Genomic DNA, 56,027 nt, shown 5'->3' with positions numbered 1-56,027 from the left:
GGCCATGGGCTTCCCGACCCGCATGTTCACCGTGCTCTTCGCCATGGGCCGCCTGCCCGGCTGGATCGCCCACTGGCGCGAGATGCACTCCGAGCCGCTCAAGATCGGCCGCCCGCGCCAGATCTACACCGGTTACGGTGAGCGTGACTACCGCGATATCGCTGGTCGTTAGTCCGAACCGAAACTATCGAAGGGGATAGCTGAATGACCAAGCCGGAGATCGAATTCCAGGAGGGCCCCGCGCCCACCGAGCTCGTGATCAAGGACCTCGTCGAGGGCGAAGGCAAGGAAGCGGTGCCCGGTGGCACCGTCGAGGTGCACTACGTCGGCGTCGAGTTCGACAGCGGCGAGCAGTTCGACTCTTCGTGGGACCGCGGCGAGTCCATCACCTTCCCGCTGCGCGGCCTGATCCAGGGCTGGCAGGAAGGCATTCCCGGCATGAAGGTCGGCGGCCGCCGCCAGCTGACCATCCCGCCGGAGCTCGCCTACGGCCCCGCCGGCGCGGGCCACCACCTCTCCGGCAAGACCCTGGTCTTCGTGATCGACCTGCTCAACGCGAACTGACCAGCCGAACGCCACTGTGGCCGGGTTCCCTTCGGAACCCGGCCACAGTCGTCTGTGCGTAGGTGCTCTCAGCGGGTGAGGTCGGCCATCGGTATTTCGCCGACGACGACGTGACTGAGCGCGACGATGCCGCGATGGATCTGGTGCAGTCGGTACTCCCTGGCATGCGCGTCGAGGCGGAACTCGAGCACCTCCTCGATCCCGAACTTGGCGTCCAGCATGACCACGAGATAGAGCGGTATCCCGACCCGCGCGTACTGTGCCTTCTTGTCCAACAGGTCCTCGGCCGCCGTCGACGGCGATGACACCTCTACCACGATCAACGCGTCGGAGGCCTCGGGTTTCGCTCCCGGCCTGTCCAGGCAGCGGTAGAGCACCACGTCGGGGCGCCGGAAGGTGAACTTCGGAACGCGCCACAGCACCACGTCGATGTCGGTGTCGACCCGGATGCACGGCTCGGTGCTTGGCAGCCGCTCCATCGCGTCGGCCAGGCGCCGGGCGATGCGATTGTGTTCCGGGGTCGGCGATTCGCACACGATGACGTGCCCGTGGACCACTTCGATCTCGCGCGCCGCGGCCTCCGGCAGCCGGAGGTATTCCTCCTCGGTCATCAGATGAGGGAGCGAATCCGTGGGCTGGATCGTCATGTCGGTGAGCATACCGCCCGGTCGTCGGCGACCTTGTGGCCTGGAAGAACGCCTCTCGACGAGAGCGACCGCGATGCCCGGTGCCTACTCGTGGACGACTTCGACCGGGTCGGTGAGGGCGAGGGCGAGGGCGGAGTTCTGGGTGGGGCTGCGGGTGGGGAGGGCTTCGATGGCCTTGCCGGTCTGGGTGTTGAGGTTGCCGACGATGGTCTGGAGGGCGCCGACGCCGGTGGTCATCTGTTCGATGGCGGAGGTGATCTGGGTGCCGCCCTGTTCGGCGAGGGCGGGCAGGCCCTCGGCGAGTTCGGCGCCCTGGGTGAGCTGGGTGCGGGCGCTGTCGAGCCGGGTGACGACGGTGCGCAGCAGGGTGCCGAGGTCGGTGTTCGGGTCGACGGCGGCGCCGGTCAGGTCGGCCAGGCCGGTCAGCTGGGCGCCCGCCTGACTCGAGATGCCGCGCAGCGCTTCGAGTTTGGTGATGATGTCGGCCAGCTGGGGGTCGGTGGCGAACGGCAGGGCGCGCAGCAGCGGCAGGATCTGGTCCAGGCCGGTGGACAGCGCGGTGGCGCTGCGCTCCACGCCGGCGATGGTGACGCCGGTGGCGCCGAGCGCGTCGGCGAGCTGGTTCGCCTGCTTCGTCGCGCCGTCGACGGTCTGGTTCAGCAGCGCGATGGCCGAGGTGAGTTCGCCCGCACCCTGTTTCGCGAAGTCGAGGAAGCCGAGCATCTCCTGCGCGCCGCCGCTGAACTGGGCGGCCCCGTCGGCGGCCGCGTTGACACCGGCGTTGAGCAGCTGGGCGGTGAACTGCACCGAGGTCATCTGATTGCGGGCCTGCGCGACCGCGGCGAGCGCGGCGTCGACCCCGGAGGCGCCGATCCGGTGGGTCACGGCGGCGACCGCCCCGTTCACCACGTTCTCGTCCGCGCCGTCGTGCGCGGCGACGGTGACCTTGGCGCGCTTGGGTTCCGGCGTGGCCAGCGTCGCCATCGACGCGGTGAGATCGGCGGGCAGGGTGATCACCGCGGCGTAGTCGGCGGCGTCGACCTCGCCCGGCTTCGCCACCGTCCACTCGTAGCCGCCCGCGTCCTGCACGGCCTTGGCGACGCGCTCCCCGGTCGGCCCGGTATCGGCGTTGACGAGCGCGAACCCCGTCGGGGCGTCCGACGTGCCTGCGCACGCCGCGATACCACCACCCGCCAGCGCGACAGCAGCGACGAGACAGACCAACCTGGTGCGTTTTCCGATCACGCCGCCGACGGTATCGAGCGAGTTCGCGCCGGGTCGTGGGAGATGTCTGAGAGTTCGGTGAGGACAGCGGCGGCGGTGATAGCCGACCGTGTGCCGGAACCGCCTCCCGCGCGGGCGATTCCCGCTCATCGGGACGCCAAACCGCACCGGAATATGTCGTACGTCACACTGCCTTCCATTGTTTCGCTGGGTCCGATACAAATCTCGAGTCAATCGAGATCGAGATTTCATCGATTCGTCCGGGGGGTTCGGGGATTCGCCGGGGGCATCGGGAGGGAGACATCGAACATGTTCCACCGCACCATCACCCGCGCGAGCCGGCGCGCCTTCGTCGCCGCGCTGCCGCTGGCCGTCGCCACGTCGCTGGTCACCGCGGGTGTCGCGGCCGCTGACGTCGACACCGAGCGTCAGGCGCAGATCGCCACCGGCCTGGCCAGCGCCGGTGCCGCCGATGGCGTCGACTTCCGCACCACCGTCTCGCCGGACCTGCGCACCATCTCCGCGAGCGTCGACAACGGCCGCTTCGTGATCACCCCCGATGCCGTCACCGTGGTCTCGGCCGCCGGTGTCACCGTCGGCGAGGTCCCGCTGAAGCTGAACACCGTCGACGGCAACGCCATCGCGATCGCCTCCGTGGTCTCCGCCGACGGCAAGACCGTGCAGATGGCGCCGCAGCTGTCGACCGACACCAGCACCGAGCTGAAGGACATCGCCACCAACCCCGAGGCGGGCAACCACGACCCCGTCCAGAACGGTGCGGCCGCCGGTGCCACCATCGGCGCGCTGGCCGCGGCGATCATGTGCGTGCCCGCGCTGGCCGCGTTCATCATCGGCTACGTCTTCTGCGCCATCCCGTCGGTGATCTCCACCGCGCTGACCGGTGCCGTGATCGGCGCCGTCATCGGCCTGGTGATCCCGGAGTCGGTGCCGCAGGTGCTGCCCTGATCTCCGTGGGCGGCTGATCAATAGCTCCGCGATAGCCCCGTTCTCGCGCATCGGCGCGGCGGCGGGGCTTTCGCGCGTCTAGGGCGCGTCGCGGATCGGCAGTTCGACGACCAGGCGAGCGCCACCGAGCGGACTGTCCTCGAAATAGGCGCGCCCGCCGTGTAACTGGGCCTGCTGGGCCACCAGGGCAAGGCCGAGGCCGGAACCGCCCTTGCTGGCATTGGTGCCGCGGGCGAACCGGGCGAAGACGGCGTCGCGCTCGGCGGGTGGCACGCCGGTGCCGTTGTCGTCGACGGCGATGACGATGCGATCGCCGGGCGCGCGATGCGCCGAGACGACGGCGTGCGTTGCCCCACCGTGTTTGACCGAGTTGGTCAGCGCGTTGTCGATGGCGAGGCGCAGCCCGGCGGGCAGCCCGCGGGTCACGAGTTCGGCGTCGGTATCGATCCGGACCGAGAGACCGGGGTTGTGCCGCATGGCGTCGTGGGCGGCCTGATCGCACAGGTCGGCCACATCGGTGGGGATGTGGTCGGCCTCGGCGGTGAGGTCGCCGCGGGCCAGGCGTTCCAGCGCGGTGAGGGTGGTCTCGATCCTGGTCTCGTTGCGGGCGAGGTCGTCGAGGATCTCGCGGCGCTGCTCGTCGGTGAGGTCGAGGGTGCGCAGGACCTCGAGATCGGTGCGGATCGCGGTGAGCGGGGTGCGCAGCTCGTGCGCGGAGACGGCGGCGAAATCGCGGGCGGTCTCCAGCGCGGCGGCGGTCTCGGCCTGCGCCTCGTCGACGCGGGCCAGCATGGTGTTCACCGCGTCGGCCAGCTTCACCGCCTCGTCGACCCCGGACCCGTCGACCGGCTGGGCGGTGTGGTCCGGGTCGCCGAACGAACTGCGCGCCGAGACCTGCTTGGTCAGCTTCACGATCGGCCCGACCGCGCGCCCGGCCAGCAGCCAGCCCAGTGCCGCGGCCGCAGCCACCGCGATCGCGGCGCCGGCGAGCACCCAGCGCTGCTGATCGGCGGTAGCCTTGGCGGCCTCGGTGGTCGGGATGGCCAGCGAGACGGTGCGACCGGCGGGCTGGTTCTCGGTGGTGGTGAGTACCCGGTAGGGCTGGTCGTTGACCTCGACGGTCTGCGAGCCCGGCGGCAGATCGGGCAGCTGGGTGGAGCTGGACGCGGTCACCTGGCCGTTGTCACGCACGGTGAGCGCCATGGTGGTCTGCAGCCCGGTCAGGTTGACGAAGCCGGTGGCCAGCACCGGCTCGATCAGCACGATCCGCGAGGCGATCTCGAGCTGCTGGTCGGTCTGGGTCACATTGTTGCGTTCGATCGCTTGGAAACCCACGAACGCGGCGATAGAGACGATGACGACGGCGCCCGCCGCGGCCGCTCCCGCGACCCTGGTTCGCAGCGAAAACGATTGTCTCCGACGGTGTTTCGGCGGGGCCTCGATCATTTCGGTTCCCGGAGCACGAACCCTACGCCGCGAATCGTGTGCAAAATCCTTGGCGTGTCATCTATTTCGAGTTTGCGTCGCAAGTATCCGACGAACACGTCGACGACATTCGTATCGGCTATGAAATCGTAACCCCACACCAATTCCAGCAGCCGTTCGCGCGTCAACACCACACCCGCATTCCTGGCCAGGGTGGACAACAATTCGAATTCCCGTTTGGTGAGCTCGATTTCCTTGCCGTGCAGCAGCGCGCGGTATCCCGCCACGTCGAGCTGCAGCGGGCCGACGGTGATCGCGCCGGGCGCGACCGGCTCCGGGGTGTCGGTGCGGCGGCGCAGCAGGGCCCGGATCCGGGCCACCAGCTCGGCCAGCTCGAACGGTTTCACCAGGTAGTCGTCGGCGCCGGACTCCAGGCCCGCGATCCGGTCGTCGACCGAGGCGCGGGCGCTGAGCACACAGACCGGCACGTCGTTGCCCATCGCCCGCAGGGCCGTCACCACGCCCGCGCCGTCGAGCACCGGCATGTTCATGTCGAGGACCACCGCGTCGGGCGCGTGCTCGGACACGGCGCGCAGGGCGGCCGCGCCGTCGCGCGCGACCAGCACCTGGAACCCGGACAGCCGCAGGCCACGTTCGACCGAGGCGAGGACGTCCTCGTCGTCGTCGACGACCAGGACAGTGGAGGCAGCACGATCGGTCACGCCGCAATCCTAGGGGCGGTGGCCGCCACCGGGCCCGATGGTCAGGCCGTGGGGGCCACCGGGTCGCCGTCGAGGTCGGGGGTCGGGGTGTCCTGCGCGGCCGGGGGCGGATTGCCCAGTGGGGGGTTGGCCAGGATGCGGTCGGCCAGCGCGGTGAGCACGGCCGGGTCCTCGATGGTGGCCGGGGTCTCCACGTGTTCCCCGGCGGTGAGCTGGCGGATCGTCTTGCGCAGGATCTTGCCGGAACGGGTCTTGGGCAGGCCCGAGACGATGATCGCGCTGTGCAGGGTGGCGATGGCGCCGATCTGCTCGCGCACCCGCTCGGCGAGCTCGGTCCGCAGCTGTTCCGGATCGACCTCGACACCCTGCTTGAGCACCACGTACGCCAGCGGCAGGTGGCCCTTGAGCTCGTCGGGGACGCCGATCACGGCGCATTCGGCGATCGCGTCGTGCCCGGCGATGGCGGCCTCGATGCTGCCCGCCGAGAGCCGGTGCCCGGCCATGTTGATCACGTCGTCGCTGCGGCCGAGGACGTAGAGGTAGCCGTCCTCGTCGAAGTAGCCGGAGTCGCCGGTCAGGTAGTGGCCGGGGAAGGCCGACAGGTACGAGCGGATGAACCGCTCGCGGTCGCGCCACAGGCCGGTCAGCGCACCGGGCGGCAGTGGCAGCCCGATGACGATGTTGCCCTCGACGCCGGTCGGCACCGGATTGCCGTTCGCGTCGAGCACCCGCAGCCGGTAACCGGGCACCGGCACGCACGAGGAACCGGGCTTGACCGGGAGTTCCTGCAGGCCGAGCGGGTCTGCGCAGATCGGCCAGCCGGTCTCGGTCTGCCACCAGTGATCGACCACCGGGGTGTCGGGGTGCTCGGCGAGCAGGGTGCCGGAGGCCCATTCGAAGGTGGCCGGGTCCAGTCGCTCGCCCGCGCAGAACAGCGCCCGCAGCCGGGACAGGTCGTGGCGACGGGCGGTCGTGGCCTCGGGGTCGGCCCGCCGGATCGCGCGCAACGCCGTCGGCGCGGTGAACAGCACCCGCACGTCGTGCTCGTCGATGATCCGCCAGAAGACGCCCGCGTCGGGAGTGCCGACCGGTTTGCCCTCGTAGAGCACGGTCGTCGCGCCGACCAGCAGCGGCGCGTAGACGATGTAGGAGTGGCCGACGACCCAGCCCACATCGGAGGCCGCCCAGAACACCTGACCTGGGCCGACGTCGTAGATATTGCGCATCGACCAGGCCAGCGCGACCGCGTGCCCGCCGTTGTCGCGGACCACGCCCTTGGGTTTGCCGGTGGTTCCCGAGGTGTAGAGGATGTAGAGCGGATCGGTCGCGGCGACCGAGACCGGCTCGGCCGGAGCCACGTCGGCGACGGTGGCGGCCCAGTCGACCCAGCGGGCCGCGACGGTCTGCTCCGAGGACGGCAGCACGTCGGTGGCTGGCTGCGCGGCCGGGAACTCGATGGTCGGGAACTCGGGGCGCTGCTTGACGATCACCGTGCGCACCGACGCCGTCTGCGCCAGGTCCAGGGCCTGCAGCACGATCGGCGGGTATTCGATGCGGCGGTTGGGCTCGAGCCCGCCCGAGGCGGTGACCACCAGGACCGGTTCGGCGTCGTCGATACGGGCGGCCAGCTCGGGCGCGGCGAAGCCGCCGAACACCACCGAGTGCACCGCGCCGATGCGGGCGCAGGCCAGCATCGCGATCACGGCCTCGGGGATCATCGGCAGGTAGATCACGACCCGGTCACCGGCGACGACGCCGAGATCGCGCATGGCTCCGGCGAATCGGGCGACCTCGTCGAGCAGTTCCGCGTAGGTGTAGGCGGTGGTGGTGTCCGTCATAGCGGAGACATATATGAGGGCGGCCTGATCGGCGTGCCCACCCTCGGCGACGGTGCCAGCCCTGACGTGCCGGTCCAGCGCGTTGACGCAGGTATTGAGCCGGGCGTCGGGGAACCAGCGGGCCGCGCGCTTGTCGGCGGCGTCGACGATCTGCTGCGGGGCCACGTCCCACTCGATGGCCTGAGCTGCGGCGGACCAGAAGTCGGCGGGGTCGACCAGACTGGTCTGATAGACCGGTCGGTACTCGTGTTCCACGTCCAAGCCCGTGACTCCCTAGCCTCGCTTCGATGCCCGCTCGATAGATCCTGATGATTGTGGCAGACTTCACGCGACACCCGAGGGGGTGCCGCGACCTTTGGTTTTGCCTGGAACGGGCAGGTCATCGCGCGGACCTCTACCGGGAGTCAGCCAAGAAGTTATTGATCCGTTAGAATCTGATGTCACTTATTCGGGCAGTCGTAGACGCAATTTCTCGGCCAGCCGCAGTTCTCGGCCAGCTAGCCTGGCGAGCCACCATTGCGCCTGTGGAGGTTCGCTGATGGCGCTTGGTAGAGGCCAGTTTGGAAAGTGAGTGGGAGATGCGTGACGCCGCTAGGTCCGGCAGCAAGCGCTGGGCGCTCGGCAACTGGGACCTGCGTTGGAAGGTTACGGCCGTACTGGCCGTGCCGCTCGCGGTCGCGGTCGGGCTCGGCGTGTCGAGAATTACCTCGGAGTTCTCGGAGGCCAACCGACTGTCGAGCATCAATGAGCAGATCGACACGATTCCGTCGGTCACCTCGCTGAGTGCGAGCACCGCGAAGGTGGCGGGTAGCCAGTTGGTGCCCGCTGGCCCCGGGGTCACGATGGTCACCGACAAGGACCTCACCGAACTCGACGCCGCCATCGCGGCGGCCGAGGGCTCGATCGGCAGGTTGACCGATCTGCCGAAGGCGCACGCCGCGCTCGAGCGGATGATCGCGCAGGCCAAGACGGTGCGCGGGCAGGGCAAGGCGATGACGACCTCGGCCGAGCCCGCGCTCGCCTCGGTCGAGCAGATGCGTAAGGAAAGCGTCGACATCGTCGAGACGACCGTCGCGCAGGTGAGCGACCCGGTCATGGACACGGCGAAGCTGCGCCTGGTCGACTCGCTCAACACCCGTTCGCTGCTCGTCGACGAACTCGCCGGTCTCTCGGAGATGCTGCGCGGTATGCCGACGGGAGCGCAGAACTTCCTCACCGGCGTCAGCACCGAGAACCACCTGCTCGAAGTGCTCGCCAACCGCTTCCCGGCCGGTGACCGGGTCGTCGCCGACCTGAAGGCGCAGGCCGACACCCGCAAGAACCTGATCAGCGGGCCCGAGGTGCAGGCGGGCAAGCTGCCCGTCGGCGACCTGCGTACCTCGCTGTACACCAGCCTCGTCGGCTACGAGGGCGTCGTCAACGAGGCCACCAAGGCGATCGAGTCCTCGATGGACGAGCTGGCCGCCGCCGCGGCGACCGGCGCGTGGACCTACACCGGCGTCGTCATCGCGACGATCCTCGCCGCGCTCCTGCTCGCCGTGTTCGTGGCGCGCTCGATGATCGTGCCGCTGCACCGCCTGCGCCTGGCCGCGCTGCGCGTCGCCGAATCCGATCTGCCGCACGAGGTCGCCCAGCTCCGTAACGGCGCCGCGCCCGAGGACGTGCCGCTCGAGCCGATGCCGGTGCGCTCGGACGAGGAGATCGGCCAGCTGGCCCGCGCCGTCGACGACATCCACGGTCAGGCGCTGCGCCTGGCGAGTGATCAGGCGCAGATGCGTTCGCAGGTCAACGACATGTTCGAGACCCTGGCCCGGCGCTCCAAGTCGCTCGTCGACCATCAGCTCACCCTCATCGAGGCGATGGAGTACGACGAGAAGGACCCGCGCCTGCTCGAGAACCTCTTCCGGCTCGATCACCTCGCGGCGCGCATGCGCCGTAACGGTGACAACCTGCTCATCCTCGCCGGCACCAAGCAGCGCCGGACCAAGTCGGCCCCGGTCGAGATCGCCGACGTGCTGCGTGCCGCGATCTCCGAGGTCGAGGACTACGAGCGGGTCAAGCTCGGCGCCACCCCGCGTGGCTCGCTGGTCGAACCGGCCGCCTCCGATATGGCGCACCTGTTCGCCGAGCTGCTCGACAACGCGCTGCGGGCCTCCCCGCCGGAGACCGACGTCAAGTTCACCTTCGCCCAGGCCCACGACCAGGGTCTGCTGATCGAGGTGGCCGACCGCGGTATCGGTATGCCGCCCCAGGAGATGTCGGAGATCAACCGCAGGCTCGAGCAGACCGCCGAGCCCGGTCCCGACACCGCCCGCCACATGGGTCTGTTCGTGGTCGGCAGGCTCGCGGAGCGGCACGGGCTGACCGTGCGCCTGCGGCCGACCTTCGACACCGCGCGCGATCCGGGCGTCACCGTCACCGTGCACGTGCCGGTCGGCCTGATCGTCTCCGGTGCCGGTGGCCCGGTGATCCCGCCGCAGCAGGCACCGCAGCAGGCGCCGCAGCAGCAGCGCCCGGCCCCGCAGAACCAGCCGAGCACGATGCAGACCCGCGCGATCACCCGGACTCCGGGTGGCAACGTGATGGTCACCGTCGATCCCGGCGTCAGCAGCGGGCCGATCCCGGCCGGTCAGGGTGGGCTGCCGCAGCGGCAGCCGGGTAACTCGATGGCCCAGGGGCTCCAGCAGGACGCCGCCGAGCAGTCCTCGCCGACCCTGCGCCCGCCCGCGCCCGGTCAGGGCAATGTGCCGCAGCGCGGCAAGCTGGCCGCGGCCAACCTGCCCAAGCGCAACCTCGCCGCCGGTGGACCGGGTGGACCCGGTGGACCGCAGCGTCCGCAGGGCGCGCCGGGTCAGCCGGGCGACGCCACGCCCGCCGGTGCGCCGCAGTCGCTGGCCGGTGGTCTGCCGCAGCGTTCGCCGGGTGCCAACGGCGCTCCGGCGCGCGATCAGGCACAGCCGCCGCGCGACACCGCGCCGCCCAAGCGCGACACCACCGCCGGTGGTCTGCCGCAGCGCTCGCCGGGCGCCAACGGCGCGCCGCCGCGCGACCCGTCGGCCGGGCTGCCGCAGCGTCCCGCCAACGGCCTGCCCCAGCGGGACCAGACCGGTGGCCTACCCCAGCGCGATCCGTCCAACGGTCTCCCGCAGCGTGAGCAGACCGGTGGTCTGCCGCAGCGTGACCCCGCGGGCAACGGTGCGCCGCAGCGTGATTCCGGTCCGGTGTCGCGTGATCCGTCGACCGGGCTGCCGCAGCGCTCCCCGTCCAACGGGCTGCCGCAGCGGGACCAGACCGGCGGACTGCCGCAGCGTGACCCGGCCCCGCGCCTTCCGCACCGCGAGCAGACCGGTGGTCTCCCGCAGCGCGATCCGGCCAACGGCCTGCCCCAGCGTGAGCAGACCGGCGGTCTCCCGCAGCGCGATCCGTCCAACGGTCTCCCGCAGCGTGAGCAGACCGGTGGCCTGCCCCAGCGTGACCCGGCCAACGGCCTGCCCCAGCGTGAGCAGACCGGCGGCCTCCCGCAGCGTGACCCGGCCACCGGCCTGCCGCAGCGCGGCGCCCAGCCGGGTGGTCTGCCGCAGCGTGATCCGGCGGGTCAGCAGCCGCGTCCGGCCAACGGCCTGCCGCAGCGTGGCGCGCCGGGTACCCCTGCGCCGCAGCGTGATTCCGGCGAGAACGGGCTCCCGCAGCGGGCTCCCGCGGCCGGTCTGCCGCAGCGGGAGGCGCCCAACGGCCTGCCGCAGCGTCCGGCTGCGCCGATTGGGCTGCCCCAGCGCGATCCCGGCGCTACTGTGGTACCGCAGGCGAACGCCGGGCCCGGAGTGGCTCTGCCGCAACGGGATCGGGATCCTGCGGGGCCGGAGAACGCTGCGTCGGCAGGGCGCGATCCGGGTCGGCACAGTTTCCGGTCGAATCCGGCCAAGGCTGCGTCGTTCTTCCAGACCAGGTTGCAGCCGGCACCGGAAGGTGATTCCGTCATGGGCGGAACGCCGATCTTCGCGGAGATGATGTCGGCGTGGCTCACGGATGAGAATTCCGACCGGTCCCAGATGGCCGCTGCCTTCGAATCACCGGGTGACGAAGGATGGCAGGCCGCTCGACGGGCCAGCGAGGCTCAGCCCGAGGTCCGTACCGCTGCGGGCTTGCCTCAGCGCAACCCGGGCGGCAGGCTCGTGCCTGGCGGTGTGACCGGTAAGGCCGACACCACCCCGCAACGTGATCCCGAAACGATCAGGTCCAGCTTGAGTCGTCACCAGCAGGGCGTCCGGGATGGCCGCGCAATGAAGGCAATGAACCTAACCGGAGATAAAGGAGACCGATGAACCCCGATCTAGGTGGTACGAACCGTCAGCTGGATTGGCTGGTTTCGAACTTCGCCAACGAGGTTCCTGGCGTAGCCCATGCCGTCCTGGTCTCGGCTGACGGCCTGCTGATGGCCGCGAGTGCCCAGCTCCCGGTCGACCGCGCGGAGCAGCTCTCCGCCGTCACCGCTGGACTGGCAAGCCTTTCCGTCGGCGTGTCCAATCTGTTCGAAGGCGGTACGGTACTGCAGTCCGTCGTCGAGATGGAGCACGGTTACCTACTGCTCATGGCAGTCGGCGACGGCTCGTATCTCGCCGTCCTGACCAACACCTCGTGTGACATCGGTCAGGTGGGCTACGAAATGGCTCTGTTGGTCGAGCGTGTGGGCCAGACCGTCCAGGCCACGCCACGCGTCACGATGGGTTCCTGATGGTGGGATGGACATAGACGATCACCGCATGGGGAGCGCCGAGCCCAGCCTCGTCCGCCCGTACTCCTTGACTGCCGGCCGCACCAGGCCGGCGGTCGAGTTGGCGCTGGAGGCACTCGTTGCATCGCATCCGGTCGCCATGGAGCGGCAGTTCGAACTGAACAACCTCGAAACGTCCATCGTGGAGTTGTGCAGGCAATCGCCGTCCGTTGCCGAGATAGCTGCCCAATTGGGTATCCCGATCGGTGTAGCGCGGGTACTCGTGGCCGACCTCATCGAGGCCGGTCATGTCCGGGTCTCGGCGACTTTGAAAGACGATTCCAGCGACGATGAACGTCGCGAGCTGATCGAAAGGGTTCTCAGTGGACTCCGGCGTATTTGATTCGACGGCGCAGGTCGACACCCGCACGAGCAAGCCGACTTCGGCGAAGATCGTTGTCGCCGGTGGCTTCGGTGTCGGTAAGACCACGTTGGTCGGTGCGGTGTCGGAGATCGTTCCGCTGCGCACCGAGGCGCTGGTCACCAATGCCAGTACCGGAATCGACAACCTGACCGGCATTCCGATGAAGTCGACCACCACGGTGGCGATGGACTTCGGCCGGATCAGCCTCGCCGACGACCTGGTCCTGTATCTGTTCGGCACGCCCGGCCAGTACCGGTTCTGGTTCATGTGGGACGACCTCATCCGCGGCGCCATCGGCGCCGTGGTGCTGGTCGACACCCGCAGGCTGGAAGACAGCTTCGCCGCTGTCGACTACTTCGAGGCTCGCGGTCTACCGTTCCTGGTGGCGCTCAACGAGTTCGACGACGCACCGAAGTACCCGCTCGAGGACATCCGCCAGGCCCTGGCCGTCCCCGCCGACGTGCCGATCATGTCGATCGACGCCCGCCGCCGGGAACCCGCCAAGCAGGCCCTGGTCTCCTTGACCGAGTACGCCCTGCGCAAGGTCATGCAGGGCTACTGAGCCGAGTCCGGGGCTGCCGCGATGAAGGCAGCAGCCCCGCTTCGCCCCTCAGCCCCCCGCAGCCCCGATCCGCTCCGCCAGCCCACACAGCGGATCGATCACCTGCTCGGCCGCATTCGGTAGTCGCGCATAACCGAAACCCTCGACGAACCGCCCCGCGTACCCCGTACCCAGGCGGCGATCGAGCGTGAGCAGCGCGTGCACCGCCGGTGTCCGGCTCGGACACATCGCAGATGCGCACTGGCGGGTCGAGGCTGGGGTAGTGGTCGCCGCGCTCGAGCGCGCAGGGCCGCTGCACTGTTGTGGCCTCGCCGAGTGTGGATCCCGCTAGGCTCGGCGCGTGCGTACGTCGGCGTTCGACCTGATCGGGCAGTTGCTCGATACCGATTCGTTCCTGAGCTGGGATCGGCCGCCGGTCGAGCCCGTGGTGTCGCCGAAGTATCGGCAGGAGCTCGTTGCGGCGGAGCGGCGGGCGGGTACCGACGAGTCGGTGGTGACGGGGGAGGGGTTGTTGCGCGGGCGGCGGGTGGCCGTGATCGCCTGTGAGTTCGCGTTCCTGGCCGGGTCGGTGGGGGTGGCGGCGGCCGAGCGGATCGTGTCGGCGGTGGAGCGGGCGACTGAGCTGGGATTGCCGCTGATCGCGTCGCCGACCTCGGGCGGGACCAGGATGCAGGAGGGCACAGTCGCTTTCGTGCAGATGGTGAAGATCGCGGGGGCGGTCGCGGTGCACAAGGCGGCGGGGCATCCCTACCTCGTGTACCTGCGCGATCCCACGATGGGCGGGGTGTTCGCGTCGTGGGGATCGCTGGGCCACATCACCTTCGCCGCGCCCGGCGCGCTGATCGGCTTCCTCGGGCCGCGCGTGTACGAAGCTTTGTACGGCAAGCCTTTTCCGCCCGGCGTGCAGACGGCGGAGAACCTGTACCGCAACGGCGTGATCGACGGCGTGGTGACCGTCGAGGTGTTCCGCCGGATCGCCCACCGTGCCCTCAGCGTCGCGAGCGGCGTCGTGCTTCCGATGGCGGCCGAACCGGGATGGGCCGCGCCGGTGCGCAGTCCGGCCGCGGCCGCCGATTCCGCGTCGACCGCCTGGGACTCGGTGCTGAGCACCCGCCGCCCCGGCCGCCCCGGCCTCCGCGACCTGCTCCGCCATGTGACCCAACGGGTTCCGCTCAGCGGCACCGGCCAGGGCGAGTCCGATCGCACCGTGGTGCTGGCGCTGGCCCGCTTCGGCGGACAGCCCTGTGTCGTCTTCGGCCACGACCGCTCCGGCCAGCAGGGCGAGCACACGATGGGCCCGGCCGCCCTGCGCGAGGCCCGCCGGGCGATGGCGCTGGCCCGTGAGCTGCGCCTGCCGCTCGTCCTGGTGATCGACACCGTGGGCGCGGCGCTGTCGAAGGAGGCCGAGGAGCGCGGCCTCGCTCCCGAAATCGCCCGCTGCCTGGCCGATCTCGTCACCCTCGACACCCCGACCGTCTCGATCCTGCTCGGCCAGGGCACCGGCGGCGGCGCGCTGGCCCTGCTCCCGGCCGACCGCGTGCTGGCCGCCGGCCACGGGTGGCTGGCCCCGCTGCCGCCGGAGGGTGCGAGTGCCATCGTCTTCCGTGACACCGCGCACGCGGCGGAACTCGCTGCGGCCCAGGGTATCCGGGCGATCGACCTGCACGCCGACGGCGTCGTCGACCGCATCGTCGACGAACACCCCGACGCCGCCGACGAACCCGTCGCCTTCGCCCGCCGCATGGTGCTCGCGGTCACCGAGGAGCTGGCCGCCCTGCGCGCCACGCCGACGGCGGAACTGCGCGTCCTGCGGCAGGCGCGCTACCGGCGAATCGGCCTTCCCGGGGTCGTTCCCTGACCGGCGCCCCGCTTCCTACCCGGTCCGGAACCGGGGGAAACACGCGAGGGCGCGTCGTTGACGGTACGGCGAAGCACTTCTACCGTCGGATGGGTGACCTTCCGTAGCGCTAACAGCCCTGTTCCCACCATCGTGCTCAATGACGGGAACGTCATTCCGCAGCTCGGCTTCGGTGTGTTCCAGGTGCCGGAGGACGACGTCACCCCGGTGGTGGCCGCCGCGCTGGACGTCGGCTACCGCAGCATCGACACGGCCGCGATCTACGGCAACGAGGAGGGCGTCGGCCGCGCCATCCGTGCCTCGGGCATCCCCCGCGACGAGATCTACGTGACCACCAAGCTCTGGAACGCCGAGCAGGGTTACGACAGCACGCTGCGCGCCTTCGACGCCAGCATGCGGCGCCTCGGCCTGGACTATCTGGACCTGTACCTGATCCACTGGCCGGTGCCATCGGCCGGTCGCTACGTCGACACCTTCCGCGCCTTCCAGGCGCTCAAGGCGCAGGGCCGGATCGGCTCGATCGGCGTCTCCAACTTCCGGGTGATCGACCTCGAGACCGTGATCGCCGAGACCGGCGAGACCCCGGCGGTCAACCAGATCGAACTCCATCCCACCCTCGCGCAGCGCGAACTGCGCCAGTACGACGCCAACCACGCCATCGCCACCGAGGCGTGGAGCCCGCTGGGGCAGGGCACGCTGCTGGACAACCCGACCGTGGTCACCATCGCCAAGGAACTCGACCGCACGCCGGCGCAGGTGATCATCCGCTGGCACCTGCAGCTGGGCAATATCGTCATCCCGAAGTCGGTCACCCCGTCGCGCATCGCCGAGAACTTCGACGTGTTCTCCTTCGAACTGGACGCGCAGGCGATGGAGGCGATCAACCGGCTGGACACGGGCACCCGCGTCGGCCCCGATCCGGGCACGTTCAGCGCCGGGCTGGCGTGATCCCCAGGTAGCCGGTCAGTTCGGCGGCCGCGGCCCGGCCCGCCCGGTTGGCGCCGATGGTGCTGGCCGACGGTCCGTAGCCGATCAGGTGCACGCGCGGGTCGACCGCCACCTGGGTGGCCAGCCTGCCGGTCATCGTGATGCCGCCACCGGGCCCGCGCAGCCGCAGCGGCGCCAGGTGGTCGAGCGCGCTGCGGAAGCCGGTCGCCCACAGGATGACGTCGGCCGCCTGGAACCGTCCGTCGGCCCAGCGCACCCCGGTCGGTTCGACCCGCTCGAACATCGGCTGCCGGACGAGGACGCCGCGGTCGCGCGCGGCGCGCAGGCGCTCGTCGAGCGGCAGGCCGGTCACCGAGACCACCGATCCGGGCGGCAACCCGCGGCGCACCCGGTCCTCGACGATCGCGACGGCCGCGCGCCCGTCGTCCTCGCGGAACGGCAGCGAGCGGAACACCGGCTCGCTGCGGGTGACCCATGTGGTGGACGTCACCTGCGAGATCTCGTCGAGCAATTGCACCGCCGAGATGCCGCCCCCGACGATGACCACGTGTTTGCCGGCGAACTCGGCGGCGGTGCGGTAGTCGCGGGTGTGCAGTTGCCGTCCGGCGAAGCTGTCCGCGCCGGGGTAGACCGGGATGAACGGGTGCTCCCAGGTGCCGGTGCCGTTGATCAATCCGCGGGTGCGCAGCGTCCCCGCGCCCTCGGTCTCCACGTGCAGCACCTCGCCGCGACCGGCGCAGGACTGGCCGTCGGCGGTCCGGTCGCACACCACGTTCACCGTCACCTGCCGGCGAACCCGCAGGTCGAAGCGCTTCTCGTAGAGCTCGTAGTAGTGCGGCACCGCGCTGGCCGCCGGCGCGGACTCCGAGCCGGGCGGCAGCGTCTCGGCGAAGGACATCCCCGGCAGATCGTGCACCCGGTTGACGGTGGTCAGCGTGAGGGAGGGCCACCGGAACTGCCAGGCGCCGCCGGGGCCGGGGGCGTGGTCGACGATGAGGAAGTCGCGTTCGGGGACCAACCCGAGGCGGCGCAGGTGGTAACCGGCGGAGAGTCCGGACTGGCCCGCACCGATCACCAGGATGTCGAAGTCGGTCGCCACAGCCGCCGATGCTATCGCCTTACCGGGCGCCGACGGCCGCCTGTGGCAGAGTTAGGGCAACGATGGTGTCGGTACTTCTGGGGAGGACGCATGCTCGGCGTGACTCGCGATGGTGACGTGATCACCATCGAAATGCAGCGCGAGGAACGGCGCAACGCGCTCAGCGAGGAACTGGTCGGTCTGCTGCGCGACGCGATGATCGACGCGGTAGCGCAGGGCGCGCGGGCGATCGTGCTGACCGGCCGTGGGCCGATCTTCAGCGCGGGTGCCGATCTGTCGGGCGTGTACTCCGAGTCGTTCCTCGGCGGCCTGCTCGACATGCTGCACACCATCGAATCCCTCCCGGTGCCGGTGATCTCGGCGATCAACGGCGGTGCGCTCGGCGCGGGCGTGCAGCTGGCGATCGCCTCGGACCTGCGGGTGATCGAACCGGACGCGTTCATCGCGGTGCCCGCCGCCAAGCTGGGCATCTCGGTCGACCGCTGGACGGTCTCGCGGCTGGTCTCGTTGATCGGCGGCGGTCCGGCTCGCACCATCCTGCTCGCGGCCGACCCGGTCTCGGCCGCCGACGCCTACACCTTCGGCTTCGCCAACAAGCTCGGCACGCTCGCCGACGCGCAGGACTGGGCGAAGTCCATCGCCGCGCTCGCGCCACTGTCGCTCCAGGCGATGAAACTGATGCTCAACGACGACGGCACCCGCGATCCGGCCAGCGCCCAGCAGCGGGCCGCGCTGGAAGCCGCCTGGTCAAGCAACGACGCGAAGGAGGGCCGATTGGCTCGGCAGGAGAAGCGCCCGGCGAAGTTCGTGGGCCGCTGATGCGGCTCGCACGCGTTGCGGGGTCGGTGGCGAGCACGCTCGGGCTCGCCTGGGTAGCGCGTGCGGTGTGGGGACTGCCCACCGCGCTCGGCGCCGGCCCCGCGGACATCGAACCGACCGCACTGGGCAAGTCGTCGTATCGGGACGGCCGGTTCCACAACACCGAACCGAGCAGCATGATGGCCGCGGGCGCGGCACCGTCGCTGCTGTGGTCCGGGCTGACCAAGGGCCGGGTGGGCAGGCCGTCGCGTCCGGTGCCACTGGAGACGCCCGCCCCGCCCGCCGAGGCCGCCGACCTGGCGGTGACCTGGTACGGGCACGCGAGCGCGCTGATCGAGCTCGACGGCTACCGCGTGCTGGCCGACCCGGTGTGGAGCGAGCGGGTCTCGCCGTCGCCGGTGATCGGCCCGGCCCGGCTGCACCCGGTGCCCGGCGAACTGACGGAGCTGCCCGCCGTCGACGCGGTGATCATCTCCCACGATCACTACGACCACCTGGACAAGGCCACCGTCGACGCCCTGGTCCGCGAACAGCTCGCGCCGTTCGTCGTGCCCACCGGCATCGGCGCCCACCTGCGCCACTGGGGTGTGCCCGAGTACCGGATCATCGAGCTCGACTGGGGTGGCTCGGTCTCGCTCGGCCGCGGCGAGAACGACCGCGGCCTCACCATCACCTGTGCCGAGGCCAGGCACTTCTCCGGTCGCGGCCTGGTCCGCAACACCACGCTGTGGGCGTCGTGGGCGCTGGCCGGACCCACCAAGCGGGTCTATTTCGGCGGCGACACCGGCTACACCAAGGCCTTCGCCCAGGCGGGCGCCGTCCTCGGCCCGTTCGACCTGACGCTGCTGCCGATCGGCGCCTACGACGAGCGCTGGACCGACGTGCACATGAATCCCGAGGAGGCGGTGCGCGCGCACGCCGACCTGTGCCTGGGCGACCCCGGGTACGGGCTGCTGGTCCCGATCCACTGGGCCACCTTCAACCTCGCCTTCCACGGATGGTCCGAGCCGGTGCATCGATTGGTGTCCGCGGCGGCCGCGGCGGGTACCTCCACAGTGGTGCCCAAGCCGGGCCAGCGGGTGGTTCCGAATGACCTCCCACCGCGGGTTTCGTGGTGGGAGGATGTGGAGTGACACCTTCTTACGGGAAAGGAACATCGGCAGATGAGTCTCGTGGATACCTTGAAGGGCTTGCTCGGTAAGGGCAAGGAAGCGGCTGCGCAGAACGCCGACAAGATCAACGAAGCGGTCGACAAGGCCGGCAGCTTCATCGATGACAAGACCGGCGGCAAGTACAGCGACAAGATCGAGAAGGGCAAGGACGCGGCGAAGAAGGTCGTTCCGCCGCAGGCCGACCCAGGGAGCACCGCAGGCGGCGCCGCCCCGACCGATCCGGGACCGCAGGCCTGATTCGGTGCGCGGGGGCCGCAGGCCGTCGGTCCCCGCCGCCGAACCGCGTCGATGGTCCGCCGGGAGTTCCGGGGTCCGCCGGGAGAACCGGCGATCGAGGTTGAGCTCAGCAACCTCGACAAGGAGCTGTACCCGGCGACCGGGACGACCAAAGGCGAGGTGATCGCCTACTATTCGGCGATCGCCGAGGCGATGTTGCCCCATCTCGCGGGGCGGCCGGTCACCAGGAAGCGGTGGCCCAACGGGGTGGATCACCCCGACTTCTTCGAGAAGAATCTGCCGGAGCACGCACCCGCCTGGATCCAGCGCCGGGTGATCGAGCATTCCAGCCGCACGGTGACCTACCCGCTGATCGACTCCGAAGCGGGACTGGCCTGGCTCGGCCAGCAGGCGGCCCTGGAAGTCCATGTGCCGCAATGGCGTTTCGACGGTGACCAGCGCGGCCCGGCGACCAGGATCGTGTTCGACCTCGACCCCGGTCCCGGTGCGGGCCTGGCCGAATGCGCGCGGGTGGCGCTCGCCGTGCGCGACCTGGTCGCCGAGATCGGGATGCGCGCGTTCCCGGTGACCAGCGGCAGCAAGGGAATTCACGTCTACGTGCCGCTGGATCGGGTGGTGAGTTCGCGCGGGGCGTCCACCGTCGCCAAGCAGGTCGCCGCCAATCTCGAACAGCTGCACCCGGATCTGGTCACCGCGACGATGGCGAAGTCGGCCCGCGCGGGCAAGGTCTTCCTGGACTGGAGCCAGAACAACGCGGCCAAGACCACCATCGCCCCGTACTCGCTGCGCGGCCGGGCCGAGCCCAATGCCGCGGCGCCGCGCGACTGGGCCGAGATCGAGGACCCGGAGTCGCTGCGCCAGTTGCGCTTCGACGAGGTTCTCGTGCGCTGGCAGCGCGACGGCGACCTGCTGGCCGAGCTCGATCCGCCGCTGCCCAGCGGGCCCGACGCGCTCACCAAGTACCGCAGCATGCGCGATCCCGACCGCACGCCCGAGCCGGTGCCCGCCGCGCCGCCGGAGCCGGGGCCCGGTGATCGCTTCGTCGTCCAGGAGCACCACGCGCGCCGCTTGCACTGGGATGTCCGGCTCGAACGCGACGGCGTGCTCGCGTCGTGGGCGGTGCCCAAGGGCCCGCCGACCGAACCGCGACACAATCGGCTCGCCGTGCGCACCGAGGACCATCCCCTCGAATACCTCGACTTCCACGGCACCATCCCGAAGGGCGAGTACGGCGCGGGCGAGATGACGATCTGGGACACGGGCACCTATCGCACCGAGAAATGGCGCGACGACGAGGTGATCGTGGAACTGGACGGCGGCCGGCTGCACGGCCGCTACGCCTTCATCCGCACCAACGGCGACCAGTGGCTGATGCACTTCATGCGCGACCAGAACCCACGAGAACCTGTGGAGGACAGCGGCAGCGGGGACTTTCCGCGTGGTCTGTCGCCGATGCTCGCCACGGCGGGCGAGGTGGACGGGCTCGGCGTGGGGGACTGGGCCTTCGAGACCAAGTGGGACGGCTTCCGGGTGATCGTCGAGATCGACGACGGCATCGTCACCGTCCGCAGCCGCGCGGGCAACACCGTCACCGCCCGCTATCCCCGGTTGGCCGCGCTGGGCGGCGAGCTGGCCGGGCACCGCGTGGTGCTCGACGGTGAGGCCGTGGTCCTCGACGCGAACGGGCTCTCGGACATCTCCGCGCTGCAAGCGGATTCGGCGCTCGCGGTGTTCGTCGCCTTCGACGTGCTCTACCTCGACGGCACCTCGCTGCTGCGCAAGAAATACAGCGACCGGCGCGCGGTGCTCGAGGCCCTGGGCAAGCTGGCGCCGTCGATGAACGTCTCCCCGCTGCTGGCGGGGTCGGGAGCCGAGGCGATGGCGGTCAGCCGGGAACAGGGGCAGGAAGGGGTCGTCGCCAAGCGGGTCGACTCGATGTATCAGCCGGGCAAGCGCACCCAGACCTGGCTCAAGCAGCGCAACTGGCGCAGCAGGGAGGTCGTCGTCGGCGGGTGGCGGCGCAGCGACAAGCGCGAGTTCAAATCGCTGCTGCTCGGTATCCCGCACGAGAACGGGCTGGTCTACATCGGCCGCGTCGGCACCGGTTTCGGCGTCGAGCAGTCCCGGCGGATCGCGGCGGAACTGCGGCGGCTGCACCGCGCGAGCTCGCCGTTCGTCAACGAGATGACCGCCGAGGAGCGCCACGACGCGCAGTGGGTCACCCCCGGACTCACCGGCACCGTCCGTTTCCAGTCCTGGACCGACACCGGCAGGCTGTGGCACCCGGTGTGGGACGGCGTGACGAGTTCACCGAGCTGACCCTGCCGCGAAAGCTGCGGTGTTGCTAGGGTGATCGCGTTGGACCGGTTCGAATCAGCGAGGAGTGCACGGTGGATTTCAAGAACCTGGCGGGCAAGGCGATGGATCTGGCCGCCCAGCATGCGGACAAGGTCGACGGGGTCATCGAGAAGGCCGGTGACGTGGTCGACGAGAAGACCGGCGGGAAGTTCTCCGGTCAGGTCGATTCCGCCCAGGACGCGGCCAAGAAGGCCATCCGGGACTGAGATATAGGCGGCTGGCGCCGCGGGTTTCCGGCCTCGTGACCTCGCGTCCGAGGGGCGATACTGCGCCTTCGGCGGTACGTCTCGCCCCTCGGACACGAGGCGGCCGGAAACCGTGTGCGGTGGGTTAGCTGACGGGGTTCTTCATCAGGTCGGTGATCGTCGCGACGTCGGTGACCAGTGCGTTTCCCTGGAAGGCGAACTCGTCGTAGGCCCTCGCCATGGCTTCTTCGTCGCGGCCGCCGCAGGCGTCGCCGATCACCACCGGGACGAAGCCCAGGTCGGTGGAATGCGCCACGGTGGGCACGATGCCGATCTCGAGCGCGACGCCGGCGATGGCGTAGGCGCCGATCTTCAGGTCGCGCAGGAGTGCGGCCAGCGGGGTGCCCTCGAAGGCCGACATCGTCATCTTGTCCAAGACCAGTTCGTCCGCGCGGGGAACCAGTTCGGGCACCAGTTCGAAGCCCGGGGTATCGCGCTGGAGGATGAACTGCACGTCATCGATGGATTCCGCGTGCTGCCAGCCCATCAGCAGGCGCATCGCGTAGACGCCGGAGAGGCGGCGCGGCGGGAAGAAGTGCCGCAGGAAGATCACCGGATAGCCCGCACTGCGGGCGGCCTCGACCACGCGCACCACCCGTTCGACGACCTCCTGGCCGTCGGGCAGCTGGCCGAGCACGCCGACCTGCATGTCGTAGACGATCAGCGCCATCCGATCGGGCGCGCACAGATCGCCGAGGGTATCGGGAATGTCGAGTCCGTTGCCTTGTCGCACCGACGCCAGTGTAGGCGTCGGTGCGATCGGCAATAGGGCTGTTGCGCAGACTATTTGGTCTGCTGCGCCCACTGCGTGGTGCCCGGCGGCGCCAGCAGGGTGTTGATCAGGTCGAAGCCCGCGACGGCCAGCGTGGGTCCGCCGACGACGAGGGTGCCGATGATCCCGCCGACGGTGGCGCCGGTGATGAAGCCGGGAATCGCGCCGACGCCGCCCGCGGCCGCGCCGATCACCAGGCCGATGACCGCGCCGACGGCCATGCCGACGAAGCTGCCGATGGCGGTGGCCAGGCCGAAGGTGGAGGCGAAGTTCGCCTGTGCCGCATAGTTTTCCGCGGGCGAGGCGACCGGGGTCAGGTTGGGCCTGGCCGCCGCGACGTCCTTGACCGCGGTCAGTTCGAGGACTCGGCTGTCCTCACGAACCGTGTGCGGCAGCGGGTATTCGAGGCTGCCGTCACGGATCGAGAGCGGCAGCGAGACCAGGGTCGCGCCCGCTTCGTCACGGACGTGGACGGTGCCGCCGTCGATGGCGAAGGTGCCGTGGGTGAGGGTGGTGATGACTTTGTTGCCGACCAGGTCGGTGCGGTACTCGACGTCCGGGGTTACCGGATCCGCCCCTGCCACACCGGTGCCGACGAGCGCTACCGCGAGGACCGGAATGGCCGCGGCGGCGATCTTGCGGATGATCATGTGAACGTTCCCATCTGGTTCATCAGGTGACGTGCCCAAACGAAATGCGCCGTGATCATGGCTCCCCCGAGAAAGCTAGTGACGGCGCGTAAAGCGGTCCAGCTCGATGTCGAGATGAACCATAGCCTGCCCGAGGGTAGCTGAACAGTGAATTCGGGTTTTAAACATCAAATCTTTCATAGATATTCGCTATCGCGAACCGTGCTCGGCCCCTACTCGATGATGTTGATCGCGCGCGCGACGATCGTGACGACGATGACCACGGAAATGGCGGATTGCGCCATCATCAGCACCTTGCACCACCGTGACAGCGGGAGCACGTCGGCCGGGGCGAAGGAGGCCGCGTTGGTGAAGGCCAGGTAGAGGTAGTCGAGGTACTCCGGCCGCCAGTCCTTGCCGCCCAGCCGCTCGTCCTGCATCTGTGGAAACAAGAAGTCTGGTAGAGGTTTCCGGCCGTTGGCGCGCGCGGCCGGACCGCCCCGATCGAACTCCCAGTACAGCAGGGAGAAGGCGATGATGTTGGTCGCCCAGATCATCGCCCCGCTACCGAGCAGCGTCCCCGCCCCGCGGTTGTCCTCGCCCGTGAAGATGGTCTGCACGAGGCGCAGCGCCGACACGGTGGTCGCGAAGCTGATCAGGCCGGACAGCAGCAGGCTGAGCCGGCGGATCCAGGGTTCCTCGCGATCCATCCGGCTGGGGTTGGCGATCAGCAGCACCGCCATCACGCCGAGCTCGAGCATCGGCAGCAACCACACCGGGGCGGGCAGGAACTCGCTCGGCAGCAGCACCTGGACGACCACGATCGTCAGGATCGCCGCGGTGGCGGCCAAGCGGGATTCGCCCTCGGTGGGCTCGCGCCAGGCGGGTACCGCGCGCTCGCTGTGCGTCACGCCAGCCAGTATCGCCCGCCCCGCGCCCCGCGCGGCGCAGGACGCCCGGCCGGGTTCAGAGCGCGACGCTCAGCGCGATCGCGCCGACACAGACCGCGACGACGACGCCGAGGGCGATCGCGTCGCGGCGGGTAGGCGCGCTGGGGTGCGCGGTGAGCATGCCGGTGCCGCCGCGCGCGGTGATCGCCTCGCCGAGTTCGCCCGCGCGGCGGGTGGATACCGCCATGCACGCGGTGAGGATGTCGATGAGCGGGTTGGCATCGGCGGCGCGATGCAGCAGGTTCTCCTTCGGGCGCAGTTTGCGCGCCGCGCGCAGCACCCGGATCTCGTCGAGCAGCAGCGGCAGGCCACGCAGCGTCAGCGCGACGACCACCGCCCACTCGTCCACCGGCAGGCGCAACTTGCGCAGCGGCGCACCGAGTTTCGCCAGCGCGGGCGCCACCTCGCCCATCGGGGTGGTGTAGGCGATCAGGAACGACGCCGCCACCAGCACCATGCCGAACACGAAGACCTGCGCGTACCCGAGCACCGCCTTCATCCCGATCGGCGCGTTGATCAGCCCGCCGAGCAGCACCAAACCCCAGAACCACCAGGGCAATCGGGGCAGCGCGCCCAGCGGCAGCCGGGCCACCACCCAGATCAGCACCAGGAACGCGATCATCATGCCGAGCACCGGCCAGGTCGGCAGGAACATCAGCAGCAGGCTGATCAGGAAGGCGGCGATCATCTTGGTACCCGCCCACAACCGGTGCACGACACTGTCGACCGGAACCTCACGCAGCAGCACGGTACTCATCGGACGACCCCGCTTCCCGGTTCGTTGTGCGGTGGCTTGTCCAGTCGCCAGACGGTTTCCGGGCGTCCCGGCAGTAGTGGCGCCGGCTGCGCGCCGACCGGGCGCCGCGCGCCCGCGGTCTCGACGACGACGCCAGCGTCCAGATGCACGGTCCGGTCGCACACCGCGGTCACATCGGCCACGTCGTGGGAGATGACGATCAGCGTCTGCCCCGCGTCGCGCAGCCGGGCGAGCAGTTCGACGATCTCGGCGCGGCCCTGCGGATCGAGTCCGGCCAGCGGCTCGTCCAGCACCACCACCTGGGGATGACTGGCCACCATCGCCGCGAGCACTACCCGCTTGGCCTGCCCGCCGCTGAGTTCCTCGACCGAGCGGGCGGCGAGGCGGCGATCGAGGCCCACCGCGTCCAGCGCCCGGCCGACCGCACCGGAGCCGGTCGCCCGGCCGCCCCAGTCGGCGATCTCGGCGCCGACGGTCTGCTTCTGCAATTGCAGCCGGGAGTGCTGGAAGGCCAGCGCGACCCGGCCGATCTGCTGGTCCACCGGATCGCCGCGCAGCTCGCAGCGACCCGAGCTGGGCGCGATGAGCCCGGCGATGATCCAGGCCAGCGTCGACTTGCCGGAACCGTTGCCGCCGACGATCAGCAGCGCCTCGCCCTGCCGCACCGCCAGGTCGACGCCGTGCAGCGCGGGCGCCTCCCACGGCGTGCCGCGGTTGTAGGTGTGGCGCACGTCGGTCAGTTCGAGGATGGTCGCGCCCATCGGGCCGCGGCGCTGGTCGCGGGCGGGCTGCGGCCAGCGGGCGAGGTGGTCGACCATGCGGCCGTTCGCCAGGTGGATCACCCGGTCGGCGGCGCTCGCGTCGGCCTCGTGGTGGGTCACCAGGACGACGGCGGTGCCGTGCCTGCGCGGCAGTTCGGCCAGCAGCGCGACGAGGTCGCGGCGGCCGTCGGGGTCGATCATCGAGGTCGCCTCGTCGGCGATGAGCAGCGCGGGGCGCCGGGCCAGCGCGGCGGCGACGGCGAGGCGCTGCTGCTGACCGCCCGAGAGGGTCGCGGTCTCGCGCCTGCCCATGCCGGTCAGGCCGACCTCGGCCAGCAGCGCGTCGACGTCGACCTCGGCGGCCAGCTCGGCCGACAGGCCCCACACGACGTCGTCGGCCACCGAGACGCCGAGGGTCTGGCTCTCCGGGCGTTGCAGCACCAGCGCGGTGCCGCCCAGCTCGCCCAGTCCGGCCGAGCCCGGCCTGCTGACCGCGCCCGAGGTCGGCGGCCTGCCCGCGAGCACGCGGGTGAGCGTCGACTTGCCCGAGCCGTTGTGACCGACCACGGCGACGAACTCGCCCGGGTGGATGGTCAGGTCGATGCCGGACAGCGCGTCGGCGGTGGCGCCGGGATAGCGGTAGCCGGCGCCGTGCAGGGTGACCGGCAGCGGGCCGATCGCGCGGTCGTCGTCGGGGGCGTCGAGGCGGTCGCTGCCGGGCAGCCAGGCCAGCCGGTCCAGCACCGTGCCGAGCACGAACCACGACACGATCGCGCTCACCAGCACCCCGAGGAAGACCGATCCGCCGAGGTAGAGCCACCAATTGCGAAGCAGCGCGTCGGTGAGGTCGGTGGCGGCGCGGCCGAGCGGTTCCAGCGCGGGCTGCCGGGCGGCCAGGTTCTGGATGCCCTTGGCGGTATTGCGGATGGCCTCGAAGAACAGCTCCCTGGTGCGCGCGAAGAGCAGCAGGCTGCCGACCGAGAACAGGCCCCAGCCCACGCCGGCCAGCGTCGCCAGCGCCAGCACCGCGGGCAGCCCGCCACCGCGCCGCTTCACGATGCCGATGATGCCCGCGAGCGTCGCGGCGCCGAACACACCGAGCGCGGGCATGATGCCCGCGGCGACGAAGGTGACCAGCCCCGCCGCGACGCTGGCGGTGACCAGCGCGCGCAGGCGATAGCGGTGGGCGAGCAGACCCAGCGGAACCGCCGCGACCAGTTGCAGGGCCGCGGCCATGGGCACCAGGGAACCGACGGTGATCAGGCCGACGGTCAGACCGGCCATCACGGCACCGGTGGCCAGTTCGATGGGGCGCAGGGGTCCGCGGGGCAATTCCGCGGGCGTGTCTCTCACCTGTCCCAGTCTGCCAGGGGTGTATGTGGCCGGTCTGTGACCTCGTGTAGCGGTTGTGTGAGGAATCGGTGGAGAAACCGGGCTCAGACCGGCGGTTCGGCCAGCCAGCCGCCCATCGCCACCGTGCGGAAATGAGTTGTGAGGGTATTGGTCTCATCGATGACGTGCAGGGCGACCGCCGGATCGGGCGCGTAGTCCATGACCTTGTGCGGCAGCGTCACCTCCCAGGCGCCGCCCAGCACGGACGCGGTGCTCGGGCAGGTCACCATGGGTTTTCCGGCGAAGGTGGTCGCGATGGGGGAGTGCGCGTGGCCGGTGAGGACGCCGATGATGCGCGAATCGCCCGCGACGACGGCGGCGAGGCGGTCCGGCTCGGCCAGCGCGATCACGTCGACGACCGGGCTGGCGACGGGTTTCGGCGGATGATGCAGCGCCACCAGGATGGGGCCGTCGGCCGGCGCGGCGGCCAGGGTCGCGCGCAGCCAGTCGAAGGTCTCGTCGGCGAGCAGGCCGCCCGATTCGCCGGGAACGCTGGAGTCGAGCAGGATCACGGTGAGCGGTCCGACGCGGTGGACGCTGTTGATCGGCGCGGTGGACGGCGGTTCGCCCAGCAGCTCGGTGCGGAAGGCGACGCGGTCGTCGTGGTTGCCCGGCAGCAGGTAGACGGGGATATCGGCCGCCAGGGCCAGGCGGGCTTCGGCGTACTGCTCCGGCTTGCCGGAGTCGGTGATGTCGCCGGTGACGAGGATGACGTCGGGCTTGCGGGGGAGGTCGGCCAGATAGGCCATCACTCGCTCCACGCGCTCGGTGTTGCGCGGGGTGAGGTCGAAGTGGGTGTCGCTGAGCTGAGCCGCCAGGATCATCGGCAGTCGCTTTCTTCTCTGGGATCGCTCCGTTGCGTCAGAGTGTGCCGGTATGAGTCTTCAGCACCTCTCAAGGCTAGATGACCTGGGCTTATTCGTCTTCATGAGGCGTACCACGGCCGGTAACCTCATCGCCGGTCTGTGTCATCGATCACGCGTCGGAGATCTGCGTTCCGCTGCGTTCGGACAGCGTTTGTAGTACTCGCAGGAAGGTGTGTCGATCCGCGGCGGGGAGGTCGGCGAGAAGTCGCTGTTCCTCGGCCTGGATGTCGTGCTGGGCGCGGTCGCGCAGGCTTGCTCCGGCGGGAGTCAGCCGGACGAGGTTGACGCGCCGGTCGGCCGGATCGGGTTCGCGCCGGATCAGGCCGCGTCGCTGCAGGTCGTCGAGGACCGGGATGATCCTGGTCTTGTCCGCGCGGACCGCCTTGGCCAGCGCGGCCTGGGTGTGGACCGGCTGTTCGTCGAGTCCGAGCAGCACCGCGTAGGCCCACATGGTGAGCCCGTGCCGGTCGAGGACGGGCCGTTCCGCCTCCGTCAGCGCGCGGCCGAGCGGCACGAGCATGGCCGCGAGGTCGGGGCGGGTCGCTTTCGGCATGGTCGAAATCTACCGGGGTGATCGCCTTGGCAGATCATAAGCATATGCATACGATCTACCTATGCATACTATTTCGGAGGATCAACTCCTGCTCGCCCGGCATCGGCGCGCCGTCCGGTTGAGCGTCGACGCGGTCTCGGCGGTCGGCGACGCTCCGCTGACCGGCGAAACGCCCTGCGCCGGGTGGGATCTGCGCGACCTGCTCGACCACATGGGCACCCAGAACCGGGGCTTCGCGGCCGCGGCGCGCGGCGAGGACGACCCGCGAGTGTGGGAAGTCCGGCGTGCCGCCGACCCGGTCGGTGACTACCTGCGTTCGGCCGACGAGGTGCTCGCCGCCTTCGCCGCACCCGGCGCGCTCACCCGCACCCTGGCCCTGCCGGAGATTCCGCCCGGGCGGTTCCCGGCCACGATCGCCCTGGGCTTTCATCTCATCGACAGCGTCGTGCACGCGTGGGATGTCGCCCGATCCGTCGGCGGCACGATCGATCTCGACCCCGACCTGGCCCCGACCGCGTTGCGCGTCGCCCTGGCCGTCCCGACCGGAAAATCGCGTCAGCGTCCCGGCGCGGCCTTCGCCCCGGCGCTCGAGATTGCTGACGACGAGGCGACGCTCGACCGCATCCTGCGTGTCCTCGGTCGTTCGCCGCACTGGCGGCCGTCCGGTCGGTCCGGCTGAATCCGTGTCACCCGGTGTCTGCGTCCCGCTTCCGGCTGTGCCGAGTCGCGCGGCCGGTGACCTCGCACCGGGTAGCGGCGGCCCGCCCGGATGGCCGACCATGGGGGGATGATGCTCAGTACCGACCAGGCCGATGTGTTCGAGGCCTCCCGCGGCCGCCTGGAGGCGATCGCCTACCGGCTGCTCGGCTCGGCCGGTGACGCCGAGGACGCGGTACAGGACACCTACCTGCGCTGGCACGCGGCCGACCGGGACCGGATCGAGACCCCGGTCGCGTGGCTGACCAAGGTCCTCACCAATATCTGCCTCAACCAGCTCACCTCGGCCAGGGCGCGGCGGGAAACCTATGTCGGACAGTGGCTTCCGGAGCCGGTGCTGGCCGGTGACCGGATGCTCGGCCCGGCCGACACCGTCGAGCAGCGCGAATCCGTCTCGCTCGCGATGCTCGCCGTGATGGAACGGCTCTCGCCCAACGAGCGCGTGGTGTACGTGCTGCGCGAGGCGTTCGGGTACCAGCACCGCGAGATCGCCGAGATGCTCGAGATCGGCGAATCGAACTGTCAGCAGATCTATCGGCGGGCCAAGCAGCATGTCGGCGGGCGTTCGCGCGTCACCGTCGACGCGGCCACGGCCGAGCGGATCGTCGAGGAGTTCCTCGCGGCGGTGCTCAGCGGTGACACCGACCCGCTGGTCCGGCTGCTCGTCGACGACGCGGTCGGCATCGCCGACGGCGGCGGCCGGATCCCGGCCCGCAAGTCCCCGGTCCTCGGCGCGCTCGGCATCGCCCGCTACCTCAGCCACGTGTTCCGTCCGACGGCGGCCAAGCGCGCCTATGTCGGTGGGACGCCGGTGTTCTACGCCTGCGTGGTCAACGGTGGGCCCGGCGCGCTGGCTCTGGTCGGCGACGAGGTGATCGCGGTCGTCGGGCTCGATGTCACGCCCGACGGCATCGCCGGGGTGCAGATCCAGGTCAACCCGGCGAAGCTGGCCCGGGTCACCCAGCAGTGGACGGCCGAGGGGCCGCATATCCCGCTCGATTTCGCCTGGTGACCCAGATCACATCGATGAAGTGTCAGGGTTCGCGCGCCTGTCCGGTTCAGGAGGGGAGTCCATCCCGATAGGAGCGAGCCATGAAGCACCGCATTGTCGTCCTCGGCGCCGGGTACGCCGGAGCCATCGCCGCCGGACGTCTGGCCAAGCGGCTGCATCGCGATGATGTCGCGATCACCGTCGTCAACGCCGACCCCGATTTCGTCGAGCGGGTGCGGATGCACCAGCTGGCGACCGGTCAGGAACTGCGCACCCGCTCGCTGCGTGAGGTGTATGCGGGCACGGGCGTCGAGGTTGTGGTCGACAGGGTCAGCGCGGTCGACGTCGAGCGCAAGCACGTCACCCTGGCCGACGGCACGACCATCGCCTACGACACCCTCGTCTACGCGCTGGGCAGCACCGGCACCGATCAGGGCGTCCCCGGTGTCGCCGAGTACGCGCACAGCCTCGCCGGAAAGCAGGCCGCGCTGCGGCTGCGGGCGCGGCTGGGCGAACTGCCGGCGGGCGCGCCGGTGGTGGTCGTCGGCGGTGGCCTGACCGGTATCGAGGCCGCGACCGAGATCGCCGAGGCCCGCCCGGATCTCGCCGTGTCGATCGCCGCCCGCGGCGGTGTCGGCGGCTGGCTGAGCGAGAAGGCGCAGCGGCACCTGGGCACGGTGATCGACCGGCTCGGCATCACGGTGCACGACCACGTCGGCGTCACCCGCGTCACCGCGAACGCCGTCGTCGCGGGCGATACCGAGATTCCGGCGGCGCTGACCGTGTGGACCGCGGGCTTCGCGGTGCATCCGATCGCCGCGGCCACCACGCTGACGGTGTCGGACACCGGCCGGATCGTCGTCGACGCCACCATGCGCTCGGTCTCGCACCCCGACGTCTACGCCGTGGGCGACGCCGCCCTCGCGGACGGCCCCGGCGGCACACCGCTGCGGATGGCGTGCGCGACCGGCAGCCCGATGGCCTGGCGGGCGGGCGACGCCATCGCCGCGCGCCTGACCGGGCGACCGGTCCCCGACGAGCAGATCGGCTATGCCACCCAGTGCATCAGCCTCGGCCGCCGCGACGGCATCCTCCAGAAGGTGACCTTCGACGATCAGCCGACCTCGACCGTGCTGACCGGCCGGCTCGGCGCCCGCGTCAAGGAGTTCATCTGCTCGGGCGCCGCGTGGAGCGTCAGCCACCCGACCCTGATGATGCCGAGCCGTCGCCGGCGGATCATCACGACCGCGGCCGAAACGGACCAATTCGTCGCTCCGTGACGGTCGGCGAAGTCGGCCACCCGCCCGGTCGTTGGCCCGACCCGGCCCGGTCTGGCGCGGCCCGGCGCGGCGCGACCCAGCCCGGCGCGGCCCGGTTGGCGTGGCTCAGCCTGGCTCGCCCGGCGGGGCGGCCCGGTCGTTCGAGCCGGGCGGTGGGGAGGATTCTGCCGGGTATCAGACGGCGAGTTCGGCCAGCCGCTCGGACGCGTTGCGGAGCAACTTTTCCGCCGCGTCCGGGTCGGCGGCCAGTGGAGTCCAGAAGTCGGGGCCCGGGGTGGCCTCGAGGTCGAGGACGGGCGGGGTGAGCCAGTCGGCGTCGAGGCCGAGCTGCCAGGAGTGCAGGTGGGTGCGGGGGAAGGTGGCGGTGCGATCGAAGAGGGGATCGCCCAGGATCGGGTGGCCGATCCAGGCCAGCTGCACCCGGATCTGGTGGCGTCGGCCGGTGACCGGCGCGACGGCGAGCAGGGTGTGCTCACCGTGCCGGGCGACGGTGGCGAATCGGGTGAGCGAGGGGTAGTTCTTCGCGGGCAGCAGGTCGGCGTCGTCGACGGACCAGCGCTCGCCGTCGCGGCGGATCGCCTCGCGCGGCGCGGCGATCCGCACCCGGTTCTTGCGCCCGACACTGAGCGGCAGATCGATCTCACCCCGCTCGGGCAGGTCGGTGCCCGACACGATCGCCAGGTACGCCTTGCGCGCGGTCTGCTTGGTGAACTGCCTGGTCAGCTGGCCGTGTGCGGCCAGGTCGACGGCCAGCAGGACCAGCCCGGAGGTGACCTTGTCGATCCGGTGCACCGGATACAGCTGGGTGCCCGCCGCCTGCGCCAGCTCGACCAGGTCGGTGTCGTGCCGTTCCCCGGTCACCGAGATCCCGGCCGGCTTGTTCAGCGCGAGCACGGCGTCGTCGGCGAACACGGTGTACCGCTCGCGCACGCTCTGCCAGTCCATCTCCACGTCGACACCCTAGAGAACGGTGTGGCCCGGCGGTCAGGAGGCCGGGCGCAGCCGGTGCGGGCGCAGCCGGTTGAAGCCGCGCACCCGCACGCTGCGCAGATGCCGGATGGCGAACTCGCGGTTGCCCGCGAGCGCCTCGGCGGCCGCGTCGTCGATCAGGATGTTGCCCGGCCTGGCGACGCCGGTGAGCCGCGCGGCGATATTGACCACCGAGCCGTACAGGTCGCCGAAGCGCTGCAGCACCTCGCCGTAGGCGAAGGCGACCCGCAGTTCCGGCGTTCCACCGACCAGCATCGTCGACTCCTGGATGGCCAGCGAGATCCGGGCCGCGTCGTCGGCGGTCTCGGCGGCGAACATCACCTCGTCGCCGACGTTCTTGATCACCCAGCCGCCGTTGTCGGTGATCGCCGAGGTGGTGGTCGACTCGAAAGCCTCCAGCAGCGTGGACAATTCGTCGGGATGCAGGTGCCGGGTGAGCCGGGTGAAGCCGACCATGTCGGCGAATCCGACGGCCAGCGTCCGCGTCGAGTCCTCACCGGTGGTGGCGTCCACCGACCGGGCGACCGCGGCCGCCAGGTGCCTGCGCCACACATAGGACTGCAACTGCTCGATGCCCGCCATGGTGGATTCGGTGGCCGCCCTGACCCGTTCGTCGAGCGGCAGCGCCGGATCGGCCGCGGCGGCGCGCGCCTTGATCTCGGCCAGCACCAGGTCGGCCTGCCATTCGGCCAGCCGCGCCATGCCCTGGCCGATGGTGCGGGCGGCGGCGGCCTGCTGCCGGATATCGGAGGCGGCGACGACGATCATGCTGCGGAAGTTGGTGACCGAGGTGATGTCGGTCTGGGTGTAGTCGACCTGGTTGTCGTCGGTGGCGGGGAAGCCGAGCGCCGTCCACAGCCGCCGCGACTCCGCCTCCGGCACCCCGGACTGCTCGGCGACCTGCGTGCGCGTGTAGCGGCGCGGTCCGCCGAGTAGCGCCTCCTCCACACTGCGCTGCACCAGCTCGGTCATTTCGGCATCCGACATGAGCGAAACTCTACGACGCGCGCTCGAAACGCAGGTCGGCCCGACGCGACCTTGGCGATCTTCACAAAGACCGGCCCGGCTCGCCCGGCCGCCGGTGACCCCCGGCACAGCCCTGCCGAAGCCATCGCACTGACCTGGATGTTTACCCGAAGGTGCGCAACTGACGGCAAAAGTGCGTACTTGTCGGCCCGCGCGGCCCGCGCCGACACTCGGAGCACCGCGGCCCACCCCGAGCGCCGCGCAGTGGATCGGAGTCGCAGATGACCGCAACCGACAAACCGCCGGTGACAGTGCTCGGCACGGGCTCGATGGGCGGCGCGCTCGCCCAGGCCCTCCTCGCCGCGGGGCACCCGACGCACGTGTGGAACCGCAGCCCGGACCGCACGACGTCCCTGGTCGCCGCAGGCGCGACCGCCCATCGCGACATCGCCGACGCGATCGCGGCGGGCTCGGTGACCATCAGCGCCCTGACGACCTTCGCCGCCACCCGGGAGAGCATGTCGCTCGCCTCCGCGTCGCTCGCGGGCCGCGACATCATCACGCTCAACAGCGGAACACCCGCCCAGGCCCGGGAATTCGCGCAGTGGGCGCGCGCGGCGGGCGCCCGGTTCCTCGGCGGCGCGATCAAGAACGTGCCCGCGGCGGTCGGCCTGCGCGACACGCTGCTGTACTTCGGCGGCGCCCGCGCGGTGTTCGACACCCATGCCGCCACCCTGCGCGTGCTCGGCGGCGAGCTCGACTTCCTCGGCGCCGAACCGGATCTCGCCGCGCTCTACGAAGCCGCGGTCGGCGCCACCCTGCTGCCCGCGCTGCTCGGCTTCGCCGAGGGCGCCGCGGTGCTGGCCTCGCGCGGACTGCCCGCGCGCACGATGGTGCCGTACTCGGTGAAGTGGTTGCAGATGATCGAGTCGCTGCTGCCGGTCCTGGCCGAGGAGATCGACAGCAAGGACTACACCCGCCTCGGCGCGAGCGTCGACCTGTTCCACACCGCCCTCGTCGACGACCCGCAGCTGGCCGCCGAGACCGGCGTCGACCTGTCCTGGCACGCGCCCATGCACGAACTGCTCCGCCGCGCCGTCGACGCGGGCCGCGGCGACCAGAGCATCACCGCCCTCTACGACCTGCTCGCGGGTTGATCAGCGCAGCACGCTGTACACGGCCGCCAGCGTGAAGCCGTGCTCGCCGACCTCGCAGCTGACCGTCCCCTGATACCCGATCCCGCAGGTGGTGTTCTCCAAGCTGATCCGATGCCCCTCCGGCAGTACCTTCGCGGCGGGGTGGGTGAAGATCGGCCGGTCGGCATCGACGAAGTGCGCGGCCTCGAGGATCCCGACCCGCAGCTGATCGGTGCCCGCCGGCGCGTCCATCGACACCGCGTCGCAACCGGCCGGACCGTTGTTCCAGTAGATGGCGCAGTGCCGCCCGTCGGGCGTGGTGAAGAAAACCGTCCCCGCGTACTCGGGTTCGCCGACCTGATAGTCGAATCGGTCGACCGGCGTGTAGTCGTCGAGGCCCGATTGCGCGGCGGCGGGCCCGGCGGCGGCGCAGACCCCGAGCGCGACACCGGACAGCGCGATGAGTGTGGAGCGTTAACGCCGATCTCACCCACAATGTGTGACGCGTCCTGGTCTCGGCCCGACCTAGCGTGACCGGATGGGCTCAGTCATCGGTGATCTGCTTCCGCTGGCCGTGGGTGTGGCGATCTCGCCGATCCCCATCGTCGCGGCCATCCTCATGATCCTGTCCAAGAACGCGGGCGGGGCGGCGCGGGGATTCGCGGTGGGCTGGGTCGGCGGGATCCTGATCGTGACCGCCGTGGTGACGCTGCTCGCCGGGGCGCTGGGCGATTCGGGCGAGAAGGAACCCTCGGCGGTGGCGTCCTGGCTGAAAATCGTGCTGGGCGTGCTGCTTCTGGTCCTCGCGGCCGAACAGTGGCACGCGCGATCGGACACCGCGGTGCCCGCCTGGATGCAGGCGATCGACACGCTCACCGTGGTCAAGGCGGCCGGACTCGGCGCGCTGCTGTCGGCGGTGAATCCGAAGAACCTGCTGCTGTGCCTGTCCGCGGGCGTCGTCATCGGTTCGGCGGGGCTGAGCGCGGGCGGCGACCTCGTCGCGATCGTGGTGTTCACCCTGCTCGCCTCGACCACGGTGCTCGCGGTGGTGCTCGGCTACGCGCTGGCCGCCGACAGGCTCGGCCCCACCCTCGACAGCGCCAGGCAGTGGCTGCAAGCCAACAACCACGCGGTGATGGCGATCGTGCTGCTGGTGATGGGCGCGGTCGTGGTCGGCAAGGGCATCGGCGGTCTCTGAGGTGCGCCGGCCGCCGATCTTCGAATCGCTGCACGGTTATCAGCGTTCGTGGCTGCGGCCCGACGTCATCGCCGGGCTCACCGTCTGGGCGGTGCTGGTGCCCGAAGCACTCGCCTATGCCTCGATCGCCGGGGTGCCGCCGGTCATCGGCCTGTACGCGGCGGTGCCCGCGCTGGTCCTGTACGCCCTGGCCGGGAGTTCGCGGCATCTCGTCGTCGGCCCGATGTCGGCGACGGCGGCGCTGTCGGCCGCGATCATCACCCCGCTGGCGGGCGCCGACGCCGGTCGCTACCTGGCGCTGTCGACCGCGCTGGCCATCGCCACCGGCATCGTCGGCCTGCTGGCCGGACTGATCCGGTTGGGGTTCATCGCCGCGTTCATCTCCGAGCCGGTGCTCAAGGGCTTCATCGTCGGGCTGGCCCTGACCATCATCATCGGCCAGGTGCCCAAGCTGCTCGGCATCGACAAGCACGACGGCAACTTCTTCGAACAGGCCTGGGGCGTGCTCGGCCACCTCGGTGACACCCAGTGGCGCACACTGCTGATCGGCCTGCTGAGCCTGGCGGTCGTGCTCGGCCTGAAGCGCTGGCTGCCCCTCGTACCCGGCTCGCTGCTGGCCGTGCTGCTCGGCATCCTCGCGGTGCGGCTGTTCGACCTCGACGACAAGGGCGTCGACATCGTCGGCCACATCGACGCGGGCCTGCCGTCGATCGGGCTGCCGTCCGGCGTCGGCTTCGACGACTACCTCGACCTGCTCGGCCCCGCCGTCGGCGTGCTGCTGATCGGTTTCGCGGAAGGACTCGGCGCGGCGAAAACCTATGCGGCCAAGGCGGGCTACTCGATCGACGCGAACCGCGAGCTGCTCGGCCTCGGCGCGGCCAATCTCGGGTCCGGGCTCGGCTCGGGCATGGTGGTCAACGGGAGTCTGTCCAAGACCGCCGTCAACGGTGGGGCCGGCGCTAAAACCCAGGCCAGCGGGCTCATCGTGGCCGCGCTGACGGTACTCACCCTGCTGTTCCTCACAGGGCTGTTCGAGAAGCTGCCCGAGGCGACGCTGGCCGCGGTGGTCATCGCCGCGGTGATCGAACTCGTCGACATCGCGGCCCTGCGCCGCCTGTACCGGGTCTGGACCCAGCTGCTCGGCAGCATCTACGGCAAGGCCGCGCGCGCCGACTTCCTCGCCGCCCTCGCCGCCATGTTCGGTGTGCTGCTGTTCGACACCCTGCCCGGCCTGCTCATCGGCATCGGCGTCTCGGTGCTGCTGCTGGTCTACCGCGCCTCGCAGCCGCACGTCGCCGCGCTCGCGAAAAAGGGCTCGCTGTGGGTGGATACGGTCCGCCACCCCGACCTGACCCCGCGCCCCGATCTGCTGGTGGTGCGCGTCGAGTCCGGCCTGTTCTTCGCCAACGCCGACTACGTCCGGTCGCGGATCGAGGCCCTGTGCACCGACGCCACCCGCCTGGTGGTGCTCGACGCCGAAACCTCACCCGCCCTCGACGTCACCGCCACCGCGATGCTGCTCGACCTGCGCAATGCCCTGGCCCACCGGCGCATCGACTTCCGCATCGCCCGCTCGGTGGCCCAGTTCGGCGAAGCCCTCGGTTCGGCCGAGGCAGGCGACACCCCGATCGGCATCTACCCGACGGTCGCCGCCGCGGCCGCCGACCTCCCCGAACACCCACCGGTGGGCTAGCCGAACCCGAGCCCGTTCGTCGCAGTCCCGGCCCGGGCGCGCCTGAGCTGGAATTCATCCGCGCCGGGTGATGCCCGGGCCCGGTGTTCCACCGAGCATCGGGTGGACGTGTACGCCGAGCTGAGGAGCTGATGTCCGATGGCACTGGACTACGACGATCGCACCGATTTCGAGAACGCCGATCGCGGGTTCATCGCGACCTTGACGCCGATGCGCATCACCAAGGCCGACGGCACCGTCGTCTTCGACACCAGCGGCTACAGCTTCCTCGACGGCCCCTGCCCGGACACGGTGAACCCGAGCCTGTTCCGCCAGGCGCAGCTCTGCGTGAAGAACGGCCTGTACAAGGTGGTCGACGGCATCTATCAGATCCGCGGCTTCGACATCTCCAACATGACGATCGTCGAGGGTGACACCGGGATCATCGTGATCGACCCGCTCATCTCGGCCGAATGCGCCGCGGCCGGGCTACGGCTGTACCGCGAGGAGCGCGGTGATCGCCCGGTCACCGGCGTTATCTATACCCACTCCCACGGTGATCACTTCGGCGGCGTCGACGGTGTGCTGCCCGACGGGCGCGGCGATGTGCCGATCCTGGCGCCCGCCGGCTTCATGGCCGAAGCCGTCTCGGAGAACGTCTACGCCGGCGTGGCGATGACCCGCCGCGGCACCTACATGTATGGCATCGGGATGCCACCCGGCCCGGAGGGCCAGTGCAGCACCGGCCTCGGCATTCGTGCCTCGACGGGCACTTTCGGCCTGATCCCGCCCACGATCGACATCACCCACACCGGACAGGGGGAGACGGTCGACGGCGTCCCGATCGTGTTCCAGATGACGCCGGGCACCGAGGCGCCAGCGGAGATGAACTTCTACTTCCCGCGCCACCGCGCCCTCTGCCTGGCCGAGAACGCGACCCACAACCTGCACAATCTGCTGACCCTGCGCGGCGCGCAGGTCCGTGACCCCCGGATCTGGTCGCACTACATCGACGAGGCGATCGAGATGTTCGCCATCGACGCCGATGTCGCGTTCGCTTCGCATCACTGGCCGACCTGGGGCGCCGACAACATCGTGGGGTTCCTGTCGGTGCAGCGCGACCTCTACATGTACCTGCACGATCAGACGCTGCGGATGATGAACGAGGGCCGCAACGGCCCGGAGATCGCCGAGGTGATCGAACTGCCGCCCGGCCTGGCCGACGCGTGGAGCGCACGAGGCTACTACGGCTCGGTCAGCCACAATGTGAAAGCGATCTACCAGCGGTATCTCGGCTGGTTCGACGGCAACCCGAGCTCGCTGTGGGAGTGGCCCGCGCAGGAGAAGGCCGTCCGCTACGTCGAGACCATCGGCGGGATCGACGCGGTGATCGAGAAGGGCCGCGCCTACGCCGACGCGGGTGACCTGCGCTTCGCCGCTGAGCTCCTCAAGCACGCGGTCTTCGCCGCGCCGGACAACGCCGACGCGAAAGCCGCACTGGCGCAGACCTATCAGCGACTCGGCTTCGGCGCCGAGAACGCCACCTGGCGCTGCTTCTACCTCACCGGCGATGACGAACTACGCAACGGTGTCCGCCCGACCGCATTGAATCTGGGCGGCGGCATGGCGGCCGCGCTGTCGATCGAGCAGCTGTTCGACACTCTCGCGATCCGGGTGAACGGTCCACGCGCCGCCCAGGATTCGTTCCGCATCGAATGGCACTTCACCGACCTGGACACCGTCCTGCGACTCACCCTGTCCAACGGCGTCCTGATCCGCACGGTCGACCCTCGTTCGAAGGCCGACATCGACCTCACCCTCACCCTCACCAAGCCCCAGCTACTCGGCATCCTCGCAGGCAAGGGCCTCGATGGAATCGGCCTCACCGGCGACCCCGCGGTCCTGCAACGCCTGTTCGGCCTCCTCGACGACCCGGACCCGAACTTCGCGGTCGTCACGCCCTGACCGCCCCGGTGATGCGGTCGTGCCCGAGACGGACGACCGCATCACCGGTGGACGAGTTCGTAGGACGTACTTCGCCCACCGGACTCCGACCGGCGAAGGGCGCCGATCTCGATCAACTCGTTGATGTCTCGCAGCGCGGTGTCCTGGGAGGACTTGGTGAGAACAGCCCACTTGCGGGTCGTCAGTTTCCCATCGAAGCCGTCGAGGAGCCGATTGAGGACGGTGATCTGGCGGGCGTTCAGGGCAGTCTGGTCCCACCGTCGCCAGAACCGCGCCTTCTGCAGCACGGTGTCGACGTTCGCATCGGCCGAGGCGATCGCGCGGCCCATCGTCTCGAGGAACCATCGCAGCCAGTCGGTCACCTCCAGCGAGCCCTTCTGCGTCCGCTCGAGAATGTCGTAGTACGACTTGCGATCCCGCTGGATCTGCGCGGAAACACTGTAGAAGCGCCGGATGCTCCCATCGGCGCGGGCGAGCAGGACATCGCCGAGAGCTCGGGCGATGCGACCGTTTCCGTCGTCGAACGGGTGAATGGTGACGAACCGCAGGTGCGCGAGACCGGCTTTGACGAGCGTTGGCTCCGGCGAATCCTCGTCGAACCAGTCGATGAAGCGGCGCATCTCGCTGTCGAGTCGGGACGCCGGCGGCGCTTCGAAATGGACGCGCTGCCGACCGTACGGGCCGGAGATCACCTCCATCGGCCCGGTCTCGTCGGTGCGCCACCCGCCGATCCGCACGCGGCTGATGCCCGAATAGCCGGTGGGGAACAAGCCGGCGTGCCAACCGAACAACCGCTCGTCGGTCATCGGTCGATCGTGGTGAACGGTCGCGTCGAGAATCATGTCGACGACCCCGTCGACGCGCCGGTCGGCCGGGACCGTCGCCCCGATGTCCACTCCGAGTCGTCGCGCGATCGACGACCGGACCGATGCCACATCGAGTAATTCGCCCTCGATCTCGCTGGTCTTCACCACATCCGCGGTGAGCGTCGCGAGTCCGGCTTGGTCGCGTAGCTCGTCGGGGGTATCGGCAAGCCTGCCGAGGAGCCTGCCCTGCGCATGGGCGATATCCGCGACAGGTTTGGCCAGCGCCGCGGTGTCGAACCGCAGGGCAGGCCATGCGGGATCCTCCCAGATGTACCGTCGCGGGCTGGGTGCCATGCAGCGATTGTAGCGCTTATTCGCCGCATATTCTGCGGTGAATAAGCGGCGGTTCCACCGCGGCACGAGGTCGGGGTTCGGTGTTCCCGGTTCGGGTTCGGGGTGGCGGGCGGCTCGGTATGGTCGGCGGGAATGGTTGTGGTCGGAAAGGTGGATGTGGTGGGGATCAAGCAGCGGGCCGTGGTGCAGATGAGCGCGGACGAGATCGCGGCGTTTCTCGACCGGAGCCGGGTGCTCACGCTGGCCACGCTGAATGCCGACGGCAAGCCGCATCTGACGGCCATGTGGTTCGGGCACATCGACGGCGTCCTCTACTTCGAGACCAAGTCGAAGTCGCAGAAGGCGGTCAACCTGCGCCGCGATCCCACCATCACCTGCATGGCCGAGGCCGGTGACACCTACGACCAGTTGCGCGGGGTCTCGATCGAGGGCACCGCGCACCTGATCGAGGACACCGAGGACGAGGAGTACTGGAAGGCGGGCATCGACATCTACGAGCGCTACGTCGGTCCGTACAGCCCCGAGGTCCGGCCGTTCGTCGAGGCCATGATGAACAACCGGGTGGTCGTGCGGGTCGAGCCGACCCGCGTGCGGTCCTGGGACCACCGCAAGCTCGGCCTGCCCGCCATGCCGCTGTCCGGCAGCACCGCCGACGCGCTCTGATCACTCGGCGAGCAACTCGCGCAGCGCCGCCGCGCCATCGAGCAGCGCGAGCGAACGCGCGGTGATCGCCGCGTCCCTGGCGGCCAGCGCCGCCCGCACCTGTCCCGAATGCCGCCGGAACTCCGGCATGACCGCGCGCACCTGCGCGATCCGGTAACCCGCCCGCCGCAGCTGGTGGACGATCCGCGCGTCGCGCACCTGCGCGGGGGAGTAGTGGCGGCCCGCCGCCGCGCGATCGGGCACCACCAATCCCTCGGCGTCCCAATGCCGCAGGGTCGAGGTCCGCAGCCCGAGCGCCGCGGCGAGCTCGGTGACGCTCATCGCGTCCGAACCGCGCACCTCGGTGATCGGCTCCGCCGCGATGGCTTCGGCGGCCTGCCTCGCCAGCGCCAGCTCGACGCGTTCGGTGTGCAGCCCGGCGTGCGCGGCATCGAGCAGCGCCAGCACCTCCGCCCGGTCCCCGGTGTGCGCGGTACGGACGATCCGTTTGGCCTCGACCGGACCGACCCCCGCCGCGAGCGCGCGGTAGGCCAGCGCCGACCGCACATGAATCTCGCGATAGCTCCGGTGCCCGCCCGGCGAACGGTCGGCGGGCGGCAGCACGCCGTCGCGTTCGAGATTGCGCACCTGCTGGACCGAGTACCCCGCCCGCCGGGCCACATCGATCGTCCGGCCGACGGGCGAGTTGAGGTTTGTCACCGGAAACTCCTCGTCATCGGCCAAAAAGTCCACACAAGCACTTCAATGAGACGCTCGAACCATGACGATAGACGAGATCATCGAATACGTGACCGGCCTCGGCGGTGTCCTGCACCTCGCGCCCGGCCCCGGCGGCGAATGGCCCGAGATCAGCTGGGGCGACTCCTTCTTCTACTACGCGCCCGACGGCGTCGTCCCGACCACCACCCAGCCCTTCGCCACCATCGTGACCAAGGACTACCCGGACGACCGCGACTCGCGCCTGGACCGTCCCGGCACCTTCCGGCTCAATATCTCCGCGGGCCGGGAGGCGTTCGGCGAGTGGGCGAATCCCCAGGTGGACGCCGCCACCGAGGACACCCTGATCGCCCACCCGGTCTACGCCGCCGCCAACTGGCTCGCCGTCGTGAACCCCGGTGCGCGTACCGATGCCGTCGTCCGCGACCTCCTGCGCACCGCCCACGACCGGGCACGACACCGGGTCGAGCGGCGGACACGATGAGAACGATGCTGTTCGTCGCCGAGAATCGGTGTCAACATCGACGGTAGTGACCGAGGCTCGCCTCACTCGGTTCGGCGGTTCGGCGCGGTACCGTTGGTGCGCGGTTCAGATGCACTTCCGAGTGGGTTCCCGAAGGGGGATGGCATGACTGTCGAGCATCGTTTGCTACACACCGGCTCTCGGGGCGGCAAGTGGTCGTTCAGCTCGGTCGAACTGACGACCGTCGGTCTCCTGCTGACCGCCGCGAGCCTGGCGATGATCGGCCCGCTCGTCGCGGCCCTGCTGATCCACCGCAGCGGCGCGCCCGGCGCCGGCGCCGCGACGACACCGCTCATCCTGCTGACGGTCGCGATCGTCCTCGCGCTCGCGGCCGGTATCGCTCTGTTCGTGACGGCGAGCCGCCGTCGCTGATCGACTACGGAGGAATGTCCATGGCTACCTCGAAGTCTCGCAGCGCCGCCGCGTTCTCGGCCGAGGAACGCGCCGCGATGAAGGAACACGCCCAGGAGCTGAAGACCGCGGCCCGGCGGGGCAAGACGTCGAAGGCCGACGGCGAGGCGGACCTGCTCGCCAAAGTCGCCGAGATGCCCGAACCGGACCGCTCGATCGCCACCCGCATCCACGAGATCGTCATGACCGAGGCCCCCGACCTCACCCCCAAGACCTGGTACGGCCAGCCCGCCTGGGCCAAGGACGGCAAGGTCGTGTGCTTCTTCCAGTCCGCGGCCAAGTTCAAGACCCGCTACGCGACCTTGGGTTTCAGCGACACCGCCACCATCGACGACGGCACCATGTGGCCCACCGCCTTCGGCCTCACCGCCCTCACCCCCGCCGACGAAGCCCGCATCGCCGAACTGGTGCGCAAGGCGGTGCACTGACCTCGGTATCGGGGTTGTTGTCGGCGCCCGATGGCACGATGCCGGTGTGGGTGACTATTTCGAACGCATCATCGACATCGACGTCACCGCGGCCGACGCGGGCGCGCTGGCGGCGCGGACCCTCGACTGGATGGTGACGCGCGGCTGGCTGTTGCGCGAGACCTCGCGGGACGCGATGTACAGCCTCCAGGTCGACGAAGGCTATCGGCCGGGCCCCGAATGGTCACGGATCACCCAGGATTGGGGCGCGGACTGGACGCCGGGCCCGGTCGCCGTCATCGTCGGCAGGCATCCCCACTTCCCGGGACAGGGCGCCATCGAGCCCTCCGCCACCGACTGCCCGCGCTGCCGCGCCACCACCGTGATCATCGACTACCCGCAGCAGTGGGAGGCGGACGAGGCGGTCTGGCAGCCGTTCGCCGACGCGATCGACGCCTGGCGCGACACCGGCTCCGGCGCGGTGACCTGCGCGTCCTGCGGCACCGCGAGTCCCGTCACCGAGTGGGAGTGGGCCGACGACTTCGCCCTCGGCGCTCTCGCTTTCGACTTCTGGGGCTGGCCGCCGCTCAGCGACGAGTTCGTCGCCGAGCTGGGTGCCCGACTCGGTCATCGAATCGGGCACCACACCGGCAAGTTCTGAGGCGGGCGCTCAGTCCTCGGACGCGGCGGTGGCGGCGGGCACCACCTCCGCCGCCTGGCTCAGCAGGGCGGGCATGCGATCGAAACCGTGCAGCGTCGACAGCCCGCGACGGTGCGGTTCACCGTCGAGCCGCAGATCGGGGAAGCGCTCGAACAGGGCGGGCAGCGCGTTGATGCCTTCCAGCCTGGCCAGGCTCGCGCCGATGCAGGCGTGCACGCCGCTGCCGAAGGCCAGGTGCTCCTTGGCGTTGGCGCGGGTGACGTCGAAGCGATGCGGATCCTCGAACTTCGCGGGGTCGCGGTTGGCGCCCGCCAGCGACATGATGACCGACTTGCCCGGCTGTAGTGGCGCGCCGCCCAATTCGACGGGTTCCAGCACCCGGCGCGCGGTGAGCTGCACCGGCGGCTCGAACCGCAGGATCTCCTCGATCGCGTTGGGCCAGTGCTGCGGCTCGGCGCGCAGGAGCTCGAGCTGGTCGGGATGGGCCAGCAGCAGCGGGATCGCGTTGCCGAGCAGGTTCATCGTGGTCTCGAAACCCGCGCCCATCAGCACGTTCGCGCTGGCCATCAGCTCGGTGGTGTCCAGCTCGCCCGAGGTCACCAGGGTGCTGAAGATGTCGTCGCCGGGGTCGCGGCGCACCTTCTCGATGTGGTCGGCGAGGTAGGTCTTCATCGCCGCCGTCGCCGACATCGCGCGCTGGTGCGTCTCCCACGAGATGCCGACGTCGAGCAGCGGCGTGACCACCTCGCCCCAGGCCAGGAACATCTCGCGGTCGGAGTCCGGGAACCCGAGCATCTCGCCGATCACGGCCACCGGGACCTGCGCGGCGAATTCGCTGATCAGCTCGGCCGATCCGGTGGCTGCCATCGAATCGAGCAATTCGGTGGTGACCTCGCGGACCCGGTCACCCAGCCGGGCGACCGCGCGCGGGGTGAACGCCGAGGCGACCGGCTTGCGCAGCCTGCTGTGCTCGGGCGGGTCCATCATGAACATCGACGGCGCTTCGATCGGATTGGGCGGCAACTCGATCGACTCGACGTAGCGGCGGATAGGTCCCGGCAGCATCGGATCGATCGGGGTCCGCACACCGAAGCGCCGGTCCCGCAGGATCTCCTTGCACAGCCCGTGCTCGAAGACGGCGTAGCCGGTCTTGACTGTCTGCACCCCGCCCTCCCCGCGCAGCTGATCGATCAGCGTGTACGGATCGTTGCGTCCCTCGTCGCCGCTGAGCAACTGCGCGAACGTGTCACCCTTGCGGTGCAGCGCCATCAGCCCCAGCCGCGGCAACCCGTGCTCAGCCGCCCATCTGACCGCATGCCCTACGTTCATCAAACCCTCGATCCATCGCAAAGAACTCGCAACGCGACGTGTCGACGCCCGCGGTACCGGGTCGAACCCGCACGGTCTCAACCGCTTTCAGCGCCACCGATGCCGAACATCGCATGTTCAGCAGTCTTCCACGCTGGGTAATCCCGCGCACCGTTTGCTTCGCCGAGCGCACCCCAGGGTATGACACTAGACTTTATGTTCACTCAAGTTATAGAGTCAGTGTCATGACCACGCTGGACGAGATCGCCGAGCGCGCGGTCCGGGAAGCCGAGCGGCTGAACCGCCCGGTCGCGGACCTCACCCTGGCGGAGATCGCCACGGCGGCGGGCGTTTCGCGGTCGACGCTCATCCGGCGGATCGGTAGCCGGGGCGCGCTGGAGGATGCGCTGCGAGCGCGGGGGATGGGCGAGGCGAGTCGGCGGAGCACCGCCGCCGACCGGGCGATCGCGGCCGCGGCGCGGCTGTACGCGGAACGTGGTGTGGGCCCGGTGAGCCTGGAAGATGTCGCCGCCGAGGCAGGCTGCACCGTGCAGGCGATCTACGGGCAGATCGGTGGTCGGGAAGCGCTGCTGCTCGCGGTTGCCGACCGGTACAGCCCGCTGCCGGAGATCGAGCAGGCGCTGGCCGAGCCGGCCGCGGACCTGGCTTCCGGGGCGCTGGCCCGCTATCGCCGGATCATGGAATCGGTGTTCGGCGACCCGCCGGTGGTGATCGCCCTGATCGCCGAGATGCTGTCGCGCCCCGACGGTCCGATGGCCGACTACCTCCGGTCCAGTTACGCGCCCCGCTCGGCCGCCGCGCTCGAAGCGTGGCTGCGCCCGTTCCTGGAGTCCGGCCGGATCCGGCCCCTGTCACCGTCGGTGCTGCTGAGCCTGTTCGCTGGCCCGATCGTGCTGTTCAACATGGCCCACATCGTGAATCGTCAGCCGCTGTCCGCGGTCGACTTCGAGCCGATCGCCAGGGAACTCGCCGAGGCGTTCGTCCGCGCGGTCGGCGCGCCGTAGCCCGCCGAGTGCTTCTCCGGCCGAACCGTTTTCGCACCACCGAAGGAGAGGTCCTATGTTCGCCGCCTACCTCGTCTGCACCCTGCTCACCGCGACCGCCGCCGCCGTCGGATGCTGGATGAACTATGCCCGCCACCCCATCCCGGTCGCCGCGGCGAAGGTGGTCCAGGTACCCCAGTCCTGGATTCCCGTCATGGGCACCCTCCTCGGCGCGGGCGCCCTCGGCCTGCTCGCCGGCCTCACCGTTCCGGTCCTCGGCATCGCCGCCTCGACCTGCCTGGTCCTGTACTTCGTCGGCGCCGTCATCGCCCACCTCCGCGTCCGCGACTACGCGCTGGGCCCCGTCTCCGCCTTCCTGGCACTGACCGTCGTCACCCTCGCAGCGACCCTGGCCTACCGCCTCGGCTGACGGTCACCGTGTCCATCGTCATGGGTTACGTCATCTGAGCCCCGAACGCACGATCTGGCGACGGATGGTCGAAATTTTGGCGATGTCTGAACGTGTGCCTGGCGAAGTTCGGATGACTAGGCGAGACGTCCACGCCGTGGGAGTGCATCGCCAATTGAATCGACCAATTCGGACACCTGGGCGGGTTGTGCCTGAGCCCAAATGGCCAAGAAAGCCGTGGCCACTGTGTGCCCGGAGAGGAAGTCCAGGTCTTCGCCGATCTGTTCCCAGATGACGTGCCTGTCGCGATTGGTCGATGCGCGGTTCTGCACCGCCGCGATCACATCTTCCTGTCGATTTATCGGAAGATGAAGTGCCACAGTCATTTTCGCGGCGAGCTCATCGAGACTGTCGAGGACCTGCTGGAAGACGTGAGCCTCGGGCGCTGCGGTACCCGGCAGCGCGTAGACCTTTCGCGTTGGATCGACATGTTCGGCCTGATCGCCATCGAGAAGACAGATCGCGGGGAAGGTGGTCGTTGGGTTGGCGTTGTGCTGCTCGGTCACTTTCATTGCTGGTGAGGCTCCGCCCATCGCGTGGATCTTGATTGCGTCCATCTCGATGCCTCCGTGGGTACGCAAGATCGTACGAACCATGGTCTCGGCGAATTTGTCCTCGACGAAGATAGCCAGCTCGGCTTCGATCTGCCCGGTTATTGTGCGGAGCGCCCTGACATCTGGCTTGCCTTGAAGGACGTCGCCGCTGAGCGCTGACCAGACGGCGACAGGGGGCAGCGGGGCGAGAGCATCATTAGAGTGCGTTGTGAAGATAACTTGGCAGGACTTTCGGCGTGCAACAAGTATGAGGTATTCGACCATCCGGCGCGTGGCTACCGGATGCAGTCCGTTCTCGATCTCTTCGATGAAGATGATCGCATTGTCGGAGGCGGCCTCGATCTCCGCGACGATTCGGATGACGCTGGCTTCACCCGCACCGAAGTGGAACTCCGAGTAACCCTCGCCGAGGCCTGTGATCCCAGAGAACATGCTGACCCGGTCGGCTGAATCAAGATACAACTGCTGGAATCCGGCGATCGGCTTGCCGAGAATCTTCTCGACTTCCCCGGTTACCTCCAATGGCAACTGAACTTCCTTGGCTGCCTGGAACGAACCACCGACAGCCTTCTTGAGATTCTGTCGTTCGGTGGCAGGGACGGTTCGCTCAACGCCGAAGATCAAGACGTCTCGCTCGACCGCATTGCGGTTCCACTTCAACTGCTTGAAGCTGGCGGTGCGTGCGATTGGCAGTCGCGGATTGAGGCTTCGGTCGATCAATTCGAACTCTACGGACCAGTTCTGCATACTGGCGTCGTATTTGCCACTCTTTGCAAAGAACCTACTAGGCGGCACATCGCGGTATACCAAAGCGGCAGATCCAAGGACCGTCGTCTTCCCGCCTCCGTTGGGTCCGACCAAGGCAGTCACCGGGAAGTCGAAGGTCACCTCGCGATCGATGAAACCGCGAATCCGTCGCAACGTAACTCGCTTGAGGTACTTGCCATAGCTGCCCTTCGAAACCTTCGCTGCCAGGTCATCGATGTCGCTCTGTCGGATCTCACTTTTAAACTCGCTCAACGTGTTCGACTACCCCTCGTGCGCGATCCTATGTATCAACGGACGTATGGCTGGAGCCTACCGCCCGAAACCTCGGTTGGCTCCGCGGTCTGAATCTCAGCTTCGGGATCCGGAGTCATGTAGTTCGGGATCATCGCCGTCGCGGCGCGTGTCTGCGTCGCTCACCGGGCAGTTAACCCGGAGGTAAGTTCCCGAACTGCGCTCAGGACTATCCCTCACCCACCCTTGCTCCCAGTTGGTGCTGGTGCCGCTCTGATCCGGTTAGGTAGGGTTCTGCGCAATACGACGATGCGGGGATCAACTCAGGATGGCCATCGTTTCGCTTGGGGAAATCGCAGACGAACGGCAGCCATCGGGGAATCTAATGTGCGGCGCAAAACCAGCTCTGAGCTGTAGTTACGCGGCGACAGGTAAGTGCCCTCGGCAGGATTCGAACCTGCGACACCCGCTTTAGGAGAGCGGTGCTCTATCCCCTGAGCTACGAAGGCGGGGTTGGTCGGGGTCGGGTTGGGCCCGGTTCGACCGTGCCGAGTATAGCGTGCGGGGGGTACGGGGAAGCAAAGCTGGGGATGGCTAGTCGAGCTGGCGTTCGGCGTCGGCGGGGATCCAGGGGAAGGGGAGGTCGGGCCAGCGGGCGGCGGGCCAGGTGGTGAGGTCGATGGCGAGGACGGCGTCGATGAAGGACTGGGGTGGGCGGTAGGCGTGGGTGGTGATGTAGTGCCGGATCATGGACGGGGCGGCGTAGGCGGTGCCCGGGGCGCCGGGGATGCGGACCTCGCCCGAGTTCTCCGGGGCCTCGGCTGCCGGGCACAGGTCGCAGGCGTGCAGGCCGAGGCAGTAGTTCATCATCTGGACTCGCTGCACGGCGTGTAGTTTCTCGACGAACTCGTGCGGGACCGTTCCGGTCGGATACGGGTGGCCGACTTCCAGCCAGCCGACGTTCAGCCGGGTGTAGGTCGGGCGGAACCAGGCGCCCTTGTAACCGGACTCGACGTCGATGAACGAATCCTCGTCTTCGTAGGTGTACTCGCTGAGGTCTTCGAAGAACATCCACCCATCCTGGCGCGCGGCCCGGCGACACGCTGATCTGAAACGGGTGTGGGCCCCTGAGGTGGGGTTTCGGTGTTCTAGCGTTCCCGGTGGTTTCCGCCCGGCCGGCCGGGCATTCGTGCACGCAATGACTTTCTGCCTTCGCTTGAGGAGTACGTGGTCATGGTTGTGGGGTTCCGCTTACGGCGGCACGGCGTATTGAGGCGCGCCGTGCCGCCGGGGTTGTTCGTGTCGAAGACGGTGCTCGACGTGCGCAGGTGGTGAGGGCGCTCGTGCTGGCCGCGGCGGTGTGCGTCGGGCTGGCCGGGTGTGCGGTCGACGGTGGGCTGGTCGATGCGGATTCGCCGTCGGCGCAGGCGGATCGGGCGGCCGCGGCGCGGACCGAGGAGATCGAGGGCGCGAGTGCGGCGACGCAATCGACGATGCTCGCGTTCTATCGGTCCGTCTGTGCTTTGCAGACTCGATATCGCGCCGACCTGAAAGCCGCCGACCGCGACGCCGGGACGCTCACCCCGGCGCAGTACCGCGACGTGGCCGCGATGATCCTCGGTGGCCGGGCCGCCGCGGCCGACGGCGCGCGCGACACCGCGCACCGCTTGCCGATCCCGGATCTGTTTCCCGACGAATGGCGTTCCGCGCAGGGCGAATTGGTCGGGCTCTTCGATCGGCTCGGGCAGGCGGACCGGGTGCGGGCGGGGGAGATGGGTGGCGCCGACCTCGCCGATACCGACCGGCTACGCGGCGTCGCCCGGGACCTGCTCGCGGCCTCGGCGCAGCAGATCGAGAACGAGAACCCGCGCATCCGGGTCGTCGCCCAGCGGCTACCCGCGTCCAAGCAGGTGCGGCGGGACGCGGGGGAGTTGACCGAGTGCCGGACGCCTAGCTGAGCGTGGTCTGTCGATAGCCGAAAGAACCAGTCCTGACGAGAAAGGAAGGAGTGTGTGATGCGCGCAGCCGGTTTCCTCCGTGGCGGGCTGCTGGCAGGCATGGTGTTCGCTGCCCTGTCGGTGGCCGGGGTGGCCGCCGCCGACGACCACACTCCGGCCATTCCGCTGGTCACCGCGTTCGGTCCGTCCTTGTCGCCGCCGATCGTCGACGTGATCGTGCCCATCGCTCCGGAGCCCGGACGCACGGAAGACGCGACAGCGGAAGGTATTCCGCCCTCGGAACCCGGAACGCCGTTGGCCGTCACCAGCCCTGAGCTGGACCGGTTCCTCCCGGCGAGCCCATCGCCGATCGAGCCGATCCTGTCGCTGCTCAACACATTCGGCATCGCAATACCGCACCAGGCCGACCCTGAGCCCGCTCCCGGCGTCGATTCATCCGAGCCCGCGGCTGAAGCCCGGCCGCCCGAGCCGTCGACCGAGAGTGGTCCCGGACATGGTTATGCCGAACCGGCATCCGAGGACGGTCCGCCCCGACCCCGTGCGAGAACCGAGCCTGCCGACCCGCCTGCCGGGGGCGATTCCGCTGAGCCGACGATCGAGGGTGCTTCTGCCGAGTCGACGGTCGGGGGTGGACCTGCGGGGGTGGCCGAGGGCGTTGCTGTGGAGTCGGCGGCCGGGGCAGGTGCAGGGCAGCCGATCGGGGCCGAGCTATCGACTGCGGGCTGTCGTACGTTGCCGACGCGCGAGGACGGGACGGCGACGGGGGCCTTGCCTTCTGGGTCGACCGTCAGGGATGGTCCGGCGGAGTCGGCCCTGGATGCGGGAGTTGCCCGGGCGGGGATCGAGGGTGGATCGAGGCCGTTGGCGGTTGACGGTCGGCTGGGTCAGCTGCCGATCGGGGCCGGTGGACCGGTTTGCCCTGGCGCGTTCGACTTCGGCCAGGTCGGCGTCGGCGCGTTCGACCTCGGCCCAGGCGGACTCTGGAAGATTCCGACGCAGGTCGGCCTATCGGTGAACGGTCTGCCCCCGCCGTGGGCGGATCGAGGTGACCCGGTCGTCGGGGTCCACCGGCTGTTCCCCGGTATCCGGGCCGAGCCGGCGATCAGTCGCACCGACGGTCGACACCGGCATCACGTGGGCCGTGCCGACGGCCGAGCCCCGGACGACCTCAACCCGACTCGCCACCGCGAGACATCCCTAACCCCCCATGGCCCCGGCTATCTCGGCGGCGCCAGAGCCGGTCCCGGACCACCGGCTGGTTCAGAATGAGTCGAACCCGCCGCTGTCGTATCCACCACCGTCGAAACCCTCGGAGCCGCCCCACCCACCTGAATCCTGACCCGGGTCGTACCCCGGATCCTGGCCGACCTCGCCCTGACCGGCATCCTGGTCGAGCGCCGCCTCGCCGGTGCCGTCCTCGAAGGCCTGGGCGTCGTAGCCGACTCCGGACATCCCGGCGAACAATGTCGTGAACAGCAGTGCCGAACCGGCGCCCCAGGCGCCGGCGATCAGCGCGGGCTTCCACCACGGCTCCGAGTACCACCCCGCGGGGACCGGCCGACCGGCCACCCGCCCGCCGGGGTAGTAGTTCGGCGTGCCCTGGGACGGGGCGGGGGAAGCCGCGATGCGGCGGCCGTTGTGCTCGACGACCCGTAGCTCGTCGACCTGTCCCGCGATGTCCTGACCATCGAGGGCCGGTACCGGCGGGCCCGGGTCCATATTCATCGCGGTGCGCGCAGCCCGGATGTAGTACAGCCCTTCCATCGCCGTCTGCTTGGCCAGGCGGGCCTGGGCGGGCGAGTTCGCCCTGTCCATCTGCCCGCCCGCCGCGTTGTAGCGTTCGGAGGCGTCGGCCAGCGCCTGCCGGGCCGCTTCGTTGCGCGGCGACAGCTGGTACACCTGGCCGCCGAGCCGTTCGATCGTCACTCGCGCGTCGGCCTGCGCTTCGTCGAGTTCGCGCGCGTTCCGCTTGTTCTGCTCGGCGCGCAGATACAGCAGTGCCACCACGCACACGATGACGATCACGATCAACCACCACAGCATCGCGCACCTCTTTCGCCCGAGGTCTCGAGACGCCGTCCAGTTTACTGGCCGGTTGCCGGATCGGGCTGAGGCTGCTTGATCAGCGCGTTGCGGGGTAGCTCACCCCGCGAGATGGCGGGCGATCACCAGCCGCTGGATCTGGTTGGTGCCCTCGAAGATCTGCATGACCTTGGCCTCGCGCATGTAGCGCTCCACCGGGAAGTCCTGGGTGTAGCCGTAGCCGCCGAAGACCTGGACCGCGTCGGTGGTCACCTTCATCGCGGCGTCGGTGGCGACCAGCTTGGCGACGCTGGCCTGGCGCGAGTACGGGAGGCCGGCGTCGCGGCGCCGGGCCGCGTCGAGGTAGGTGGCGCGGGCGGTGTCGACGGCGGCCGCCATGTCGGCGAGCACGAAGCCGAGGCCCTGGTGGTCGATGATCTTGCGGCCGAACGCCTCTCGCTCCTTGGCGTAGGCGACGGCCTCGTCGAGCGCGCGCTGGGCGACGCCGGTCGCCACCGCGGCGATGCCGAGGCGGCCCGCGTCCAGCGCGCTGAAGGCGATCGACAGGCCCTGGCCCTCGTCGCCGATCCGCCGCTCGGCGGGCAGGAAGGCGTCGTCGTAGGCGGCGGTGGTGGTGGGGATGCCGCGCAGGCCCATCTTCTCCTCGGGCTTGCCGAAGCTCAGGCTCGCGGTGTCGGCGGGGACCAGGAAGCAGGAGATGCCGCGCGAGCCCTCGCCGGTGCGGGCGAACAGGGTGTAGAAGTCGGCGCGGCCGCCGTTGGTGATCCACGCCTTGGTGCCGGTGAGCCGGTAGCCGCCGTCGACCGGGGTGGCGCGGCAGCGCAGGGCGGCGGCGTCGGAGCCCGCGTGCGCCTCGGACAGGCTGTAGGCGCCGATGGTTTCGCCGGAGAGCATGCCCGCGAGCCACCGCTGCTTCTGCTCGTCGGTGCCGTAGGTGAACAGCGGGTGGCAGGACAGGCCGTGCACACTCACCGCGACCGCGACGGCGGCCCAGCGGCTCGCCAATTCCTCGAGCACCTGCAGGTACACCTCGTAGGGCTGCGCGCCGCCGCCGAACTCCTCCGGGTACGGCAGGCTCAGCAGCCCGGCCGCGCCGAGGGCGGGGAAGACGCCGTCGGGGAAGACGCCGGTCTTCTCGCTCTCGGCGACGCGCGGCTCGAGCACCTTGTCGGCGATGTCGCGGGTCAGCTCGATCAGCTCGCGCGCTTCGTCGGTGGGCAGCATCCGGTCAACAGCCATGCTCGACACAGTACGTCCAGCATTGAATTGCGTGCAAGGCAGCACGGAATTTTGACCCCCTATACTGGGTCGATGCCCGAGCTGCCACCGAACAAGCATCAGGAGAAGAGTCTGCGAACGCGGACGCTGCTGCTCGATGCCGCGATCGAGAGCCTGGCCGAGGTCGGCTACGCGGGCGCCTCGATCGCCGACATCACCGCCAGGGCCGGGGTCACCCGGGGCGCGCAGCTGCACCAGTTCCACACCAGGAGCGAGCTGTTCGCGCAGACCATCGGTCATCTCACCGAGCGGCAGCGGGAGGCCATGCAGCGCAAGGCGAAAGCCCTGCCCGGCGACAGCGCGGCGGGCGCGGTGCTGGTCGAATTGGTCACCGCGACGTTCGCCGGGCAGCTCGGTCGCGCCGCCGTCGAGCTGTATGTCGGCATCGCCAACGATCCGCCGCTGCGCCGCGAGATGCTGCGGGTCCAGCACGAGCTGACCGTCGAGCTGCTCGACCGCTGCGCCGGGCTGATCGACCCGGCGATCACCCGCGAGCGGCTGGAGAGCGCCTTCTGGCTCACCATCAACCTGGTTCGCGGCGCCACCCTCGACGAGATGGTCGGGCGCGACCGGGTCCGGCGCAAGCAGGTGCTGGCCGACTGGACCGCGCTGGCCGACCTCGCCCTGCGCTGAGCGGGCCTATCATCTGCGCATGAACGCAGACGGCGGACCGGGCCGCGCGCCGCTGGCCGACGACCAGGTGGGACTCGTCGTCGAGGTCTTCCGGATGCTGGCCGATCCGACCCGGGTCCAGGTGCTGTGGGCACTGGCGGACGGTGAATTGTCGGTGAACGAACTGGCGACCGCGGTCGGTAAGCCGGGGCCGTCGGTGTCGCAGCATCTGGCCAAGTTGCGGATGGCCCGGCTGGTGCGGACCCGGCGCGAGGGCACCACGATCTTCTACAGCCTGGAGAACGATCATGTCCGCCAACTGGTCCTCGACGCGGTGTACAACGCCGAGCACGCGGGTCCGGGCGTGCCCGCGCATCATCGCGGACCCGACGCGCAGCCGCCGCACCGGACGCAAGAGGGCTGACGCTGAACACGCCGTTCACCAGGAAAAGTTACGCCGGGAAACGGTTGCCGCCCGCTCTCCCTTCGGTAGCATCCGCTTGTGACGTGGCTCATGCCGCGGCGAGACCGAAGGAGTTTTCGATGCTGAGCACCATGCAGGACGACCAGCTGTCGCTGGCCAAACTGCTCAACTATGCCGCCACCTTCCAGGGCAATTCGACCGTGTCCACCTGGACCGGCGACGGTGTGCGCACCATGACCTTCCGCGAGCTCGGCGCGGACGCCGCGCGGCTGGCCAACGCGCTGCGTGGTCTCGGCGTCGAAGAGGGTGACCGCGTCGGCACCTTCATGTGGAACAACAACGAGCACATGGTGGCCTACATCGCGGTGCCCGCGATGGGCTCGGTGCTGCACGCGCTCAACATCCGCCTGTTCCCGGAGCAGCTGGTCTTCGTCGCCAACCACGCCGAGGACAAGGTCGTCCTCGTCGACGGCACCCTGGTGCCGCTGTTCGCGCAGTACCTGCCGAACCTGAAGACCGTGCAGCACGTGATCGTCGTCAACGGTGACGCGGCCGCGCTGACCGCGCCCGAGGGCGTGCAGGTGCACTCCTACCGCGAGCTACTCGACAGCCAGCCGGCCGAATTCGACTTCCCGGTCGTCGACGAGCGTTCCGCCGCCGCCATGTGCTACACGTCCGGCACCACCGGCGACCCGAAGGGCGTCGTCTACTCGCACCGCTCCAACTGGCTGCACGCCATGCAGGTGAATCAGCCCAACGGCATGGGTTTCCAGGGCTCGGACTACGTGCTCGCGATCGTGCCGCTGTTCCACGCCAACGCGTGGGGCCTGCCGTACGCGGCGCTGATGTCGGGCGCGAACATCCTGATGCCGGACCGCTTCCTGCAGCCGGGCCCGCTGCTGGAGATGATGGCGGCCGAGAAGCCGACCTTCGCCGCCGCCGTGCCGACCATCTGGGGCGGCGTGCTGGCCGGCCTGGCCGCGCAGCCGCAGGACATCTCGCACCTGCGCACCGCCGTCGTCGGTGGTTCCGCGGTGCCGCCCGCCATGATGCGCGCGTTCGAGGAGAAGCACGGCGTGCGCATCCTGCACGCGTGGGGCATGACCGAGACCTCCCCGCTGGGCAGCGTCGCGCACGCGCCCGCCGGTGTCGAGGGCGACGAGGCCTGGGCCTACCGCTACACCCAGGGCCGCTTCCCGGCCAATGTCGAGGCCCGGCTCGTCGGTGACGACGGCAAGGTCGTCCCGAACGACGGTGAGTCGCTCGGCGAGCTCGAGGTCCGCGGCGCGTGGATCACCGGCTCCTACTACTCGCCGACCGGCGCGGAGATCGACCCGGACAAGTTCGACGACGGCTGGCTGCGCACCGGCGACGTCGGCAAGATCAGCCCCGACGGCTACCTCACCCTGGTCGATCGCTCCA

57 protein-coding genes and 1 tRNA gene (1 of these 58 running past the window's edge) are annotated in these 56,027 nt (G+C 69.7%); 33 read left to right on the top strand and 25 right to left on the bottom strand.

The window, feature by feature from the left end:
* A protein-coding gene (locus ACFVW6_RS06400; RefSeq protein ID WP_218716908.1) for a citrate synthase crosses the window boundary here: on the top strand, positions 1–172 show its 3' end. It extends 1,142 nt beyond the left edge of the window; 172 of the gene's 1,314 nt are visible here — the last part of the coding sequence; its start codon lies beyond the left edge, outside the window; the stop codon is at positions 170–172.
* A gap of 32 nt (positions 173–204) precedes the next feature.
* Positions 205–564, top strand: a complete 360-nt coding sequence (locus ACFVW6_RS06395) for an FKBP-type peptidyl-prolyl cis-trans isomerase (RefSeq protein WP_218716909.1) — start codon at positions 205–207, stop codon at positions 562–564.
* A gap of 68 nt (positions 565–632) precedes the next feature.
* On the opposite strand, the gene ACFVW6_RS06390 is transcribed toward ACFVW6_RS06395, so the two are convergent.
* Entirely contained in the window at positions 633–1,211 is a 579-nt protein-coding gene (locus ACFVW6_RS06390; RefSeq protein ID WP_357346378.1) for a Uma2 family endonuclease, read from the bottom strand.
* Positions 1,212–1,295: 84 nt separating this feature from the next.
* On the bottom strand, positions 1,296–2,456 hold the full coding sequence (locus ACFVW6_RS06385) for a hypothetical protein (protein ID WP_355271127.1): 1,161 nt from the start codon (positions 2,454–2,456) through the stop codon (positions 1,296–1,298).
* 288 nt (positions 2,457–2,744) lie between these two features.
* Here ACFVW6_RS06385 and ACFVW6_RS06380 point away from each other — a divergent pair, with 288 nt between their 5' ends.
* Positions 2,745–3,401, top strand: a complete 657-nt coding sequence (locus ACFVW6_RS06380) for a hypothetical protein (RefSeq protein ID WP_355271129.1) — start codon at positions 2,745–2,747, stop codon at positions 3,399–3,401.
* Between the two features lie 78 nt (positions 3,402–3,479).
* Here the strand turns inward: ACFVW6_RS06380 and ACFVW6_RS06375 are convergent, their stop codons facing one another.
* The 3 genes from ACFVW6_RS06375 to ACFVW6_RS06365 form a co-directional block, all read right to left on the bottom strand.
* Positions 3,480–4,736, bottom strand: a complete 1,257-nt coding sequence (locus tag ACFVW6_RS06375; RefSeq protein ID WP_378833750.1) for a sensor histidine kinase — start codon at positions 4,734–4,736, stop codon at positions 3,480–3,482.
* 107 nt (positions 4,737–4,843) lie between these two features.
* Positions 4,844–5,548 carry a response regulator transcription factor gene (locus tag ACFVW6_RS06370; protein ID WP_357346381.1) on the bottom strand — a complete coding sequence of 235 codons (705 nt, stop codon included), beginning with the start codon at positions 5,546–5,548 and terminating at the stop codon, positions 4,844–4,846.
* Positions 5,549–5,589: 41 nt separating this feature from the next.
* Positions 5,590–7,647 carry an AMP-binding protein gene (locus ACFVW6_RS06365; RefSeq protein ID WP_378833752.1) on the bottom strand — a complete coding sequence of 686 codons (2,058 nt, stop codon included), beginning with the start codon at positions 7,645–7,647 and terminating at the stop codon, positions 5,590–5,592.
* A gap of 317 nt (positions 7,648–7,964) precedes the next feature.
* Between ACFVW6_RS06365 and ACFVW6_RS06360 the strand changes: the two genes are divergently transcribed.
* From ACFVW6_RS06360 to ACFVW6_RS06345, 4 genes are read left to right on the top strand one after another with little or no spacing between them, the layout of a single operon-like run.
* Complete coding sequence (locus tag ACFVW6_RS06360) at positions 7,965–11,708, top strand: ATP-binding protein (protein WP_378833755.1); 3,744 nt, start codon at positions 7,965–7,967, stop codon at positions 11,706–11,708.
* Positions 11,705–12,118 (top strand): roadblock/LC7 domain-containing protein, encoded by a 414-nt coding sequence (locus ACFVW6_RS06355; protein WP_011207200.1) that lies wholly within the window; start codon positions 11,705–11,707, stop codon positions 12,116–12,118. Before ACFVW6_RS06360 ends, ACFVW6_RS06355 begins: the two co-directional genes overlap by 4 nt.
* A 7-nt stretch (positions 12,119–12,125) precedes the next feature.
* Positions 12,126–12,500, top strand: a complete 375-nt coding sequence (locus ACFVW6_RS06350) for a DUF742 domain-containing protein (RefSeq protein ID WP_019044950.1) — start codon at positions 12,126–12,128, stop codon at positions 12,498–12,500.
* Positions 12,481–13,083: an ATP/GTP-binding protein gene (locus ACFVW6_RS06345; protein WP_019044951.1), complete on the top strand. Its 603-nt coding sequence runs from the start codon at positions 12,481–12,483 to the stop codon at positions 13,081–13,083. The genes ACFVW6_RS06350 and ACFVW6_RS06345 overlap by 20 nt, the downstream gene beginning before the upstream one ends.
* Before the next feature lie 48 nt (positions 13,084–13,131).
* Here the strand turns inward: ACFVW6_RS06345 and ACFVW6_RS06340 are convergent, their stop codons facing one another.
* A complete protein-coding gene (locus ACFVW6_RS06340) occupies positions 13,132–13,287 on the bottom strand; it encodes a hypothetical protein (RefSeq protein WP_378833757.1) in 156 nt (51 codons plus the stop codon).
* 136 nt (positions 13,288–13,423) lie between these two features.
* Here ACFVW6_RS06340 and ACFVW6_RS06335 point away from each other — a divergent pair, with 136 nt between their 5' ends.
* Positions 13,424–14,941, top strand: coding sequence for a carboxyl transferase domain-containing protein (locus ACFVW6_RS06335; RefSeq protein WP_378833759.1), 1,518 nt, complete (start codon positions 13,424–13,426; stop codon positions 14,939–14,941).
* A 93-nt stretch (positions 14,942–15,034) separates the two neighbouring features.
* Complete coding sequence (locus ACFVW6_RS06330) at positions 15,035–15,889, top strand: aldo/keto reductase (protein ID WP_365010419.1); 855 nt, start codon at positions 15,035–15,037, stop codon at positions 15,887–15,889.
* Here ACFVW6_RS06330 and ACFVW6_RS06325 read toward each other — a convergent pair.
* Positions 15,870–16,988: an NAD(P)-binding domain-containing protein gene (locus ACFVW6_RS06325; RefSeq protein ID WP_378833763.1), complete on the bottom strand. Its 1,119-nt coding sequence runs from the start codon at positions 16,986–16,988 to the stop codon at positions 15,870–15,872. The two genes, ACFVW6_RS06330 and ACFVW6_RS06325, sit on opposite strands and share 20 nt — an antisense overlap.
* A 90-nt stretch (positions 16,989–17,078) precedes the next feature.
* On the opposite strand from ACFVW6_RS06325, the gene ACFVW6_RS06320 reads away from it, so the two are divergent.
* The 5 genes from ACFVW6_RS06320 to ACFVW6_RS06300 all read left to right on the top strand — a co-directional run bounded on the left by ACFVW6_RS06320 (position 17,079) and on the right by ACFVW6_RS06300 (position 21,780).
* A complete protein-coding gene (locus ACFVW6_RS06320) occupies positions 17,079–17,807 on the top strand; it encodes an enoyl-CoA hydratase (RefSeq protein ID WP_378833765.1) in 729 nt (242 codons plus the stop codon).
* Positions 17,807–18,940, top strand: coding sequence for an MBL fold metallo-hydrolase (locus ACFVW6_RS06315; protein ID WP_365010422.1), 1,134 nt, complete (start codon positions 17,807–17,809; stop codon positions 18,938–18,940). The genes ACFVW6_RS06320 and ACFVW6_RS06315 overlap by 1 nt, the downstream gene beginning before the upstream one ends.
* 30 nt (positions 18,941–18,970) lie before the next feature.
* A complete protein-coding gene (locus ACFVW6_RS06310; protein WP_355271145.1) occupies positions 18,971–19,216 on the top strand; it encodes an antitoxin in 246 nt (81 codons plus the stop codon).
* Between the two features lie 51 nt (positions 19,217–19,267).
* Positions 19,268–21,535: an ATP-dependent DNA ligase gene (locus ACFVW6_RS06305; protein WP_378833767.1), complete on the top strand. Its 2,268-nt coding sequence runs from the start codon at positions 19,268–19,270 to the stop codon at positions 21,533–21,535.
* A gap of 71 nt (positions 21,536–21,606) precedes the next feature.
* Positions 21,607–21,780: an antitoxin gene (locus tag ACFVW6_RS06300; protein ID WP_355271148.1), complete on the top strand. Its 174-nt coding sequence runs from the start codon at positions 21,607–21,609 to the stop codon at positions 21,778–21,780.
* 124 nt (positions 21,781–21,904) lie between these two features.
* Here ACFVW6_RS06300 and ACFVW6_RS06295 read toward each other — a convergent pair whose 3' ends face one another.
* From ACFVW6_RS06295 to ACFVW6_RS06265, 7 genes are all read right to left on the bottom strand, one after another.
* Positions 21,905–22,552 (bottom strand): cysteine hydrolase family protein, encoded by a 648-nt coding sequence (locus ACFVW6_RS06295; RefSeq protein ID WP_378833771.1) that lies wholly within the window; start codon positions 22,550–22,552, stop codon positions 21,905–21,907.
* Positions 22,553–22,602: 50 nt separating this feature from the next.
* Positions 22,603–23,241 (bottom strand): ammonium transporter, encoded by a 639-nt coding sequence (locus ACFVW6_RS06290; protein WP_355271151.1) that lies wholly within the window; start codon positions 23,239–23,241, stop codon positions 22,603–22,605.
* Between the two features lie 212 nt (positions 23,242–23,453).
* Positions 23,454–24,131, bottom strand: coding sequence for a hypothetical protein (locus ACFVW6_RS06285; protein WP_357346393.1), 678 nt, complete (start codon positions 24,129–24,131; stop codon positions 23,454–23,456).
* 55 nt (positions 24,132–24,186) lie between these two features.
* A complete protein-coding gene (locus tag ACFVW6_RS06280) occupies positions 24,187–24,927 on the bottom strand; it encodes an energy-coupling factor transporter transmembrane protein EcfT (RefSeq protein ID WP_355271154.1) in 741 nt (246 codons plus the stop codon).
* Positions 24,924–26,972 carry an ABC transporter ATP-binding protein gene (locus tag ACFVW6_RS06275; protein ID WP_378833840.1) on the bottom strand — a complete coding sequence of 683 codons (2,049 nt, stop codon included), beginning with the start codon at positions 26,970–26,972 and terminating at the stop codon, positions 24,924–24,926. Before ACFVW6_RS06275 ends, ACFVW6_RS06280 begins: the two co-directional genes overlap by 4 nt.
* 152 nt (positions 26,973–27,124) lie before the next feature.
* Complete coding sequence (locus ACFVW6_RS06270; protein WP_378833775.1) at positions 27,125–27,904, bottom strand: metallophosphoesterase; 780 nt, start codon at positions 27,902–27,904, stop codon at positions 27,125–27,127.
* A 151-nt stretch (positions 27,905–28,055) separates the two neighbouring features.
* Positions 28,056–28,499 carry a MarR family winged helix-turn-helix transcriptional regulator gene (locus tag ACFVW6_RS06265; RefSeq protein ID WP_378833778.1) on the bottom strand — a complete coding sequence of 148 codons (444 nt, stop codon included), beginning with the start codon at positions 28,497–28,499 and terminating at the stop codon, positions 28,056–28,058.
* Positions 28,500–28,560: 61 nt separating this feature from the next.
* Here ACFVW6_RS06265 and ACFVW6_RS06260 point away from each other — a divergent pair, with 61 nt between their 5' ends.
* From ACFVW6_RS06260 to ACFVW6_RS06250, 3 genes are all read left to right on the top strand, one after another.
* Positions 28,561–29,178, top strand: coding sequence for a TIGR03086 family metal-binding protein (locus ACFVW6_RS06260; RefSeq protein WP_378833780.1), 618 nt, complete (start codon positions 28,561–28,563; stop codon positions 29,176–29,178).
* A 108-nt stretch (positions 29,179–29,286) separates the two neighbouring features.
* Entirely contained in the window at positions 29,287–30,228 is a 942-nt protein-coding gene (gene sigJ, locus ACFVW6_RS06255; RefSeq protein WP_378833783.1) for an RNA polymerase sigma factor SigJ, read from the top strand.
* A gap of 80 nt (positions 30,229–30,308) precedes the next feature.
* Positions 30,309–31,487: an NAD(P)/FAD-dependent oxidoreductase gene (locus ACFVW6_RS06250; RefSeq protein WP_378833785.1), complete on the top strand. Its 1,179-nt coding sequence runs from the start codon at positions 30,309–30,311 to the stop codon at positions 31,485–31,487.
* 174 nt (positions 31,488–31,661) lie between these two features.
* Here ACFVW6_RS06250 and ACFVW6_RS06245 read toward each other — a convergent pair whose 3' ends face one another.
* Entirely contained in the window at positions 31,662–32,432 is a 771-nt protein-coding gene (locus ACFVW6_RS06245) for an RluA family pseudouridine synthase (protein WP_378833843.1), read from the bottom strand.
* 39 nt (positions 32,433–32,471) lie between these two features.
* On the bottom strand, positions 32,472–33,464 hold the full coding sequence (locus ACFVW6_RS06240) for an adenylate/guanylate cyclase domain-containing protein (protein ID WP_355271167.1): 993 nt from the start codon (positions 33,462–33,464) through the stop codon (positions 32,472–32,474).
* A 260-nt stretch (positions 33,465–33,724) separates the two neighbouring features.
* Between ACFVW6_RS06240 and ACFVW6_RS06235 the strand changes: the two genes are divergently transcribed.
* The gene (locus ACFVW6_RS06235) at positions 33,725–34,600 is read left to right on the top strand and encodes an NAD(P)-dependent oxidoreductase (protein WP_378833788.1); all 876 of its coding nucleotides are present in this window, start codon (positions 33,725–33,727) and stop codon (positions 34,598–34,600) included.
* Here ACFVW6_RS06235 and ACFVW6_RS06230 read toward each other — a convergent pair whose 3' ends face one another.
* Complete coding sequence (locus ACFVW6_RS06230; protein ID WP_378833790.1) at positions 34,601–34,831, bottom strand: hypothetical protein; 231 nt, start codon at positions 34,829–34,831, stop codon at positions 34,601–34,603.
* Between the two features lie 286 nt (positions 34,832–35,117).
* On the opposite strand from ACFVW6_RS06230, the gene ACFVW6_RS06225 reads away from it, so the two are divergent.
* From ACFVW6_RS06225 to ACFVW6_RS06215, 3 genes are all read left to right on the top strand, one after another.
* A complete protein-coding gene (locus ACFVW6_RS06225; protein ID WP_378833793.1) occupies positions 35,118–35,777 on the top strand; it encodes a GAP family protein in 660 nt (219 codons plus the stop codon).
* A gap of 1 nt (position 35,778) precedes the next feature.
* Positions 35,779–37,470: a SulP family inorganic anion transporter gene (locus tag ACFVW6_RS06220; protein ID WP_378833795.1), complete on the top strand. Its 1,692-nt coding sequence runs from the start codon at positions 35,779–35,781 to the stop codon at positions 37,468–37,470.
* 138 nt (positions 37,471–37,608) lie between these two features.
* Positions 37,609–39,414, top strand: coding sequence for an alkyl/aryl-sulfatase (locus tag ACFVW6_RS06215; protein WP_378833797.1), 1,806 nt, complete (start codon positions 37,609–37,611; stop codon positions 39,412–39,414).
* A gap of 41 nt (positions 39,415–39,455) precedes the next feature.
* On the opposite strand, the gene ACFVW6_RS06210 is transcribed toward ACFVW6_RS06215, so the two are convergent.
* Positions 39,456–40,640: a Fic family protein gene (locus ACFVW6_RS06210; protein ID WP_378833800.1), complete on the bottom strand. Its 1,185-nt coding sequence runs from the start codon at positions 40,638–40,640 to the stop codon at positions 39,456–39,458.
* A gap of 93 nt (positions 40,641–40,733) precedes the next feature.
* Here ACFVW6_RS06210 and ACFVW6_RS06205 point away from each other — a divergent pair, with 93 nt between their 5' ends.
* Positions 40,734–41,237 (top strand): pyridoxamine 5'-phosphate oxidase family protein, encoded by a 504-nt coding sequence (locus ACFVW6_RS06205; protein WP_378833845.1) that lies wholly within the window; start codon positions 40,734–40,736, stop codon positions 41,235–41,237.
* Here ACFVW6_RS06205 and ACFVW6_RS06200 read toward each other — a convergent pair whose 3' ends face one another.
* Positions 41,238–41,936, bottom strand: coding sequence for a MerR family transcriptional regulator (locus ACFVW6_RS06200; RefSeq protein ID WP_378833802.1), 699 nt, complete (start codon positions 41,934–41,936; stop codon positions 41,238–41,240).
* A 61-nt stretch (positions 41,937–41,997) separates the two neighbouring features.
* On the opposite strand from ACFVW6_RS06200, the gene ACFVW6_RS06195 reads away from it, so the two are divergent.
* From ACFVW6_RS06195 to ACFVW6_RS06180, 4 genes are all read left to right on the top strand, one after another.
* Positions 41,998–42,438 carry a DUF6194 family protein gene (locus ACFVW6_RS06195; RefSeq protein WP_378833804.1) on the top strand — a complete coding sequence of 147 codons (441 nt, stop codon included), beginning with the start codon at positions 41,998–42,000 and terminating at the stop codon, positions 42,436–42,438.
* 144 nt (positions 42,439–42,582) lie between these two features.
* Positions 42,583–42,849, top strand: coding sequence for a hypothetical protein (locus ACFVW6_RS06190; protein WP_355271177.1), 267 nt, complete (start codon positions 42,583–42,585; stop codon positions 42,847–42,849).
* Between the two features lie 20 nt (positions 42,850–42,869).
* Positions 42,870–43,316: an iron chaperone gene (locus ACFVW6_RS06185; protein WP_378833808.1), complete on the top strand. Its 447-nt coding sequence runs from the start codon at positions 42,870–42,872 to the stop codon at positions 43,314–43,316.
* 46 nt (positions 43,317–43,362) lie between these two features.
* Positions 43,363–43,956, top strand: a complete 594-nt coding sequence (locus ACFVW6_RS06180) for a hypothetical protein (protein ID WP_378833810.1) — start codon at positions 43,363–43,365, stop codon at positions 43,954–43,956.
* Between the two features lie 9 nt (positions 43,957–43,965).
* On the opposite strand, the gene ACFVW6_RS06175 is transcribed toward ACFVW6_RS06180, so the two are convergent.
* Positions 43,966–45,285, bottom strand: coding sequence for a cytochrome P450 (locus ACFVW6_RS06175; protein ID WP_378833812.1), 1,320 nt, complete (start codon positions 45,283–45,285; stop codon positions 43,966–43,968).
* A 224-nt stretch (positions 45,286–45,509) separates the two neighbouring features.
* Between ACFVW6_RS06175 and ACFVW6_RS06170 the strand changes: the two genes are divergently transcribed.
* On the top strand, positions 45,510–46,289 hold the full coding sequence (locus ACFVW6_RS06170) for a TetR/AcrR family transcriptional regulator (protein ID WP_378833815.1): 780 nt from the start codon (positions 45,510–45,512) through the stop codon (positions 46,287–46,289).
* 55 nt (positions 46,290–46,344) lie between these two features.
* Positions 46,345–46,698 (top strand): DoxX family protein, encoded by a 354-nt coding sequence (locus ACFVW6_RS06165; RefSeq protein ID WP_378833817.1) that lies wholly within the window; start codon positions 46,345–46,347, stop codon positions 46,696–46,698.
* Positions 46,699–46,814: 116 nt separating this feature from the next.
* Here the strand turns inward: ACFVW6_RS06165 and ACFVW6_RS06160 are convergent, their stop codons facing one another.
* The 3 genes from ACFVW6_RS06160 to ACFVW6_RS06150 form a co-directional block, all read right to left on the bottom strand.
* Entirely contained in the window at positions 46,815–48,311 is a 1,497-nt protein-coding gene (locus ACFVW6_RS06160) for an ATP-dependent endonuclease (RefSeq protein ID WP_378833820.1), read from the bottom strand.
* Between the two features lie 415 nt (positions 48,312–48,726).
* Positions 48,727–48,799, bottom strand: a tRNA-Arg gene (locus tag ACFVW6_RS06155).
* 85 nt (positions 48,800–48,884) lie between these two features.
* Positions 48,885–49,361 carry a hypothetical protein gene (locus tag ACFVW6_RS06150; protein WP_378833822.1) on the bottom strand — a complete coding sequence of 159 codons (477 nt, stop codon included), beginning with the start codon at positions 49,359–49,361 and terminating at the stop codon, positions 48,885–48,887.
* A 257-nt stretch (positions 49,362–49,618) separates the two neighbouring features.
* Between ACFVW6_RS06150 and ACFVW6_RS06145 the strand changes: the two genes are divergently transcribed.
* Entirely contained in the window at positions 49,619–50,248 is a 630-nt protein-coding gene (locus tag ACFVW6_RS06145) for a hypothetical protein (protein ID WP_355271188.1), read from the top strand.
* 57 nt (positions 50,249–50,305) lie between these two features.
* On the top strand, positions 50,306–51,517 hold the full coding sequence (locus ACFVW6_RS06140; RefSeq protein ID WP_378833826.1) for a hypothetical protein: 1,212 nt from the start codon (positions 50,306–50,308) through the stop codon (positions 51,515–51,517).
* On the opposite strand, the gene ACFVW6_RS06135 is transcribed toward ACFVW6_RS06140, so the two are convergent.
* Both ACFVW6_RS06135 and ACFVW6_RS06130 read right to left on the bottom strand, forming a co-directional pair.
* Positions 51,509–52,291, bottom strand: coding sequence for a DUF1542 domain-containing protein (locus ACFVW6_RS06135; RefSeq protein ID WP_378833829.1), 783 nt, complete (start codon positions 52,289–52,291; stop codon positions 51,509–51,511). The genes ACFVW6_RS06140 and ACFVW6_RS06135 overlap by 9 nt on opposite strands.
* Positions 52,292–52,390: 99 nt before the next feature.
* Entirely contained in the window at positions 52,391–53,530 is a 1,140-nt protein-coding gene (locus ACFVW6_RS06130; RefSeq protein WP_378833831.1) for an acyl-CoA dehydrogenase family protein, read from the bottom strand.
* A gap of 72 nt (positions 53,531–53,602) precedes the next feature.
* Here ACFVW6_RS06130 and ACFVW6_RS06125 point away from each other — a divergent pair, with 72 nt between their 5' ends.
* The 3 genes from ACFVW6_RS06125 to ACFVW6_RS06115 form a co-directional block, all read left to right on the top strand.
* The gene (locus ACFVW6_RS06125) at positions 53,603–54,202 is read left to right on the top strand and encodes a TetR/AcrR family transcriptional regulator (RefSeq protein ID WP_378833833.1); all 600 of its coding nucleotides are present in this window, start codon (positions 53,603–53,605) and stop codon (positions 54,200–54,202) included.
* Between the two features lie 19 nt (positions 54,203–54,221).
* Positions 54,222–54,605, top strand: coding sequence for an ArsR/SmtB family transcription factor (locus ACFVW6_RS06120; RefSeq protein ID WP_378833835.1), 384 nt, complete (start codon positions 54,222–54,224; stop codon positions 54,603–54,605).
* Between the two features lie 119 nt (positions 54,606–54,724).
* Positions 54,725–56,027: long-chain-fatty-acid--CoA ligase (locus ACFVW6_RS06115; RefSeq protein WP_378833838.1), on the top strand; the 1,303-nt coding region annotated here is incomplete at its 3' end.

It is taken from the genome of Nocardia sp. NPDC058244, assembly GCF_042882065.1.
Classification (GTDB): Bacteria; Actinomycetota; Actinomycetes; order Mycobacteriales; family Mycobacteriaceae; genus Nocardia.
This window is presented reverse-complemented; position numbering and strand designations above follow the sequence as displayed.

Excerpts from the sequence above, each read along its gene's own strand:
- ACFVW6_RS06395 (WP_218716909.1), top strand. The coding sequence starts at position 205 with ATGACCAAGCCGGAGATCGAATTCCAGGAGGGCCCCGCGCCCACCGAG.
- ACFVW6_RS06390 (WP_357346378.1), bottom strand. The coding sequence starts at position 1,211 with ATGACGATCCAGCCCACGGATTCGCTCCCTCATCTGATGACCGAGGAG.
- ACFVW6_RS06380 (WP_355271129.1), top strand. The coding sequence starts at position 2,745 with ATGTTCCACCGCACCATCACCCGCGCGAGCCGGCGCGCCTTCGTCGCC.
- ACFVW6_RS06360 (WP_378833755.1), top strand. The coding sequence starts at position 7,965 with ATGCGTGACGCCGCTAGGTCCGGCAGCAAGCGCTGGGCGCTCGGCAAC.
- ACFVW6_RS06355 (WP_011207200.1), top strand. The coding sequence starts at position 11,705 with ATGAACCCCGATCTAGGTGGTACGAACCGTCAGCTGGATTGGCTGGTT.
- ACFVW6_RS06350 (WP_019044950.1), top strand. The coding sequence starts at position 12,126 with ATGGACATAGACGATCACCGCATGGGGAGCGCCGAGCCCAGCCTCGTC.
- ACFVW6_RS06320 (WP_378833765.1), top strand. The coding sequence starts at position 17,079 with ATGCTCGGCGTGACTCGCGATGGTGACGTGATCACCATCGAAATGCAG.
- ACFVW6_RS06315 (WP_365010422.1), top strand. The coding sequence starts at position 17,807 with ATGCGGCTCGCACGCGTTGCGGGGTCGGTGGCGAGCACGCTCGGGCTC.
- ACFVW6_RS06310 (WP_355271145.1), top strand. The coding sequence starts at position 18,971 with ATGAGTCTCGTGGATACCTTGAAGGGCTTGCTCGGTAAGGGCAAGGAA.
- ACFVW6_RS06305 (WP_378833767.1), top strand. The coding sequence starts at position 19,268 with ATGGTCCGCCGGGAGTTCCGGGGTCCGCCGGGAGAACCGGCGATCGAG.
- ACFVW6_RS06290 (WP_355271151.1), bottom strand. The coding sequence starts at position 23,241 with ATGATCATCCGCAAGATCGCCGCCGCGGCCATTCCGGTCCTCGCGGTA.
- ACFVW6_RS06280 (WP_355271154.1), bottom strand. The coding sequence starts at position 24,927 with ATGAGTACCGTGCTGCTGCGTGAGGTTCCGGTCGACAGTGTCGTGCAC.
- ACFVW6_RS06275 (WP_378833840.1), bottom strand. The coding sequence starts at position 26,972 with ATGGCCGGTCTGACCGTCGGCCTGATCACCGTCGGTTCCCTGGTGCCC.
- ACFVW6_RS06270 (WP_378833775.1), bottom strand. The coding sequence starts at position 27,904 with ATGATCCTGGCGGCTCAGCTCAGCGACACCCACTTCGACCTCACCCCG.
- ACFVW6_RS06265 (WP_378833778.1), bottom strand. The coding sequence starts at position 28,499 with ATGCCGAAAGCGACCCGCCCCGACCTCGCGGCCATGCTCGTGCCGCTC.
- ACFVW6_RS06260 (WP_378833780.1), top strand. The coding sequence starts at position 28,561 with ATGCATACTATTTCGGAGGATCAACTCCTGCTCGCCCGGCATCGGCGC.
- sigJ (WP_378833783.1), top strand. The coding sequence starts at position 29,287 with ATGATGCTCAGTACCGACCAGGCCGATGTGTTCGAGGCCTCCCGCGGC.
- ACFVW6_RS06250 (WP_378833785.1), top strand. The coding sequence starts at position 30,309 with ATGAAGCACCGCATTGTCGTCCTCGGCGCCGGGTACGCCGGAGCCATC.
- ACFVW6_RS06245 (WP_378833843.1), bottom strand. The coding sequence starts at position 32,432 with ATGGACTGGCAGAGCGTGCGCGAGCGGTACACCGTGTTCGCCGACGAC.
- ACFVW6_RS06240 (WP_355271167.1), bottom strand. The coding sequence starts at position 33,464 with ATGTCGGATGCCGAAATGACCGAGCTGGTGCAGCGCAGTGTGGAGGAG.
- ACFVW6_RS06235 (WP_378833788.1), top strand. The coding sequence starts at position 33,725 with ATGACCGCAACCGACAAACCGCCGGTGACAGTGCTCGGCACGGGCTCG.
- ACFVW6_RS06230 (WP_378833790.1), bottom strand. The coding sequence starts at position 34,831 with ATGGACGCGCCGGCGGGCACCGATCAGCTGCGGGTCGGGATCCTCGAG.
- ACFVW6_RS06225 (WP_378833793.1), top strand. The coding sequence starts at position 35,118 with ATGGGCTCAGTCATCGGTGATCTGCTTCCGCTGGCCGTGGGTGTGGCG.
- ACFVW6_RS06215 (WP_378833797.1), top strand. The coding sequence starts at position 37,609 with ATGGCACTGGACTACGACGATCGCACCGATTTCGAGAACGCCGATCGC.
- ACFVW6_RS06195 (WP_378833804.1), top strand. The coding sequence starts at position 41,998 with ATGACGATAGACGAGATCATCGAATACGTGACCGGCCTCGGCGGTGTC.
- ACFVW6_RS06190 (WP_355271177.1), top strand. The coding sequence starts at position 42,583 with ATGACTGTCGAGCATCGTTTGCTACACACCGGCTCTCGGGGCGGCAAG.
- ACFVW6_RS06185 (WP_378833808.1), top strand. The coding sequence starts at position 42,870 with ATGGCTACCTCGAAGTCTCGCAGCGCCGCCGCGTTCTCGGCCGAGGAA.
- ACFVW6_RS06175 (WP_378833812.1), bottom strand. The coding sequence starts at position 45,285 with ATGAACGTAGGGCATGCGGTCAGATGGGCGGCTGAGCACGGGTTGCCG.
- ACFVW6_RS06170 (WP_378833815.1), top strand. The coding sequence starts at position 45,510 with ATGACCACGCTGGACGAGATCGCCGAGCGCGCGGTCCGGGAAGCCGAG.
- ACFVW6_RS06165 (WP_378833817.1), top strand. The coding sequence starts at position 46,345 with ATGTTCGCCGCCTACCTCGTCTGCACCCTGCTCACCGCGACCGCCGCC.
- ACFVW6_RS06150 (WP_378833822.1), bottom strand. The coding sequence starts at position 49,361 with ATGTTCTTCGAAGACCTCAGCGAGTACACCTACGAAGACGAGGATTCG.
- ACFVW6_RS06140 (WP_378833826.1), top strand. The coding sequence starts at position 50,306 with ATGCGCGCAGCCGGTTTCCTCCGTGGCGGGCTGCTGGCAGGCATGGTG.
- ACFVW6_RS06135 (WP_378833829.1), bottom strand. The coding sequence starts at position 52,291 with ATGCTGTGGTGGTTGATCGTGATCGTCATCGTGTGCGTGGTGGCACTG.
- ACFVW6_RS06130 (WP_378833831.1), bottom strand. The coding sequence starts at position 53,530 with ATGGCTGTTGACCGGATGCTGCCCACCGACGAAGCGCGCGAGCTGATC.
- ACFVW6_RS06125 (WP_378833833.1), top strand. The coding sequence starts at position 53,603 with ATGCCCGAGCTGCCACCGAACAAGCATCAGGAGAAGAGTCTGCGAACG.
- ACFVW6_RS06120 (WP_378833835.1), top strand. The coding sequence starts at position 54,222 with ATGAACGCAGACGGCGGACCGGGCCGCGCGCCGCTGGCCGACGACCAG.